Annotated in this window: 54 protein-coding genes and 1 other RNA gene (2 of these 55 running past the window's edge); 14 read left to right on the forward strand and 41 right to left on the reverse strand. The window is 34.9% G+C overall.

Annotated elements, in window-relative coordinates; all coding sequences use genetic code 11:
- On the forward strand, positions 1–704 hold the 3' portion of the coding sequence (locus FFM65_RS07375; RefSeq protein ID WP_059074983.1) for a DUF554 domain-containing protein. The gene continues 25 nt to the left of window position 1, outside the view; 704 of the gene's 729 nt are visible here — the last part of the coding sequence; the start codon falls outside the window, past its left edge; its stop codon occupies positions 702–704.
- Between the two features lie 86 nt (positions 705–790).
- Complete coding sequence (locus FFM65_RS07380) at positions 791–1,582, forward strand: HAD family hydrolase (RefSeq protein WP_162897957.1); 792 nt, start codon at positions 791–793, stop codon at positions 1,580–1,582.
- A 35-nt stretch (positions 1,583–1,617) separates the two neighbouring features.
- Here the strand turns inward: FFM65_RS07380 and FFM65_RS07385 are convergent, their stop codons facing one another.
- The 10 genes from FFM65_RS07385 to FFM65_RS07430 form a co-directional block, all read right to left on the reverse strand.
- Positions 1,618–1,809, reverse strand: a complete 192-nt coding sequence (locus FFM65_RS07385; RefSeq protein ID WP_371851278.1) for a PspC domain-containing protein — start codon at positions 1,807–1,809, stop codon at positions 1,618–1,620.
- A 15-nt stretch (positions 1,810–1,824) separates the two neighbouring features.
- Positions 1,825–2,010, reverse strand: a complete 186-nt coding sequence (locus tag FFM65_RS07390) for a PspC domain-containing protein (RefSeq protein WP_057814468.1) — start codon at positions 2,008–2,010, stop codon at positions 1,825–1,827.
- 99 nt (positions 2,011–2,109) lie between these two features.
- Positions 2,110–2,928, reverse strand: a complete 819-nt coding sequence (locus tag FFM65_RS07395; RefSeq protein ID WP_162897956.1) for a helix-turn-helix domain-containing protein — start codon at positions 2,926–2,928, stop codon at positions 2,110–2,112.
- 102 nt (positions 2,929–3,030) lie between these two features.
- A complete protein-coding gene (locus FFM65_RS07400; protein ID WP_119318250.1) occupies positions 3,031–3,858 on the reverse strand; it encodes a MetQ/NlpA family ABC transporter substrate-binding protein in 828 nt (275 codons plus the stop codon).
- An 84-nt stretch (positions 3,859–3,942) separates the two neighbouring features.
- Positions 3,943–4,773, reverse strand: coding sequence for a MetQ/NlpA family ABC transporter substrate-binding protein (locus FFM65_RS07405; protein ID WP_119318249.1), 831 nt, complete (start codon positions 4,771–4,773; stop codon positions 3,943–3,945).
- 292 nt (positions 4,774–5,065) lie between these two features.
- Entirely contained in the window at positions 5,066–5,755 is a 690-nt protein-coding gene (locus FFM65_RS07410; protein ID WP_057814460.1) for a methionine ABC transporter permease, read from the reverse strand.
- A 3-nt stretch (positions 5,756–5,758) separates the two neighbouring features.
- Positions 5,759–6,817, reverse strand: coding sequence for a methionine ABC transporter ATP-binding protein (locus tag FFM65_RS07415; protein ID WP_057814458.1), 1,059 nt, complete (start codon positions 6,815–6,817; stop codon positions 5,759–5,761).
- A gap of 7 nt (positions 6,818–6,824) precedes the next feature.
- On the reverse strand, positions 6,825–8,159 hold the full coding sequence (locus FFM65_RS07420; RefSeq protein WP_119318248.1) for a M20/M25/M40 family metallo-hydrolase: 1,335 nt from the start codon (positions 8,157–8,159) through the stop codon (positions 6,825–6,827).
- A 31-nt stretch (positions 8,160–8,190) separates the two neighbouring features.
- Entirely contained in the window at positions 8,191–9,015 is an 825-nt protein-coding gene (locus tag FFM65_RS07425) for a MetQ/NlpA family ABC transporter substrate-binding protein (protein WP_119318247.1), read from the reverse strand.
- 662 nt (positions 9,016–9,677) lie between these two features.
- On the reverse strand, positions 9,678–10,418 hold the full coding sequence (locus tag FFM65_RS07430) for a DPBB and LysM peptidoglycan-binding domain-containing protein (protein WP_119318246.1): 741 nt from the start codon (positions 10,416–10,418) through the stop codon (positions 9,678–9,680).
- A gap of 207 nt (positions 10,419–10,625) precedes the next feature.
- On the opposite strand from FFM65_RS07430, the gene FFM65_RS07435 reads away from it, so the two are divergent.
- The gene (locus FFM65_RS07435) at positions 10,626–11,225 is read left to right on the forward strand and encodes a YitT family protein (RefSeq protein WP_119318245.1); all 600 of its coding nucleotides are present in this window, start codon (positions 10,626–10,628) and stop codon (positions 11,223–11,225) included.
- Between the two features lie 48 nt (positions 11,226–11,273).
- Here the strand turns inward: FFM65_RS07435 and FFM65_RS07440 are convergent, their stop codons facing one another.
- Positions 11,274–11,912 carry a DUF3862 domain-containing protein gene (locus FFM65_RS07440; protein ID WP_119318244.1) on the reverse strand — a complete coding sequence of 213 codons (639 nt, stop codon included), beginning with the start codon at positions 11,910–11,912 and terminating at the stop codon, positions 11,274–11,276.
- Between the two features lie 141 nt (positions 11,913–12,053).
- Here FFM65_RS07440 and ssrA point away from each other — a divergent pair.
- The 3 genes from ssrA (at position 12,054) to FFM65_RS07455 (ending at position 14,903) form a co-directional block, all read left to right on the forward strand.
- Positions 12,054–12,418: a transfer-messenger RNA gene (gene ssrA, locus FFM65_RS07445) on the forward strand.
- A gap of 447 nt (positions 12,419–12,865) precedes the next feature.
- Positions 12,866–13,723, forward strand: a complete 858-nt coding sequence (locus FFM65_RS07450) for a DUF4393 domain-containing protein (RefSeq protein WP_162897955.1) — start codon at positions 12,866–12,868, stop codon at positions 13,721–13,723.
- 397 nt (positions 13,724–14,120) lie between these two features.
- Positions 14,121–14,903: a DUF4393 domain-containing protein gene (locus tag FFM65_RS07455; protein WP_119318242.1), complete on the forward strand. Its 783-nt coding sequence runs from the start codon at positions 14,121–14,123 to the stop codon at positions 14,901–14,903.
- A 366-nt stretch (positions 14,904–15,269) separates the two neighbouring features.
- Here the strand turns inward: FFM65_RS07455 and FFM65_RS07460 are convergent, their stop codons facing one another.
- Positions 15,270–16,430 carry an MFS transporter gene (locus tag FFM65_RS07460; protein WP_119318241.1) on the reverse strand — a complete coding sequence of 387 codons (1,161 nt, stop codon included), beginning with the start codon at positions 16,428–16,430 and terminating at the stop codon, positions 15,270–15,272.
- 207 nt (positions 16,431–16,637) lie between these two features.
- Here FFM65_RS07460 and FFM65_RS07465 point away from each other — a divergent pair, with 207 nt between their 5' ends.
- Positions 16,638–17,474, forward strand: coding sequence for an SLAP domain-containing protein (locus tag FFM65_RS07465; RefSeq protein ID WP_137610108.1), 837 nt, complete (start codon positions 16,638–16,640; stop codon positions 17,472–17,474).
- A 227-nt stretch (positions 17,475–17,701) separates the two neighbouring features.
- On the opposite strand, the gene FFM65_RS07470 is transcribed toward FFM65_RS07465, so the two are convergent.
- Positions 17,702–18,457, reverse strand: coding sequence for a hypothetical protein (locus FFM65_RS07470; RefSeq protein ID WP_119318239.1), 756 nt, complete (start codon positions 18,455–18,457; stop codon positions 17,702–17,704).
- Between the two features lie 149 nt (positions 18,458–18,606).
- On the opposite strand from FFM65_RS07470, the gene FFM65_RS07475 reads away from it, so the two are divergent.
- A complete protein-coding gene (locus FFM65_RS07475) occupies positions 18,607–21,033 on the forward strand; it encodes an isopeptide-forming domain-containing fimbrial protein (protein WP_162897954.1) in 2,427 nt (808 codons plus the stop codon).
- A gap of 134 nt (positions 21,034–21,167) precedes the next feature.
- Here the strand turns inward: FFM65_RS07475 and FFM65_RS07480 are convergent, their stop codons facing one another.
- Positions 21,168–21,806, reverse strand: a complete 639-nt coding sequence (locus tag FFM65_RS07480) for a GNAT family N-acetyltransferase (protein ID WP_119318237.1) — start codon at positions 21,804–21,806, stop codon at positions 21,168–21,170.
- A gap of 259 nt (positions 21,807–22,065) precedes the next feature.
- On the opposite strand from FFM65_RS07480, the gene FFM65_RS07485 reads away from it, so the two are divergent.
- Positions 22,066–23,250, forward strand: a complete 1,185-nt coding sequence (locus FFM65_RS07485; protein ID WP_162897965.1) for an MFS transporter — start codon at positions 22,066–22,068, stop codon at positions 23,248–23,250.
- 416 nt (positions 23,251–23,666) lie between these two features.
- Here the strand turns inward: FFM65_RS07485 and gdhA are convergent, their stop codons facing one another.
- The gene (gene gdhA, locus FFM65_RS07490) at positions 23,667–25,013 is read right to left on the reverse strand and encodes an NADP-specific glutamate dehydrogenase (protein WP_119318235.1); all 1,347 of its coding nucleotides are present in this window, start codon (positions 25,011–25,013) and stop codon (positions 23,667–23,669) included.
- Between the two features lie 83 nt (positions 25,014–25,096).
- Positions 25,097–25,516 carry a GNAT family N-acetyltransferase gene (locus FFM65_RS07495; RefSeq protein ID WP_245954243.1) on the reverse strand — a complete coding sequence of 140 codons (420 nt, stop codon included), beginning with the start codon at positions 25,514–25,516 and terminating at the stop codon, positions 25,097–25,099.
- 158 nt (positions 25,517–25,674) lie between these two features.
- Here FFM65_RS07495 and FFM65_RS07500 point away from each other — a divergent pair, with 158 nt between their 5' ends.
- The 3 genes from FFM65_RS07500 (at position 25,675) to FFM65_RS07510 (ending at position 27,271) form a co-directional block, all read left to right on the forward strand.
- A complete protein-coding gene (locus FFM65_RS07500) occupies positions 25,675–25,995 on the forward strand; it encodes a DMT family transporter (RefSeq protein ID WP_119318233.1) in 321 nt (106 codons plus the stop codon).
- Between the two features lie 88 nt (positions 25,996–26,083).
- Entirely contained in the window at positions 26,084–26,335 is a 252-nt protein-coding gene (locus FFM65_RS07505) for a transposase (protein ID WP_119318232.1), read from the forward strand.
- A gap of 81 nt (positions 26,336–26,416) precedes the next feature.
- Positions 26,417–27,271, forward strand: a complete 855-nt coding sequence (locus tag FFM65_RS07510) for a glycerophosphodiester phosphodiesterase (RefSeq protein ID WP_119318231.1) — start codon at positions 26,417–26,419, stop codon at positions 27,269–27,271.
- Positions 27,272–27,307: 36 nt separating this feature from the next.
- Here the strand turns inward: FFM65_RS07510 and FFM65_RS07515 are convergent, their stop codons facing one another.
- From FFM65_RS07515 to murB, 22 genes are all read right to left on the reverse strand, one after another.
- Positions 27,308–28,549 (reverse strand): MFS transporter, encoded by a 1,242-nt coding sequence (locus FFM65_RS07515; protein ID WP_119318393.1) that lies wholly within the window; start codon positions 28,547–28,549, stop codon positions 27,308–27,310.
- 302 nt (positions 28,550–28,851) lie between these two features.
- On the reverse strand, positions 28,852–31,470 hold the full coding sequence (adhE, locus tag FFM65_RS07520) for a bifunctional acetaldehyde-CoA/alcohol dehydrogenase (protein WP_119318230.1): 2,619 nt from the start codon (positions 31,468–31,470) through the stop codon (positions 28,852–28,854).
- 379 nt (positions 31,471–31,849) lie between these two features.
- A complete protein-coding gene (locus FFM65_RS07525) occupies positions 31,850–33,526 on the reverse strand; it encodes an oleate hydratase (protein WP_059074731.1) in 1,677 nt (558 codons plus the stop codon).
- A 168-nt stretch (positions 33,527–33,694) separates the two neighbouring features.
- Complete coding sequence (locus tag FFM65_RS07530) at positions 33,695–34,891, reverse strand: acetate/propionate family kinase (protein WP_119318229.1); 1,197 nt, start codon at positions 34,889–34,891, stop codon at positions 33,695–33,697.
- Positions 34,892–34,901: 10 nt separating this feature from the next.
- Positions 34,902–35,915 (reverse strand): class I SAM-dependent methyltransferase, encoded by a 1,014-nt coding sequence (locus FFM65_RS07535; protein ID WP_119318228.1) that lies wholly within the window; start codon positions 35,913–35,915, stop codon positions 34,902–34,904.
- Positions 35,916–35,966: 51 nt separating this feature from the next.
- Positions 35,967–36,119, reverse strand: coding sequence for a hypothetical protein (locus tag FFM65_RS12185; protein WP_161936659.1), 153 nt, complete (start codon positions 36,117–36,119; stop codon positions 35,967–35,969).
- Positions 36,120–36,180: 61 nt separating this feature from the next.
- On the reverse strand, positions 36,181–36,567 hold the full coding sequence (locus FFM65_RS07540; protein ID WP_162897953.1) for a ComGF family competence protein: 387 nt from the start codon (positions 36,565–36,567) through the stop codon (positions 36,181–36,183).
- A gap of 34 nt (positions 36,568–36,601) precedes the next feature.
- Positions 36,602–36,889: a hypothetical protein gene (locus FFM65_RS07545; protein ID WP_119318226.1), complete on the reverse strand. Its 288-nt coding sequence runs from the start codon at positions 36,887–36,889 to the stop codon at positions 36,602–36,604.
- Positions 36,873–37,307, reverse strand: coding sequence for a type II secretion system protein (locus tag FFM65_RS07550; protein WP_119318225.1), 435 nt, complete (start codon positions 37,305–37,307; stop codon positions 36,873–36,875). The genes FFM65_RS07545 and FFM65_RS07550 overlap by 17 nt, the downstream gene beginning before the upstream one ends.
- Entirely contained in the window at positions 37,297–37,620 is a 324-nt protein-coding gene (gene comGC, locus FFM65_RS07555; RefSeq protein WP_255311494.1) for a competence type IV pilus major pilin ComGC, read from the reverse strand. Before comGC ends, FFM65_RS07550 begins: the two co-directional genes overlap by 11 nt.
- Positions 37,617–38,630: a type II secretion system F family protein gene (locus FFM65_RS07560; RefSeq protein WP_119318223.1), complete on the reverse strand. Its 1,014-nt coding sequence runs from the start codon at positions 38,628–38,630 to the stop codon at positions 37,617–37,619. Before FFM65_RS07560 ends, comGC begins: the two co-directional genes overlap by 4 nt.
- Complete coding sequence (gene comGA / locus FFM65_RS07565; RefSeq protein ID WP_119318222.1) at positions 38,596–39,564, reverse strand: competence type IV pilus ATPase ComGA; 969 nt, start codon at positions 39,562–39,564, stop codon at positions 38,596–38,598. Before comGA ends, FFM65_RS07560 begins: the two co-directional genes overlap by 35 nt.
- A gap of 78 nt (positions 39,565–39,642) precedes the next feature.
- Complete coding sequence (locus tag FFM65_RS07570) at positions 39,643–40,377, reverse strand: YebC/PmpR family DNA-binding transcriptional regulator (protein ID WP_119318221.1); 735 nt, start codon at positions 40,375–40,377, stop codon at positions 39,643–39,645.
- Between the two features lie 113 nt (positions 40,378–40,490).
- Entirely contained in the window at positions 40,491–44,207 is a 3,717-nt protein-coding gene (locus FFM65_RS07575; protein WP_162897952.1) for a leucine-rich repeat protein, read from the reverse strand.
- 203 nt (positions 44,208–44,410) lie between these two features.
- The gene (locus tag FFM65_RS07580) at positions 44,411–44,923 is read right to left on the reverse strand and encodes a VanZ family protein (RefSeq protein WP_119318219.1); all 513 of its coding nucleotides are present in this window, start codon (positions 44,921–44,923) and stop codon (positions 44,411–44,413) included.
- On the reverse strand, positions 44,923–46,518 hold the full coding sequence (locus FFM65_RS07585; protein WP_119318218.1) for an APC family permease: 1,596 nt from the start codon (positions 46,516–46,518) through the stop codon (positions 44,923–44,925). Before FFM65_RS07585 ends, FFM65_RS07580 begins: the two co-directional genes overlap by 1 nt.
- 82 nt (positions 46,519–46,600) lie before the next feature.
- A complete protein-coding gene (gene glmS, locus FFM65_RS07590) occupies positions 46,601–48,412 on the reverse strand; it encodes a glutamine--fructose-6-phosphate transaminase (isomerizing) (RefSeq protein WP_119318217.1) in 1,812 nt (603 codons plus the stop codon).
- 326 nt (positions 48,413–48,738) lie between these two features.
- Positions 48,739–50,091: a phosphoglucosamine mutase gene (gene glmM, locus FFM65_RS07595; protein ID WP_059074747.1), complete on the reverse strand. Its 1,353-nt coding sequence runs from the start codon at positions 50,089–50,091 to the stop codon at positions 48,739–48,741.
- A 21-nt stretch (positions 50,092–50,112) separates the two neighbouring features.
- Positions 50,113–51,201 carry a CdaR family protein gene (locus tag FFM65_RS07600; protein WP_119318216.1) on the reverse strand — a complete coding sequence of 363 codons (1,089 nt, stop codon included), beginning with the start codon at positions 51,199–51,201 and terminating at the stop codon, positions 50,113–50,115.
- On the reverse strand, positions 51,185–52,042 hold the full coding sequence (gene cdaA, locus FFM65_RS07605) for a diadenylate cyclase CdaA (RefSeq protein WP_059074749.1): 858 nt from the start codon (positions 52,040–52,042) through the stop codon (positions 51,185–51,187). The genes FFM65_RS07600 and cdaA overlap by 17 nt, the downstream gene beginning before the upstream one ends.
- A gap of 74 nt (positions 52,043–52,116) precedes the next feature.
- A complete protein-coding gene (locus tag FFM65_RS07610; RefSeq protein ID WP_119318215.1) occupies positions 52,117–54,243 on the reverse strand; it encodes a Na+/H+ antiporter in 2,127 nt (708 codons plus the stop codon).
- Positions 54,244–54,263: 20 nt separating this feature from the next.
- Entirely contained in the window at positions 54,264–55,163 is a 900-nt protein-coding gene (gene murB / locus FFM65_RS07615) for a UDP-N-acetylmuramate dehydrogenase (protein WP_119318214.1), read from the reverse strand.
- Positions 55,164–55,276: 113 nt separating this feature from the next.
- Between murB and FFM65_RS07620 the strand changes: the two genes are divergently transcribed.
- Together FFM65_RS07620 and FFM65_RS07625 are read left to right on the forward strand one after the other, a co-directional pair.
- Positions 55,277–56,038, forward strand: a complete 762-nt coding sequence (locus FFM65_RS07620; protein ID WP_119318213.1) for an exodeoxyribonuclease III — start codon at positions 55,277–55,279, stop codon at positions 56,036–56,038.
- Positions 56,039–56,041: 3 nt separating this feature from the next.
- Positions 56,042–56,575, forward strand: coding sequence for a 3'-5' exonuclease (locus FFM65_RS07625; protein WP_119318212.1), 534 nt, complete (start codon positions 56,042–56,044; stop codon positions 56,573–56,575).
- On the opposite strand, the gene FFM65_RS07630 is transcribed toward FFM65_RS07625, so the two are convergent.
- The 3 genes in view from FFM65_RS07630 to pta are tightly spaced (at most 15 nt apart) and all read right to left on the reverse strand, a layout consistent with a single transcriptional unit that may run on beyond the window.
- Positions 56,568–57,035 carry a GNAT family N-acetyltransferase gene (locus FFM65_RS07630; RefSeq protein ID WP_119318211.1) on the reverse strand — a complete coding sequence of 156 codons (468 nt, stop codon included), beginning with the start codon at positions 57,033–57,035 and terminating at the stop codon, positions 56,568–56,570. The genes FFM65_RS07625 and FFM65_RS07630 overlap by 8 nt on opposite strands.
- A complete protein-coding gene (tsaE, locus tag FFM65_RS07635) occupies positions 57,032–57,490 on the reverse strand; it encodes a tRNA (adenosine(37)-N6)-threonylcarbamoyltransferase complex ATPase subunit type 1 TsaE (protein WP_119318210.1) in 459 nt (152 codons plus the stop codon). The genes FFM65_RS07630 and tsaE overlap by 4 nt, the downstream gene beginning before the upstream one ends.
- A 15-nt stretch (positions 57,491–57,505) precedes the next feature.
- Positions 57,506–57,671, reverse strand: the 3' end of a protein-coding gene (pta, locus tag FFM65_RS07640) for a phosphate acetyltransferase (protein WP_119318209.1). 803 nt of this gene lie beyond the right edge of the window; only the last 166 of its 969 coding nucleotides appear in the window; its start codon lies off the right edge, out of view — the gene reads right to left on this strand; the stop codon is at positions 57,506–57,508.

Here is a 57,671-nt window from a genome sequence, read left to right on the forward strand (position 1 = left end):
CAGCTTCCGTTTTGTTCGGTGGACTGCTCGGTGGCTTTTTGGGTGATAAATTTAGTGAACAATTCAAAAAAGACATCACATTAATTTTTGGTGTTTGTTCCATGGGTATGGGAATTTATTCTATCGCACCGATGAAATATATGCCTGCCGTTATTTTTGCATTAGTTATCGGTACTGGTATCGGTCTTTGGATGCATTTGGGTAAATGGATCGACAAAGGTGCCATGGAAATGCAAAAACCGATTTCTAAATTTTTTCCAAATAACAATTCTGACATGTCACAAGAGGAATTTATCAACACCTTAGTAACAGTTATTGTGCTTTTCTGTGCTAGTGGTACTGGTATTTATGGAAGTTTGGACAACGGTATGACTGGCGATACAACTATCTTAATTTCCAAATCAGTGCTTGATTTCTTTACCGCAGCAATCTTTGCTTGCAACTTAGGATACGTTGTTTCTATTATTGCTATACCACAATTTATTTTGTTCTATATTTTATTCTTGCTTGCCAGATTTATTTTCCCATTAACAACTCCTAATATGATTTTAGACTTTAAAGCTTGCGGTGGTTTCTTAATGCTGGCAACCGGCTTTAGAATGGTCAAATTAAAGATGTTCCCAATAGCTGACATGATTCCGGCAATGGTAATTATTATGCCATTAAGTTGGATCTGGGCTAACTGGTTCTTACCACTACTCTAGTACTTACAACCGATTACATAAGTCGGTTGTTTTTTTGTTTTAGTCGTGTATCATTTTTACTGATGAAACAAATAGGAGGAAATAATTTGGCTGAAATAAAAATAGTTGCAACTGACATCGACGGAACTTTATTTGACGATGATAAAAATTATGATGTAAAGCGTTTAAATGATTATATCGATAAACTTCATCAAAAAAATATTTTATTTACTGTAGCGAGTGGTAACAACTATGACCATTTGAGAAGAATTTTTGCAAAAACTCCTGATATTGATTTATTCATTGCTGAAAACGGTGCTCAAATAGTTGAAGCAGGCAAAACTATCTTTGAACATCCCATGCCTAAAGCTCTAGTTCACGACATGATCAAGGCTCTAACTAGTGAATTAGATTTAAAATCGTTATCAATTTCTGGTAAAAATGCTACTTACGCTGAAAACAAGAAAGATCTGCCACTTTATCACATGAAGAATCTCAAAATTGTTCCTGACTTATTCAAAGTTGACGATACCTTCTTCAAATTCAACATTCAATTGCAACACAACGATTTAACTCAGGCTATCGAATTTTTAAATGAACATTATGGAAACGATGTTTACGCAGCTGTCAGCGGTTTTGGCAGTATCGATATCATGCGTAGCAACATTGATAAAGGCATTGCTTTGAATCGTTTGAGTAGACTGAAGGGTATTCCATTAACCGAAATCATGGCATTTGGCGATAATCTTAACGATTTAGAAATGATTCGAGAAGTTGGCCTTGGCGTTGCTATGAAAAATGCTAAATCTGAGATATTAAAAGCATCTGACTTAGTCACCGAAACTGACAACAATCACGATGGTGTTCTCAATACTTTGCAAACTTATTTTAATTTATAAAAAAACTCGTTAGACTTTTCATCTAACGAGCTTTTTTATTGTGGTTTTTCCATAATTAACAACAAAATTAAGTAAACGATGATACCTGGAAAAATCGATGTCAATGACAAGGCCACATACAGTATCCGACCAACTGCTGGATTCCAATCGTACTTTTCACAGAAACCAGCAATGACACCACCTAATACTTGATTATCTTTAGATCTTCTAACTGAAATATGCATCATTTTCACCTCAACAGATTAATCCGGATTTTCCATCAACATCCAGAGAATTAAATAAGCGATAATACCTGGGAATGGCGTTAAACTAACAATTACCCATAAAACTCTGGCAACCGCTGGATTCCATTGGAAGTGCTCTGATAATCCACCAATTACCCCTGCAAAAACTTTGTTACTGTAAGAACGTTTAATTGGAATATGCATGTTTGCTTCCCCCTTTATCTTTATTTAATATATTAATCTATTCCTCTAAATAATTACATTTATAATACTTACAATTGACTTACAAATTTGTCACATACTTTAGAAATCTTGAAAGATTTGTTCATTATACAATTCGCTAAATAAATCCTTCCGACGGTGAGCTTCAAGACGTTCATCATCATCATGAGCTTCTTGAGCTAGTCGAGCCATCAAGAAATAGCAGTTGGCTAACATATAATGAGAATTGTGTTTGGCAATGAAGGTAATCCCATCTACCAAATAAGCGGTTGAATTTTGATAATCGTTCAACTTGAAATAAATCAATGCGGCTAAATAATATAAAATATTTTGGTTTTCATCATAATTGTAATCATCCCAATTACGAAAAGCTAAATCGATATTATCCACGGCCGCTGTGCGTTTATTTTTCAATGAATAAATATAACCCATAGCTAAATAGGCCAAACGCGAAATCGTATCCAAGTGTAAATGATTAATTTCTGTCAATGACAACTTAAACGATCTCACTGCTTCATCAACGGCATTAGTCTGCAATTGAGCTACACCTAAGTAGTAATAATAAACTTGCATTTGTTTAGCCGTTTGTAAATTATCCAATACTTCAGGTTTGTGTAGAAATCCAAGCAATTGTTGATACTGATGTTGGTTACAAAGCTCATCAATCATTTCATTAAAATCAGCTTTATCACTAATAGCAAAATTATTAGCTAAACTTATTTCTCCCAAATCGACTCCCAGACGATTAGCCAAATTAATCAATAAATTTGCATTTGGTACGTAGACATCATTTTCAATTGCTGACAACATTGATTGTGCACAAATTCCATCAGCCAATTCTTTTTGGGTTAAGCCCTTTTCTTTTCGTAACTCTTTTAAGACACTCCCTAAATTTTTCATTTTATCCCTGATTTCTCTCTTGTATACTACCTTTATTCTAAAGGAAAATTGGAATAAAAACATACAAAAAGGAACTGCTTTCAAAAACAGTTCCTTTTTAAGTTATTGTAAAATTTTATAAGTCCAAGCTGGACTTTCATAGCCATGGAATTGCTTTTTTATAACATCAGCAACTTCCTTAGTGTGGTAGGCCTTCACAATTTTTTTGAAGGTAGGATTGTTTTTATCCTTTGCATTAGTAGAAAGAATATTGACATATGGCTTAGACTTAGCAGTTATTTTTTCTCGATAAACTGCATCTTTAGGGTTTAACTTAGCATCACTAGCAACACCGCTGTTGACACAAGCAGCTGTTACATCATCAAGTGATTTAGCAGTTTGACCAGCATCAAGTGATGAGATTTTAATTCCAACTTTATTTTTAGTAATATCCTTTAAATTAGGAATCTTACTATTATCCAATTCAATCAAGCCGGCACTTTCTAGTAACTGTAAAGCTCGCCCTTCATTCGTCACGTCATTTGGTATGGCAACTCGATCACCTTTTTTAAGCTGACTCAATTTAGTTATCTTCTTAGAAAAGAGTGACATTGGTGCAATGACGGTGGTTCCTAAAGTAACAATATTTGTCTTATGTTTCTTATTCCAATCGGATTGAAAAGTATAGGTCTGAAAATCGTTCATATCAATCTCACCATTAGCTAATGCGGTATTGGGTTGACTGTAATCAGAGAATTGCACGATTTTAATGTTAATTCCCTCTTTTTTGACAATTTCTTTGACTTTCTCAAGTGCTGGATCATTAGCACCTGTAATTCCAACCTTCACGGTTTTACTACTTGACTGATTGCCCCCACAACCAGCTAAAATGAACAAACTAAGTGTGGTAATGAATATTAACAATATTCCCTTAATTCGGTTCTTTAGCATGATTTCCTCCTCAAATTTGAAAAGGCATCCCCTTGCTTAATAGAAATGCCCTCTTATGGCAAAACAATTAAAGCAAAAACTATTCTATTGTAAAATCTTGTAATTCCAAGCTGGTAGTTCATAACCGTTATAGTCTTTTTTAATTTCTTTAGCAATATCTTCTGATTGATAAGCTTTAACAATCTTCTTATAAGTCTTGTTATTCTTGTCTTTTTTATTAGCAGAAATAATATTGACGTAAGGTTTAGACTTAGAAGTTACCTTTTCTTGATAAATGGCTGTCTTACGATCCAACTTAGAATCGTTAGCAACACCACTATTAACAACAGAAGCTGTAACATCATCAAGTGATTTAGCAGTTTGAGCAGCATCAAGAGCTGAAATCTTCAAATCTAATTTATTTTCGGTGATATCTTTCAAATTAGGAATCTTGCTGTTATCCAATTTAATCAAGCCGGCACTTTCTAGTAATTGTAAAGCACGACCTTCATTAGTGGCATCATTAGGAATGGCAATTTTAGATCCTTCTTTGATTTGATCAACACTTTTTACTTTTTTAGAAAAGAGTGACATTGGTGCAATAACTGTTGAACCGATTGAAACAATATTGCTGTGGTGTTTCTTATTCCAATCATTTTGGAAAGTCACTGTTTGAAAGGCGTTCAAATCAATTTCACCTTGTTGTAAGGCGGTATTTGGTTGATTGTAATCAGAAAACTCAACAATTTTAATGTTTATTCCTTCTTTTTTGACCTTTTTAGCTACGGCATCTAAAGTTCTGTGGTCGGAACCAGTGACACCGATTTTAACTGTTTTTTCTCCATTACCACTAGCCTGTGAATTTCCACAAGCAGCTAATAGAAACAAACTAAATGTAGCAACAACTAACAAAAATAATCCCTTAAGTTTTTTCATAGATATCTCTCTCCTTCTCAACTAAAAAAGCGTTCCTATCAAAGGTCATCCCTTGGATAGAAACGCTATTTGGCGTGGTACCATTCTATTTCAAAAGTAAATTCACACTTACTTTTCTTATCAACATGCATTACACATGTCAGTATTTTAATGGGTACTAGCCATCATTCCTTGATTATTCGGGAATGCCAATCACGAGTCATTTTTCATCTATTAATTTGATCTCTTCCCAGCTACCGAGATTTTCTGGACAAATTATGGTAAATAGACTACTTTTTCGTTCACTTTGTTATTAATGTTCTAATTTACGTACTGCGAAATCACCAATTCCTTGAATTACAAAAACAAGAACTAGGATGAATAACATAGATACGATGGTAACATCATTTTCGAATCGTTGATAACCAACGGAAATAGCCATGTTACCTAGACCACCACCACCAACGGCACCGGCCATGGCAGTCAAACCAATCAAACTGATAATTGTTAAAGTACCAGAACGGATTAATTCTGGAAGTCCTTCACGTAAATAAACTCTAAAGATGATCTTCATTGGTGAAAGTCCGATTGCTTCAGCAGCTTCGATAACACCAGGGTCAACTTCAACTAAAGCTAATTGTACTTGTCTGGCAAAGAATGGTGCAGTACCTACAACTAACGGAACTAAGGCTCCAGTAGGTCCAATTGTTTGTCCGACAACTAGCTTAGTAAATGGTCCAATAACAGCTAATAAGATAATGAAAGGAATTGATCTGAATAGGTTAACTAATTTGTCTAAGCAAGTATAGAAAGCTTTATGTGGTGTAATGCCATCTTCTGCTGTGACAACTAGTAAAATTCCTAAGATAATTCCGATGATTCCGGCAAATAAGGCACTGACAAAAGTCATATATAATGTTTGCCAAATTGCGACTACGAAACCATTGTCACCTTCCCAATTGGCGACGACGTTTGGTAAAAATTTATTAACTAAATCTGCCATAAATTATTTGCCTTCTTTCTCTAAACTAATTTCTTTAACATTTACGTTCAAGCTATTCAAATACTTGATAGCTTCTTCAACTTTTTGATCTTCACCGGTTAAAGCAAAGAGCATGATACCAACAGTGGTATTTTGTAATCTTTCAATATTACTGAACAAAATATTAGCTTCAACTTCAAAGCGCTTATAAAGTTCAACTACAATTGGTTCATTAGTAGAATCACCGATGTAATTAAGTTCGATCAAACGACCAGATAATTTATCAACGATGCCACTCTCTCTAATTTCATCAAGGACTGAACCGATATGAGTTGAAGTGTTAACAAAATCCTTAGTAAGTTTTTCTTTAGGTTGACCAAAGATTGTCAATAAGCTACCTTCTTCAATCAATTGACCGTTCTCCATGACGGCAACACGATTACAAATTTGTTTGATAGCGTCCATTTCGTGAGTGATGATAACGATTGTGATACCTAGTTCCTTGTTCAAACGACCCAACAAATTCAAAATTTCGGTTGTGGTCTTTGGATCTAGAGCACTAGTTGCCTCATCAGAAATCAAAATCTCTGGATCTGAAGCTAAAGCACGGGCAATCGCAACACGTTGTTTTTGACCACCAGATAATTGTGATGGATAGTTATGAGCACGGTCACTCAAACCAACAATATCTAGTAAATGGTCAATTTTCTTCTTACGTTCTGCTTTACTCAATCCTGAATCTCTCAATGGAAAATCAACATTTCCATAAACCGTTAAAGAGTTCATTAGATTAAAGTGTTGGAAAATCATTCCTATATTACGACGTGCTTTACGTAAATCTTTTTGACTTAGTTTGAGCATATCTTGGTTGTTAACGATCACTGAACCGGAAGTTGGTTGTTGCAATAAATTAATTACCCGAACCAACGTACTTTTACCGGCACCAGAATAACCAATAACACCAAAGACGTCACCTTTTTGAACGTCAATTGAAACATTTTTAACGGCTTCAATTGTTTTACCTTCGTTATGGAAAGTAACGTCAATATCTTTTAGCTGAATTATCCCATTTTGTTCTGCCATTTATTTACTACTCCCTTAATTTACCCAAGAATTGATTAAAGAAATCAATGAAATCTAAGTAATCTTGAATCCGAATATTTTCGTTTGGTGCATGATTGCCAGCTTTTGAATAACTAACTCCAGTTGAAACGATTGAAGCCTTTGTGTAGTGGTTGACTAGGTTCATTGGACCAGTACCAGGACTTGATGGCAAAGCTTCTATTTTATCCTCTCCACCAAAGAAATCTTTAGCTGTATCAATCAACTTGTTAACGATTGGACTATCTAAATCCCAACGATAACCCTTTTCACCTAATAAATACTTAACTTTAATATCTTTAAATCCTTGATCATTTAAATACTTGGTTAATTTATCGAATAAATCATGTGGATCTTGATTTGGTACTAAGCGGAACTCTAATTTGGCTGTAGCAGCTTTAGGAGTAACGGTTTTAACACCTTGTCCTTCCCAGCCACTGCTAATTCCTTCTATATTAATAGTAGGATTGAAAGTCAAATTGTAATTAACTGACTTGTTCTTCAACAATGGAACTTGCAAATCCCATTTTGATTTCAAATCAGGATTAGTTGCCTTGTTAACTAAATCAATTTCCTTTTGAGTTGGTTCTACAACATCATCATAGAAACCAGGGATCTTAATGTCTCCTTCTGGAGTTCTCAAAGCATTCAAAGCTTGAGCTAATCTCCAAGTAGCGGAATCAACTACTGCAGCAAATGATGAGTGAAGATCAATATTTGCAGAAGTGGCTTCAAGTTCAAAACAGAGAACACCTTTATTTCCACCAGTGAAATTAAATTGTTCCTTTTCGTTCTTGTAACCTGATTCCCAAATTACCAAATCCGCCGATAACTTGTCGGAATACTTTTTCAAATAATCTTCCAAATGACGACTAGCAACTTCTTCTTGTCCTTCAACTAAAAATTTAATGTTGCAAGGTAAATCTCCGTGTTCTTGACGATAAATTTTTAAAGCTGTGATACGACTAATTAAGTCAGCTTTACAATCAGAAACTCCACGTCCGATAAATTTATCATCAGTCACTTTCAATTTGAAAGGATCTGAATTCCAAAGCTCAAGTGGTTCAGCTGGTTGTACATCATAGTGATTGTAAATCAGGATGGTAGTATCACTTGGCTTTTTAGGTTTGATTTCTGCAAAGACAACAGGGGATTCAAATTCGTCCCAAACTGTAACATCGGCTCCGAAATCTTGTAGTAGATTTTTGAGGAATTCGGCTGTCTCAGGGATAGATTGATTCTTTGCTGAAACAGATGGCAGTGCGATATATTTCTCTAAATCTTCAATCGAATTCTGAATTAATGGATCTGATAATTTTGACATTAGAAAACCTCCTCATATTTTTAACGTCTGATTATAATTTTGCGTTCCAGGCTGGAATTTCGTTTCCGCCATAAACTTTCTTGATAGCTTTTTCAACATCTTTTGTTTGGAAAGCTTTAACAACCTTCTTGTAAGTCTTATTGTTCTTGTCTTTCTTTTGAGTAACGATGATATTGATCCAAGGAATTGAGTTCTTGTTGATTTTTTCTGTAACAACAGCCTTCTTAGGATTCAACTTAGCATCGTTAGCAACGTTACCATTAACGATTGAAGCAGTAACATCATCCATGACACGAGCTGTTTGAGCTGCATCAACAGTTGTAAACTTCAAGTTCAATTTGTTTTCTTTAATATCCTTAGTTGATGGCAATGTCTTGCTATCATCTAGTTTTAAAATACCGTTATATTCCAGTAGTTGTAATGCACGAGCTTCATTTGAAGCATCATTTGGAATAGCAATCTTGTCGCCGTTCTTTAATTGACTAAGCTTTGTGATTTTCTTTGAGTAAAGAGCCATTGGTTGAATAACTGTTTTACCGATTGAAACTAAATCTGTTTTGTGTGCTTTGTTCCATGAATTTAGGAAATCAGTATGTTGATAAGCGTTGATATCAACTTCTCCTTGGTTCAAAGCTGTATTTGGTTGATTGTAATCATTGAAAGTCTTGATCTGTAAATCAATGCCTTCACTCTTAACGTTCTTCTTAACTACCTTCCAAATTTCTTCATCAGAAGGATTAATACCAACTTTCACTGTTTTGTCGCTGCTTTGCTTGCCACAACCAGCTAATACAAAAATAAACAATGCTGTGAAGGCTAATAAGATAACCTTGCTAAACTTCTTAAATTTACTCATATTTCTCTCCCACCTTAACTAATACTTAATCAACTGAAAATATCTATAAAAACAAAAAAGCCACTTCTAACTAAACCCACTGGGTTCAATGTTAGAAGCGGCTTTCCGCGGTACCATTCTAATTCGGAATAAATTTACACTTATCCCCTTAACAACGTACAAAGGTTCTATACGCGTGTACTGTAAAGGGTACCAACCATTGCATCTTTATCCGAAGATTCAGCGCACCAATCACGGGTCATTTTCATTCAAGTCGTTGTCCTCATCTCAGCAATTAGAGGCTTTCTGTACTAACGAGGTTGAATTACTTCCCCCGATCAAATTGTTTAATAAATATCTCTTTGTTAATCGTTGGCTAAATAATACAATCTAATTTTTGAAATGTCAATCAATAAAAATAAGTTTTTTCAGTTAGTTTTCTAATTTTCAAATTTTATGCCAAACGTCATTTATAACAGAGAATCCGTTTAAATCCATTAACATCAACCGTTAATCAGACTTGTCGTTATGCATTTTATAACGTTAAAACAATATATTTTTAGAAATAAAAAGTTTAAAAATTTATTTTCATTTATCATTTTACATTAAAAAATTAAATTTTTACTAATAAAAAAATCCCCTAAATTAATAGGAGATTTCTTTTGCAATTGTCTGGTACATGCCTATGATAACACTTCAACAGAAGCTGTGGTTACACCATATGAAGGAATTGATGAACTTGGCATAGCAACATCTAATTGTTGTGAGTTACTGCTGGCAAATGTTCCTGTATCATTAACAGTTCTATAGAGTACTGTTCCATCAGCTAAAGTAATTTTTAATTGAGTTCCCTTAGGGAAGACTGATAGATTAGCAGCAACACCACTATAACCCATGTTAGAACCTAAGACTGAAGGATCATAGAATGAAATCTTGAATGTTCCTTGTGAAGTACCAGTTGTGCTTGTTGATTGTGTTGTATTTGTATCTGTTGTTTGTGAAGTTGTATCTGCAGCTGCTTGTGTAGTTGCAGTTTGTGTTTGTGTTTGTGTTTGTGTTTGTGTTTGTGTTTGTGTTTGTGTTTGTTGTGAAGCATCAGTTGCTTGAGCTGATGTATCAGTTGTTGTATCTGTATTTGTATTTGTTGTAGCAGTTGTATCGGTTGTAGTTGTAGCACCAGGTAGAGTAATTGTTTCGCCTGGGAAGATCAAGTCAAATCCGCCAACTTCACGTCCGTTAGCTTGTTCTAGAGCAGAAATACTAATTCCATTAGCTTCTGCAATACTCTTATAAGTATCACCCTTTTCAACTGTCACTGTGTTGTCTCCGTTATTTACGGCAGCTTGAACAGTGTTAGAAGTTGAAGCAAGAATTCCTGATAAAGCCATTGCACTTACTAAAGCGATAGATAAAACTTTTTTCATATATTAATTACATCCTTATATTTTAGATTATTGAGCTCTCTCAATTACTATGGTGCTATACTAACAGGTTTATATTACATGACAACAACCGCAAAGTTACATTTTCAACTGTTTATGTAATTTAAGTAATCTTATTGAAACATTGATATTTAAAGGTATTGAGTACTTTTATTGCTACGAAAATATATTCATGATATAGTTATATATATGAAGAATAAAAAACAAAGATTGTCCACAAAACTACTAATAATGTTAGTTGCTTTGGAACTTATCGCAGTTAGTTTAAATATGTTCTTCGAGCCGCACAGTATAGCAGCCGGTGGAGCCACTGGAATTGCTATCTTGTTGCAAGCAGGATGGAAAATCCCAACATTCATCTCGGTTCTTGTCATAAATATTGTGATGTTAGTACTGGCTTACTTACATTTAGATCGTCAAACTACTATTAAATTAGCACTGGGAAGTTTCTTGCTTCCATTAATGCTGTTTATTACACCAGTAATTAATTTAATACCTAATAACCGAGTTATTTCTATAATAGTAGGAAGTATCATTTTTGGAATTGGTTTAGCAATTCTTTACGCACTTAATATGTCTAGTGGTGGGACGACCGTTCCGCCGATGATTATTCATAAAAACTTCGGTATTGAAAAATACATCAGTTTATTCATTATCGATGCTCTAGTTTGTTTAGGAAATTTAGCTTTAGGTGATTTGATTTCATTCTCACTGGCCGTTATGTCAGTTGGAATCTCTAGTCTATCTATTAAAGGCTTCACTTTCTTCCGCAAAAGAATTACACAATAAAAGGCGCACATATCAAAGCAGAACGTGTTTTGACATATGCACCTTTTTTTATTTGAGATTTTCTTGTTCGAGACTGATTACTTTATTATTAGCTATTTCAATTTTGATTGTTGCATCATAGGTAGGATCTGCTTCGGCTAAATCCGATTCGTATATCAATGTCTTGATACCATTAGTATCAGAATAATCATCAGGGTCTCCCAACACATCTAATACTCGATTATAATTGTCTCCATTTTGAAGTTTATTGTAATCTTTTTTAGTCAAAAGCTGTTTTCGATCAATGTCTAATCCTTGAATCGATTTGGCAGAGGCCTTGCCTTTCTCAAAAGTTACTTGAATAACGATAGATTTATCATTGTCTATTTTATCCCAAGTCAAATCAATTATTTGATTAGTATCATCAATCTGCTGAATTGACGTCGGTTGGCCGAGTAATTGGATAACTTCTTTTTTTGAATAGCCCGTTTTACCCGTTTTCAAATCATTATATTTTTCAGCTAAAGATAAATCTTTGACAGTTTTTTTAGTTTTCTTTTTGCTAACTACGGTTGAATCAGCTTTTCCTTGATAGAAAGAAAAGTTGGCAATATAAGTAGTTGCTGACACTATGATAAAAATGGAGAGAATCATAATCCAGAACCAATTTCTTTTATAGAAAGGTTTTCCTTCATTTTGTTCGTTCATTGTCTACCTCCGTTTTCATCCCGTATTCTAACAATATTTACAGAAAGTAGCACCTTTAAAGCATTATTATTTTCATTGTAAAAACAAGCTTTATAGTTGCTAATTAATCAATAATTAGATATTATAGTGAATGGACACCATGGGGGTGTTCTGGATTCGACATGTGTAGTAGCGTGCAGGCTGCACTTAGGGCCTTGCGTCCCTTTAAAACGCACAGTTTATTATAACTGCAAAAAATAATAATAACTACGCATTAGCTGCCTAAAAACAGTCTAAGCGTGATCCATTCTAGCTTCGCCCAAGGGTTGGAACTGGGTCTCAAAATTATTGGGCTACGTTTAACTGTGCATCCTGAATAGTTAAAAAGAGATCATCGGGATAGTCATTGTGGTCAGCCGGGTCGTATGGCGTTCATGATGGCGAAACTTCAAATGATACGACTACGAGTGTAGAGGCTTGCATAGCATTATGCTTGGACAGGGGTTCAATTCCCCTCACCTCCATAAAGCAGATTTCAGTCAGTTGTATTAAGGTCTAAAAGCCTTGATGTGACTGGCTTTTTTCTTTTCTCAATTTCAAACCGTTTCATATTATTTCATGAATATGTCAATCAAAATGTCAATCAAAAAATATAAGACATGAAAGCAGGAATTGAACAATCCATTCAAAAGAATAACAGATGTCCCTAGATGAAATTGATAAACACTATAAAGCATTTAAAGTGAGTCCTGTATCCGAGAAATAAATAAAAGTTTAACTTGTATTTAAGTAACATTACATAATTTAAAATTAATCAATAACACTTTACATTCTAAATTTCTTTTCCAACTCAAATTTTATAAATGAATCAGCTTCCCTCGATAAAAATATTTGCTAACAATCACGTGTTAATATCTCTTTTAAATTTGCTTTCTATTGTATAATTTTTATAATTACATTTGGAGATGATTAATATGGATCCTACATTTACTACACTCTTATCTGGAGCTACAGGTGGCATTATAGCGAAAGCTTTTGACGGACCATTAAAAAGCCTAGAAGACATATGGTATTCAAGCATTGGCTATAGAACTGATAGACTTAGAAAAATTGCTGAACTTAAAAATCACGATGCTATTGAAGAATATAAAGTTGGAATTACGAATGAAACATCAAAGATCCCAGAGAAATTTTTACATGAACCTGAATTATCTATAGCTGGTCCTGCTCTAGAAGCGTCTACATATTATGTTACAGATAATTCTGTTAGAAATATGTTTGAAAAATTAATAGCAAGTTCTATGGACTCTAGAAAAGATGGTATTACACGAGTCTCATTTGTAGAAATAGTTAAACAAATGTCTCCTATAGATGCATTGTTTCTAAAAGAATTTTCAAAACAAATCAATATACCATTAATACAATTACGAAGCACCATGAAAACTGGATCTTACAATACACTATTTTCAAATATTGTTTCTAATGATTTTAATATTGACTCAAAACTTCGGCCACAGTTACCCTCATCCATTGACAATCTTCAACGCTTAGGTTTAGTTAGTGAAGATTATATAAATACTAAAAATGTTGATTATGATAAACTTTTTAAAAGCTCTCCAGAATATTTAAAAGCAAAAAAAGAGATTGATGAATCAAATAATAGTGTAAATAGAACCATAGAATATTCTAAGCAGAACCAAAATCCATTAGTTCAAAGTATACTAGCGCCTGAGTCTTTATTAAATAAATACTATCCCACTAAACTTAGTATGGTTAAGGGGGTACTACAATTTACCTCTTTCGGGACTGATTTTACTTCTGTTTGTTTATAGTTAATTAAAACCACAAATTGCTATCCCCATTGGTCGGATATCATAATTCTGGTTCTTTAATCGATTAACACTAAGCAACGCTATTAATATTAATCATTCACATTACCGTCTTCTAACTCATATCATCAGATAAGAAATCATGGGTGGCACTACTTGCTAAATTAATGGCTACCACATTATATTTAGCTAGATTAAAACTATTTGGTTTAAATCTAAATTTATCTTTTGTTACTACGGCTTATATCAATAAGTGTGTCAATTATCTTCTACTAACTTGTTGTCCGAATACTGATTATACGGTCTCATACCACTGATTGAATTGTATTCATCATCTGCTTGTTTTTTATGAATATTGTTTATTAAATCACTCATTATACTATGAATCGAGGTATTGTATATGAACTATGATGGATTTGATCCAAAAGACTTAGAACCTTTTAAGGATTTAATCAACGACTTAGGCCACCCTTCTGCTACCGCCATAGGTAAAGCCTTGGGTGGATTATTTTCAGGTGTCCTATATTACCCAACTAAGCTAGGAATATATACTCAATACAAATTAGATGAATATCAAAAAAAAATTGCCACTAAATTAAATGAAATTCCTGATGAAAATAAAGACTCCTCTAAACTTGGGTTAGTTATGAAAGAAATTGAAGATTCAAAATATCAATTAAATTCTGAGACCTTACAAGAAATGTTTTCTGAACTAATAAAATCAACTCTTGATAGTAAATCTAATCAGTGTGTATCACCAAGGTATTCATCAATCTTGTCACAGTTAAATCCCGATGATGCAAAATTTCTAAAAAGTATGTCAGAAAGTACTATGAATAATTTTCCCGCGGTTCAATTCATATTTAGATCAAGTAATAATCCGGATATCCAACAACAATCAAATATTTTTGTCTCCCCAAACTATGAACCATTTGAATTAATACATAATGATTCTGCTTTAAATGTTTTATCCTCGCTAGGAATCATTGAAATAATATTCGACAGAAAACTTTCTATGCAAAAAGGAATAAACTTTTATAAAAACGTAGTTTTATCTAACGAATATAAATCATCAGCCAATGCAATAAATAATATGACTAGTGCCAGTTCATCAGAAGGGTTCATTCAATTTACTGCTTTTGGAATTTCTTTCATAAATCTTGTTTGTAAAGCTAATCATTAATTTAAAAAATACTAAGAGCGTTTTCTTATATTGGAGATACTATTCACAAAAATTGTAATGAAAAATACAACCGACGCTGATGTACACCAAAAACGAATGATAATATCTATACATATGAATCCCAAAATGTTTAAGTTCTTTTAAACAATGGTCAAAAGAATGCAATGTAGAATAGTTGCTTATGGAGGGACAGAAGAATAGTACGGAAGGTATTTGAAATATAATCGAATGAATTCTGAGTTATTTGATATTACATTGCCGCTTTGTGTCATCATCTATAAGACACTCCTGTATTAAGCACGTACAAGCGACTATCACCGATTTTTCTGTACTTACAAGTAACTCCTTTTTAGTATTCATTTTATATTAATTTCCATCCCAAACCAACTTCCTATAAGCTCGCCACAACACAAACAACGACAAAACTAACATAACCATAGCCAACAAAAACATCGTATTATAGGAACTCTTTTCAATCAAAACTCCACCAAGAAATGGTCCAATCGCTTTAGGAAAGTTCTCCGACATACTGACGATACTTTGATACAATCCTGACTCACTTTTTGGCGTAGTTTCACTTACTAAAGCTGCCACGGTTGGATAAACTAACATCTCGCCTAGAGTTAGGAATACCATCCCGGCCGCATAGGACAAATAGTGTGTAGATCCGATTAAAGAACCTAAAGCAACAATAAACAATACGACACCTAAAGCGACTTGAATCTTCTTAAACCAATCTCGCTTTCCAGCAAAATGATTGATAAGTGGCAAGAAAACAATCACTATCAAAGAATTGATTGTCCACAAGAAACTATATTTACCAACTGGTACCCCAATTTCGGTCAAATGAGTGGAAATATTACTTCCCCATTGAGAATTAACTATCCAAGTCATACCTAGAAATAAAATTACCCAACCAATTCCAGGAGTTAATTTTCGCTTAAAAGGAATTTTTTTAGTTGGTTCTCTTTTGACAAGTTTTGAATGATCATTATATAGGAAATAAGCCATAACCAAAAAACTCAGTACGCAAATAAAATCGGCCACAAATACCAAACCTATTTGAATACCCACAATGACACTACAAATGGCCGTTCCAATCAAACTACCCGTTTTACTACCCATATAAATATTATTGAAAACTCTATACCGATCAATTCCCTCTATAAAAGCTGCTGAAGAATTAATCACTGTATAAGTCCCACCGATACCAAAACCTAACATCGATAAAAGGATTGGAAACGCGGGCCAATCATGATTAATTATCAAACTTATTAAAGCCAGCAAAGCAATTGAAGCATTGATTAAAGCTGTTTTATGACCACCCAAACGGTCAAACATCTTTCCACCGATATAATTGCCAATAAAATTACATAAAGAATTAAAAAATAAGACAATTCCTGCCACAGCCAAAGATTTGTGCAAATAATTGTGAATAAAAATTGTATTTATTGGCCACATGAAACTAGCTCCACATGACAAAATAATCGTCCCTAAGACTAATACTTTTGCAGTAATTTTTTTCATTTATTCATCCCCAAAAATGCCTGCATTACCTAACAACAAGCATTTATCCCCCTTAGAATGCTTTGATTTTAGAACATTTACTAATAATTATAAAGCAATCAAAAATAATATTATATCCACAATTATTTTTATTTCTAGACTTGTAACAATTTTTTCGTAATATATAATCTAGTTGTGTACCAAAAAACACAAAAAGAGGAAAAAAACGTGAAAAAAAGAAACATTTTTATCACTTCAGCTTTAATTTTATTAGCACCAACTGTGCTTTCATTATCACAACAAGATTCTCAAGCTGCTACTAAATTAGTCGGACGTACAAACAGTATCACTTCTTTAGTCGATTCCACTGGTAACGCTGTTCAAAATAGAGCTCTTGCTAAGGATACTGATTGGCAATTAGGTAAGATCATCAACATTGACGGCAACACTTATTATCAAGTTGCTACAGATGAATATGCTCTTTCAACTAATATTACCGTTATAGATTCTGATTCAACAAATACTGACACAGACAGCAATACTAATACTGATACAACTACCGATACAAGTAAAATTGGTACTTTATCATATGCTGCTAAAGTAGTTGATCCCGACGGAAACGCTACTGGTCAAGTTCTTCCTGCTGGTTCATCATGGAAACTCGGCGAAACAAAGAACATTGATGGCAACGACTACTATCAAGTTGCAACTAACGCATATGTAATCGCTTTGGCTGTAAAGATCAATTCAACTGATACAAATACAAACACTAACAACAATACCAACACAACACCTACTATTCCAATGCCAAACAACGGCCTAATTGCTACAACTAATGTTGCAACAAAGGTTTACAATTACGCTGACAATGCCTATGGTCAAACACTTGCTGCCGGTACTGCTTGGAAAGTTTCTAAGTTAGTTGTTAACAAGTACGGTTCATATTGGGGTGAAATCGCTACTAACGAATATGTCTGGTTAGGCGACGTTACAATCAACAGTGGTCTTAATTTGAAAGACAATTCAGAATACATTGCTGAATTTGCAACTAGCATCAACAAATAATCACTAAAGGAGAAATCATGCCTGAAAAAAATCCTTACTGTCATGCAGGTATGGTCTGTCACGATGGCTGCCCTTGCTCAAGAAGTGATGGAATATGCCATTGCAAAATGCTAGACGAACAAAAATGTGCCTGCGATAGTTACTGTGGTGCTAAGCCAAAAGATACCATTTAAAAAAAGACTCTTCGAGAAAATTTTATCCCGAAGAGCCTTTTTATTTCCAAAATTTTATTTAACAATTGTCAATTCATCTAAAGTCTTACCTTCAGGTGAAATCAACTGTAACCAACTGTTAGTCCCAGCAAAATACAAGAAAGTCCCTACTTCATTGACGCTACGCAAGTGAACATCTTTAATCAAAACATTATCCTGAATGGCATCAACGTGCTCTTGGCGTAATTGCATCCCAAATCTTCCTGCAAAACCAACGATTCCGGCTTTTGTTAACGGTGCTTTGTCTACTAAAATAGCGCCTTTTTTGACAATCAATTCATTACGGCTGTTCCAATACACGGTAGCCTTACTACCATTATAATCAACGGAAAATGGTACTTTGGATAATTCTTTAACAAAACGATGGCGTGCCTTAGTCCGCTTTTTAATTTGTTTCTTCAAACCAAACATAGCCATCAACGGTGCAATTTTTACCCAATAATTTTGATAAACGTTCAAAGATTCTTGAGAAATTGCCATCTTATATTCAACATTCATCATATAACCATAACTAGTTAATTCTTTAGTTAAAAAGTAAAAGAAATCAGCTGGAATCATATTTTCTGGCAAAATCAATTCTACAATCCCATCACAATCTTTGGCATTCATTAAACTTCCCAAATTTATACCGATAACTTCGTAATTTTTTATAACGATAAATATCGATTCTTCATTCACTTGATCTGGAATTGCTTGATAATAATTGACCGTCCCTAATTTTTCCAAATTAAAGGTCATCTTTGTATCTGAAACCCTGCCTGTAAAGTCCATTGATTTATTATCCTTTCATAATGAATAAATCTAAACAAAGATATTTTACATTATTTTGATATTTTATTCATAAATATAATCATTTTATTTATATTAAAATGTATAATAACCCTGAAGTATGTAAAGGTTTACGTATTAGGGGTGAAAAAATGAAAACTCTAAAAATAGGATTAAAATACACTGTAATTTGTTTTTTTACTGCATTGTTTATTCTTCTAACGACTTTCAGTCAAGTTAACGCTGCAACTGTTGACGGAAATAATGATGGAATAGATGACGGAGTTTCATATTGGTCTAAAGGTTCAGTTACCCGTTCTGATCCAATTCAACTAACCCCAAGCTTAAAGCTAGGTTATAGTTTTGGTTTAACAACGGACACCAATAATAACTATACCGCCAATACTTCAGATGATACGATGGTCAAAGATTCTGAAGTTATGGGTGCATTAAATATGTATTATTCAAAGATGAATGTCTTTTTAATTAATCCATCTAATAAATATATTAGTTCAACCTTTCAAGGTTTTGCCACTTCGGGGACCATGAATAGTCGTAAACAAGGTGTATCTATGACCTCACCAGATTTTTTGATTGCCAAACCAGGTGTTTACTCTAAAGTTCAATCAGATACTATGTCTGTTTTAGGGAATAAAATGACTGATAAATCTTATTATTTTTCTAAAGACAGCGAGGGACGTTATACATATATGATTGCCGGCAATTTTAAGCGAGACAATTATAATTTTGTTATTGAGTTAATCTTACGTCCTTCTTCAACGAATAGAAATTTAGTTCAAAGAGAAATGTACGTCAGAAACGTTTCCGGCTCAACTCAAGATTTCCAAGTATTTTTTGGCGAAGATACAAAACTGGGACTTGCTACAAATTCAGCAGCTGACGCCGTTCCCATCCAAGATTTAGGTGATGGACATGGAATCTTCATTGCCGCCGGAGATTATAAATTATCCATTACTAACGAAACTGAGGATGGTTTCCAACACTATGTTGCTTTAAGTAGAGCAAGTAATGCTCCTAACTGGGCTGACCGTTATGATTCTGATGGTAATGGTGATGAAAAAAGAAATCTGAACTATGGTGATAAAATTATTGATTCTACTGATTCTGCTTATTCCTTAAGTTGGGATAAAACAACTTTAGCAAACAATCAAGTTGCACACTATTCATCAACCATTGGTGAAACTCAATCACCATATTCTATAATGCATGCCAGCAAATCCTATAAAAACGAAACTAACAATACTGGAAAAAATAATATTAATGATAAATTAAAGTTCACCCTTAATATTGTTAACAACGGGTACAATGCCGATTGGTATTACAGACAATTAGTTGATAAAATTCCTGAAGGCTTACAAATTGATCCTAATTCAATCAAAAAAGTTTTCGATAATGGTACTGAAGTTGCTATGGATCCTAGCGATTATGATTCATCGTCAAGGACTCTAACTATTCCAGTTGCACAATCTTTAACTGATAACCAAGCCGAAGCCGTAACATTTGAAGCTAACATTACTGCCGATGCTATTGATAATCTTGATTCCAGCGGCAATTTGAAAAATACTGGTGAATTTTACGGCACAGATCAAGAAGTTGCCGGGTCAACAGAAGAAACTATCGATGCTTCAGTAAATATCCCTGTAGAAAAGCCTTCATTTTCATCTACCTTCACAAAACAGCTTAAAAATGAATCTAGTGATACGGACTTTAAAAATAGTACCGAGGGCAAAAAAGGCGATGTCATTGATTATCTAATTTCATATAAAATAGATTCTGGCAGTAAAGATTACTTACAATCGGGTGCAACCATTTCAGATACCATTCCTTCCGGGTTAAAAGTTGACGATTCAAGTGTTTACGTTAAAGGACCAAAGGATACTGAATATTATTACCAAGGTACTCAAAATCATGATGGAAAAATAATCTCTACGGGAATGAATGCGATTGAACAAGGTGAATCGGTCCTAATTAAATTTTCAGCAACTGTTACTGCTAATTCCGTTGGTTTAATTACTAATACTGCAACTGTAACTGGCGGAACTACTTCTGGTGGACAGGCCACGGGAGAAATGGTCTCAAATGGTGCTGACTTGAACGTTAAAAATATCAACGGCTTTATTCAAGTGCCTACTTTAATCGATTTCGGTACGACTAACTTTACCGGACAAAGCAAAACCTTACAAAATACCAGCACTAATGGCGAACTGATCGTATCACATCCTGATACTAAGCCGTTTAATGTCTACGTTTCATACAATAATAATCTAAATGGTTTGCAAGATAACAATGGTAATAAATTATCTGAAGATGGATCTAATCTCTTATTCATTAAACAAAGAAATAATTCATATGAAGATACTGGCACTTGGCAACCCATTTCCAGTGATGGCATTCCTATAAGAACAGCTTCCTTCCAAAATACTGATAATCAAGAAAACATTAATTTAACTGACTATGTTGGTGTCGGAGATTGGCAACTCAAATTGCCCCAAAATACTAATTCTGGAAATTATCAGGGAAAAATCACTTGGACTATGGTCGATGACATAACCAGCTAATTAAGATTTGTTAAAATAAATTAAGTTTCCTTAAGAATAAGAACACTTTTTAGGCAATTTGTTATTCTTAGTTCGTAGGAATTAGTTGTTTTTATAAAAAAAGTCGTTCACAGTGTGTGAGCGACTTTTTTATTTTAAATTGTTTTAGCTAAAACCCAATCTTTAACATCCCCATGGCTCAAATTAACTTTCTTAACTGAGCGAACGGAGAAATTATTCTTTTTATAGAACTTAACATTCTTTTGCGTATTCGTTTCTAAAATTATGTTTCTATAACCGATTTTTTTCACGTAAGGGCTAATGTGATTGTTGAGCATCTTACTACCGATACCTTGACCACGTAATTTCTTATCGACAGCCAAATATTCAACAGCACATTTTTTCTTACCCTTTACTTTATCAAAAAGATCTTCGAACTTAAAGATATCGAATGCATTGAAACCATTGAATCCATTCTTGATAATTTCTGGCAACAATTTTAAACCATCTATTGAAAGATAATCCCAATTGCTAATCTGCTTACCTTGATTAAATTCAATTAGAGCAACTGCCCTAGGCTTTCCCTTTCCGTCAGCTCCAACATAAACCAAACCTTTTTTCATGAATACATTAACTTCAAGTTCAAAGTACTTACGCAGTAACTTATCAAACTTAGCACTAGAACGAAATTCTTGTTGGAACATGTTCTTAGTTGTTATGTACTCCTTAAATGAATCTACTAGTAAATTTATTATCTGAGGCTTATCACTGTTTAAGCCGCTCCGAAAATCCAAAAATATGACCTCCTTATTAAGTCATACATTTATCATAAGCACTTCTATACCAATTGTCCACTAATACAAATTATTTTCATGCCAAACGTCATTTTTGTAATATATTTTTAACAATAAATTTAAACTAAAGTATTAGACAATGATATAGAATGATAGTATGCTTTTCAGTAAAGTGAGATTCTTGTTCAAAGCCGATAGCTAAGGCACTCTTAGTATATCGGTTTTCTTATGCTCAAAAATTTTATTTATAGGGAGGGAAATTATGGGGAAGAACAAAAAATCAATCTATATTTTAGTATTCAGTAACTTTTTAATCTGTTTGGGAATCGGATTAGTCATACCAGTTACACCCTTTATTAAAAATCAGTATCATTTTACAACCTCACAAATGGGTGTCATGACGTCATTATTCGCTTTTGCTCAATTTATAGCATCACCTATTGTAGGTAAATTATCAGATAAATTAGGTAGAAAACCAGTTATTGTTTTTGGTTTGTTTACTTACATGATTTCAGAATTCATCTTTGCGGTTGCAACAACATTACCTATTTTTAATATTTCTCGGATCATTGGTGGATTGTCTGCGGCCATGGTTATCCCTACTTCAATGGCTTTAGGATCTGATCTAACAACTTTAAAAGATCGTGCTAAAGTAATTGGTTGGCTATCAGCTGCCTTTAGTGGTGGACTAATTTTAGGCCCTGGACTTGGTGGAATTTTAGCCGGAATTACTTATAAAACACCATTTTGGGTTGCTGGTATTTTGAGTATCACCAGTGCTATCTTTACGTATATTTTTCTTAAGGAAGATAAAGAAGTTCTTGAACGCGAGGAACTTGAAGCCGAGAAGAAAGCTCAAGAAAAAGGTTCTATTCGGGCAATTTTAACTTTACCTATGGTCATGTTGTTCGGTATGATTTTAGTTTCATCTTTCGGATTACAAGGATTCGAAAGTATTTACAGTATTTATGTTAACCAAGTCTTCGACTTCGGGTTGGGGACAATTGCTTTAGTTTTAACTTTAAACGGAATTATCTCTTTAATCTTGCAAGTTGCTGCCTTTAACTGGATCATCAATAAAATCGGTGAAATGCGTCTGATCAGTATCGCCTTCTTATTGAGTGCTATCTGTGTTTTCTGGATTACTCAAGCACACACTCATGTCGAAGTTATCATCGCTACTTTAATTATTTTCTCTTCATTCGACCTATTAAGACCAGCTATTACTACTTTATTAACTAAATCGAGTCGTTCTAATCAAGGTTTGATCAATGGTATGAACATGTCCTTGACTAGTGTTGGTAACGTCATTGGGCCTTTGATGTCTGGAGCTTTGATGGACTGGAACACACATTATCCATACTTAGTTGTTACCGTCATCTTAGCGGCATCTTATCTTTTGACTTTCATCGTTAGAAAACATCCAATCGTACCTGCTGAATAAAAAAAAGTTAGACTACATTGAGGTTCTTTCACAAGTTAGGTTAGTTGTAATATTGCCGTCCTCCATAGCAAAGAAAATGGTTCTATACTTTTTATAATCAAACAAATGGCATCAATTCAGACAAATAGTTAACAACTATATCTGAATTGATGCCATTTTGATTTACTTGAAATAAATAATAAAAGATGTTTTCCAGTCGGTAGTGGCAGCTTTGTGGATGCTCAGTACTGAAATTTCACTTAGCGATTTATCACTTAGTGAAAGGTCAAGCTTTAAGACTGTTCCCGGTTCTGGAATTGACTTAAAGTTGCGCCCAGTACGTTCCAGCATCCACAAAGCAGAACGGACGACGACATCTAGCAGTAACCTAACTTGTGAAAGAACCATATTGATTGTAATCTAGTTCTTTTTTGATTCTAAACTAATCCTTGAGCCAACATAGCTTTAGCAACTTTTTCAAAACCAGCAATATTAGCACCAGCTTGATAATCCTTGTTCAAACCATATTCGGCATCGGCATCAGCAATCTTTTGATAAATATCTTCCATGATATCCTTCAATTGTTTGTCAACATCATCAAAAGTCCAAGACAAGCGTTCACTATTTTGACTCATTTCCAAGGCTGAAACAGCAACCCCACCGGCATTAGCAGCTTTAGCAGGTCCATAGATGATATCATTTTGCTTGTAGACGGCAATAGCATCAGTGTTACTTGGCATATTAGCACCTTCAGCAATGTATTTGGCACCATCTTTGACCATCAATTTAGCTTGATCTTCATTGATCTCATTTTGAGTGGCACATGGCAAAGCAATATCGTAATCAATATCGAAATCCCAAACTGAGCCTTCGTGATATTCAGCTGTTGAAATCTTATCAGCATATTCTTTAATACGTCCACGTTCAACTTCTTTGATTTGTTTGACAGTATCAAGGTCAATTCCCTTTGGATCATAAACATAACCATTTGAATCTGAAACTGTCACTACTTTAGCACCATTTTCTTGAGCTTTTTGTAATGCATAAATAGCAACATTTCCGGCACCAGAAATCTTAACTGTCTTGCCTTTTAAGGTATCCTTTTGGTCTTTGATCAAAGCATTCAAGAAATAAATCAATCCAAAGCCAGTAGCTTCTGTTCTAGCAAGTGAACCACCGTATTGCAATCCTTTACCAGTTAAAATTCCACCTTGGAAGCCATTCAAACGTTTGTATTGACCGAACAAGTAACCAATTTCACGACCACCAACACCGATATCACCAGCGGGAACATCCAAATCTGGTCCGATAAATTTTTGCAATTCTGTCATAAAGCTTTGGCAAAAACGCATGATTTCTGAATCTGACTTACCCTTAGGATTAAAATCAGAACCACCTTTGCCACCGCCGATTGGTAATCCAGTCAAGCTGTTCTTCAAAATTTGTTCAAAACCTAAGAACTTAACGATACTCAAGTTTACACTAGGATGTAATCTCAAACCGCCCTTGTAAGGTCCAATGGCAGAATTGAATTGAACACGAAAGCCACGATTAATATGGAAGTTCCCTTCATCATCTTGCCAAGGAACTCTAAATTGAATCGCACGTTCTGGTTCAACTAAAGAACCCAAAATGTTGTTCTTAACGTATTCAGGATGCTTTTCTAAGACTGGTTTTAGCGTATCTAAAACAGTAAAAGCTGCTTCCTGAAATTCTGGTTGATTAGGGTCTCTTTTAATAATTGAATCCTTCAAATTTTTAATATAAGTTTCGACATCTGCCATGTAAAATACCACCTTTTTAGTTAATTAAACTACTGTTCATTATAGCTCAATATTAAAATAATTGACTTTAAATTAAAAATAAATTAACCATAATTCACTTTTTTCCAAACTAACCGTGATTCTTTTTCATCAGTTTCTCTTTCAATTGACTGCGTAGAAACCTCAAAACCATTTTTTTCATAAAATTGCTTGGCACGAATGTTTTTGTCATAAACATCTAACGACAATTCTTGATGATTTTTCTTCAAAAAATTTATCAGCTTCTTTCCAATACCTTGATTACGATAACTTTTTTCTACGAAAATACCAGCTATATAATCATCTTGAAGACCAACAAAACCTTTAACTTCCGATTCAGCATCAACATAAATTTCAGCCGTTTTGAATTGTTCTTTAACCATTGAATAATTATCAAGCCAGAAATTTTTATCAATAAAATTATGTGCTTCCAAATTACTATCAAGCCAAATCTGACTGATTTTTTCCAATTCCGAATCTTTCATTTTACGAATCATACTTGCCAACCTTTTTTCTATTTGCTAGAATGTCTCTTTGAAGTTAATAAACACCGCCGGGTGTCACTTAATCAAGTATTCTTAATAATTCCGTTAGGCCAAAGAAGGAATTATTAGGGATACTTATTTTTTTTGGAGGAAATATTATGCATTGGATCTATTTAATTATCGCCGGACTTTTTGAAGTTGTCTGGGCAACTACTATGAAATTAAGTCACGGTTTTACTAAAATCAGTTTTACTATTTACACAATTATCGGCTTAGCTTTGAGTATGATTTTCTTATCAATTGCTATTAAGAAAATGCCAATGAGTTTGGCCTATCCTATTTGGACCGGAATTGGAGCCGTTGGTTCCATCATTGCTGGAGTAATAATCTTTGGTGATAAATTATCTCCATTAACTTGGGTCTTCGTAGCCTTATTACTAATTAGTATCATTGGTATCAAAATTACTTCTGGAAGTTAAATTCCAATAAACATTGTAACAAATCAACCGATTATAATGACAGCGTTTTCTATTCGGAGTATGATTTAAGTAAAAAAGGATGATACTTATGCCAACATCAGAAGAATTTTACCAAGAAATGCAAAAACGCAATGAAAAGGAATTAGAAATTATTAGTAAAAATCCATGGATAATTCCCGCAACCGTAGCTTGGATGGCAATTCCTGCTACTATTTGCATTCGTGGTTTCTGGAAGAACCGTCAATTGAAAAATCAATTAAAAATCGAACGAGAAAAGACGAAGCGGGCCACTTTAAAACTATCTGAACCTAAGAAAATCCGTCCTTTTCATAACTGTTAAATAATCGTGTCATCGTATTTATTGCGGTGGCACTTTTTTTATGATTAAACTATGATATGAATATATTATTTGGGGGATATTATGAAAAAGAAACTAACCATTATTTTATTCACTTTGTTAATAGCTTTGAGTATGCCATTAAACGTCCAAGCAGCGGCGGCTCCGAAAGCTAAGAATTTAACTTCAGTCACGCAGAGTATCAATCATGCCTCACCCGATACACCCTTGATTTTTTCTCACCGCGGCAGTCCTTACAATTATCCTGATCATTCCTTCAAAGGATACAATCGAGCCATCAAAGATGGTACTCAATATATTGAACAAGATGTCTGGTTGAGTGAAGATGGCAAATTGTTTGTCTCTCACGACGACAATCTCAAACAGTCGACTGGCAAGAATGTCACGATTTCAACTTCAAATGCCAATAAAATCAGCCAAGTTAAATTGCATAATGGTGAAAAAATTCATCAACTAAAAGATGTTTTCAAACGTTATGGCAAAAATGTTCACTATATAATTGAAACTAAGAAAAATGCCGGCGACAATACTGATACCGAAAAAGCTCTCGTCAAAGAACTCAAGAAATACAAAATGACCAAGAATGTGATTTTCCAAGATGAAAGCTTACCGGGACTCAAAGAATTACATCACTCTTTAAAAAATGTTCCTACTCTTTGGCTATTAAGTTCTGCTACTGAACGTCAATATAAAGAACAGATTGAAAATGCTCCTCGTTATATCAAATTTATTTCGATGAAGTTAGATCAATGGACACCGAAATTAGTTAAACTATCACATAAGAATGGTTTCAAAACTAATGGCTGGATTTTAAATACTTACAATGACAACTACGATGCTTTAAATACACTCAAATTGGACAGCGTCTTTACTAACAATACTAAAGAAACAGCTCAACTAATCGAGCGCTGGAAATAATAAAAAGGAAATCCAATTTTTTGGATTTCCTTTTTATTATTCTTTTGAAATTTTTGGCAACATAGCAAATATTACTAATCCTATTAAGAATAAGACACTCAAGGAAGCAGCACCGATAGTCGATTTACCAGTCATTTGCGTTACGATTGCTACAATAAATGGTCCCATAACTGCTGAAAATTTACCCAAAATATTCAAGAACCCATAAAATTCACTACCTGATTCCTTAGGAATTATTTGTCCAAAGTAAGATCTACTCAAAGCTTGTAATCCCCCTTGACTAGTTCCAACTAAAATTGCCAGTACCCAGAAGTCAAAACTAGTTTTCAAACGTAAGGCATACAAACAGATCAACAAGTAAACTCCAATTCCTAATAAAATTCCTTTACGCGTTGAGGTTTTATCTGCTAACCAACCAAACATGATTGAAAATGGTACAGCAATCAATTGTACGACTAGCATAACAATCATCAATTCTGTCGTCTTAATCCCAATATCTAAACCAATTGCCGTCGCCATTGTAAAAATCGTATCAACACCATCAATATAGAAGAAATAAGCTACTAAGAACCAAGCAACCTTCTTATACTGGCGAATATGCTTAATAGTTTCAAACACTCGTTTAAAACTTCCCGAAACTGGTGATTTGGTTGACGTTACTGAATATTTTTGAGTTACATTTCTTTGAAGTGGCAAGTAAAAAATCAGCCACCAACTAGCCGCAATAATAAAACTCATTTTAGCTATGCCAGTTCCATCTAACATCCCAAAGCCACTCGTCAACTGCAATATTAAGAATAAAACAAAGGCTAAAACGCCGCCTAAATATCCAAATGCATAACCATACGTCGATATTTTATTCATCTGCAGATCATCAGCTACGTCAGTCAAAAAGCTATCGTAAAATAAATTACTGACTGAATAGCCAATCGCCGAAAAAATATAAATCGTCAATAACATCTGCCACTGACTTGCTGGTACAAATGCTAAACCAACTGTCATCACAATTCCTAACCAACAAAACATGCCCAATAGTCGTTTTTTAAAATTAGGATAATCTGCCAATGCTCCTAAAAACGGTGCCAATAATGAGACTAACAACGTACTAAAACTGTTAGCATATCCCCAATATGCTGTCGAGCTAGCATTGGAAATCCCAGAACCTGTTGCAACTGATTTGAAGTAGACTGGCAAAACTGCCGTCGTGACAATAATTCCATAAGCAGAATTGGCCCAGTCATACATGATCCAACTCCACTGTTCTTTATTAATACCCAGTTTAATTTTATTATTCTTTAAAGAAATCATAATCCCCATCCGTTCTTTAAATTCATCGAAATTGTAGCATTGACAACTCGATTACCGATATAAAAAAAATCAATTAATTTTCATTGTTTTCATCCCTACAAACACTGATTTAATAGTATTCATTAGTAATTAACAAAAAAATAAATATCGGTTGTATTATTATAGACTGAAAAAACTGAGAATTAATATAGCCAAAATCGAATAAAAAATCATAAAAAAAATGATGTAACTCAGATTTTACTCTGAACTACATCATTTTTATTAAATGAAGTTTATTTTTCGATTCCTTTTCCGACATAAACATCTTCAAGAATTTGTTTCAATTCTGAAATCAATGGTTCCTTAGGGTTAGTGAATGAGAATTGATCGCCAAAGGTTGCTTCAGCTAAGTCGTCCAACTTACTATCAAAGTCTTTCTTATCGATAAAGTTGTCCTTCAAGCTTAACTTAATACCAACAGCATGAGCAAGATCAACAATCTTCTTCACTAAGGCATCCTTCAAAGCACGTTCATCTTTACCAGTTAAACCAACATAACTAGCCATAGCAGCATAATCTGAATCAGCTCTGAAGCTTTCATATGCAGGCCACATTGTCATCTTAGTTGGTTGCTCGAAGTTATAGTTGATAACTTGTGGCAAAGCGATGATTGAAGCTAATCCATGTCTGATACCATAAACGTTAGTCAAGACATCAGTGATTGAGTGTGCCACGCCAGCAAAGGCATTACCATATGATAATCCAGCTAGAGTTGATGCATTGTGCATTTCTGCTTGAGCATCCTTGTCACCTGCAACAGCCTTCTCTAAGTTATCAAAGACTAATTTAATAGCTTGTAGTGCATATGGTCTTGTGTAATCTGAAGCCATATTAGCAACGTATGATTCAACCGCGTTAGTCAAAACATCCATACCAGATTCAGCCATGATGTCTTTTGGCATTGTTTCAACAAATTGTGAATCAATGATAGCAACATCAGGTGTCAATGCATAATCAGCGATTGGGTACTTAGTACCGGTCTTAGTATCGATGATTGAACTAAATGGTGTAACTTGGTCTCCTCCGCCAAATGTTGTAGGAATAGCAACAAATTGTGCTTTTTCTGGCTTAGGGAACTTGTAAGTACGTTTTCTAATATCGATGAAGCCTTGTTTTGCACCGAACAAGTCAACATCTGGATGTTCGTAGAATAACCACATGTCTTTGGCAGTTTCCATAGTTGTGCCGCCACCTAAGGCAATGATTGTATCTGGTTTGAAGAGGTTCATTTGTGTAACACCACGTTTAACAACATCAGTAGTTACAATATTGTCAACGTCTGAGAACATTGAATATTCAACATTGACCTTGCTACGTTTCAATTCATCAGTAATCGTGTCAACGAATCCTAATTGAACCATGACAGGATCACAAACGATGAAGGCTCTCTTCATTCCTTCAAGATCCTCTAAGTAACGAACTGAAGTCTTTTCATAGTAAACTCTTGGTTGTTTAATCCATTGCATGTTATTTCTCCGTTTAGCGATTGTCTTAATATTAAGCAAATCAAATGAAGATACGTTGTGAGAAATAGAATTCTTACCCCATGAACCAGTACCAAGTGTAAGTGATGGAATCATTTCGTTATAAAGATTACCAATACCACCGATAGCAGCAGGAGTATTAACTAGTACACGACTAGCTTTCATCTTGATACCAAATTCAGTAGCCAAATCTTCATCCATTGTGTGGATACCAACTGTGTGACCTAAACCACCAAAGTGTAGCAACTCGTCAGCTTTTTCAAATCCTTCTTTGTGACCAGCAACTTTAAAGACTGATAGTACTGGTGAAAGTTTTTCAGCTGAAAGTGGTTCGTCTGGTCCAACCTTGCTTAATTCAACACCTAAAGCTTTAGTATCAGCAGGAACCTTGATACCAGCAAGTTTAGCAATGTTCAAAGCAGATTGACCGGCGATAGGACCTTTAACTCCACCTTCTGGTCTAAACATAGCGTCAGCTAACTTCTTGTAGTCAGCTTTCTTGATGAAGAAGACCTTGTTCTTTTCAAACAATGACTTAACTTCGTCGTAAATATCAGCATCAATAATGGCACTATTTTCAGCGGCACAAACCATACCATTATCAAAAGTCTTAGAAATCATAATATCGTTAACAGCACGTTTGATGTTAGCAGTCTTTTCAATGTAAGCAGGACCATTACCAGGACCAACACCCAAAGCAGGTTTACCAGTTGAGTAAGCAGCTTTGACCATTCCAGGACCACCAGTAGCAAGAACTGAGGCAACTCCGTCGTTGTTCATCAAATATGAAGTAGCTTCAATACTTGGTTTTTCAATCCATTGGATAACATCTTTAGGAGCACCTGCATCAACAGCAGCCTTCAACATAACTTTGGCAGCAGCGACTGAACATTTTTGAGCTTGAGGATGGAATCCAAAAATAATTGGGTTACGTGTCTTCAAGGCAATCAATGATTTGAACATTGCTGTAGAAGTTGGGTTAGTAACTGGAGTAACACCGGCCAAAACACCAAGTGGTTCAGCAACTTTGATCAAACGATGTTCTTTATCATTTTCAATAATACCAACGGTCTTATCACGTTTGATTGAGTGCCAAATTTCTTCGGTTGAATACATGTTCTTAATTACTTTGTCTTCAACCAAGCCACGACCTGTTTCTTCGTAAGCCAATTTAGCTAATTTAAAACTAGCATTCAAACCAGCAATCGCCATTTGGTGAACAATGTGATCAACTTGTTCTTGAGTAAAACTATCCATGATTTTCAAAGCCTTTTGAGCTTTAGCAACCATTTCATCAATAACTGGTTTTACTTCTTCTTTTTTGTCGGGTTTTGCAGCAGTATTTGTATCTTTGGAACCTTTCAACATCTGATTACCTCCAAGAATAAAAACTATATTTGTTAACTAATTCACGTTTTATCATATCACTGTGTTTTTTTTGTTCAAGCATTTTAATCGAAAAATACAATGTAAACGTATCCACGTTGATATATCAACACGTATCAAGCAATTGTTTGTTAGTCAATGAATTTCACATCTTTAAAATTATAATTTTTATTGTGAATATTTCTTCACAAAGTCCGTATTATGGGTCTTTTTTAATTCACAAAAAAGTAGATTGAAGTGATTTTCAACCTACTTTGTGAAATATTTTGTTTTTAAATAGTTATGAACGTCGGACCTCTTCACGCTCTCTATCTAAATGGGTTACACAAGCCAATTCTCTCCGGTTTGTTCCACCCTCTCTCTATCTAAACATTGTCTTAGTAGCACGGGCCATTACTTTTGGATCTTTCTCGTAATGGTGCATTGGTGTCATTTCTGACAATGGGATATTTAACAATGTGTAAACAGCACGTTGTGCAGCACGGAATGAATATTGTTCTGTAAAGACCATATCAAATGGTTGTTCACAGAATTGACTGATAAAGGCTAAGTTTCTACTGTGCTTTGGCACTACATCAGGACGATCCCCGACAGCTCTTTGATTAAACATTGCTGAAGCATATGGCAAGTGAACTGGGATAACGTTGACAATACTGTCCATAATTTCTTGAGTATGGTTCTTAATATTGTCCTTGCTTGGATCAGTTGCGGCTAAATTACCGAGCAATTCTTCAAGCATTTCTTTACCAGTCATTTCCATAACAGGCTTTTGAACGTAATCACCATTTCTTCTTGGATACATGAAGTAACCCCAGAATGTTGATTCGTTAGGCTTTTGTGCCTTGAAATGTGGTTGGTGGTGAACAACGATTGACAATAGTGGTGTACTCTCAATCCAAGTATTCAAAGCATTTCCTGGTTCTTGTTGAGTAATACGTGAAATTTCGTTGACTAAGAAGTGGTTGTTAGTTGTGACTGTGAAACTTACCCACTCACTTTGTGAACGATCACCAAAGAATTTATCAGGATTACCTAGTGAATAGAATTTCTCGGCAGCCTTCTTCCAAAGCATGGCACTAGGTGCATAATCCATGTTCTCTTTGAATGGCGTATTGAAGTCACCAATTGCTGAACTATCAGTGATTGAACCATTAGTATCAAAGACTAAATCATTTTCAGCAATATCAATATGACCTTCTTTGTTGTCATTGTCGACTTCTTCATACTTCAAGCCAGTTACAACAATATCGTCTTGCAAAGGCGTATCTTTGAATTCGAGGTCAGTAACTTTACGATTATTGATAAAGGTTACGCCACGGTCTTCCAAATACTTGCGCATTGGCAAAATAATACTTTCAAATTGATTATAAGGACTTCTCGTAACACCTTCCAAAGTATTGATACGACTGAATTCTAGAATCATACGATTCATGTAGCGACGCAATTCAACCGCTGAACTAGCACGCTTGAAAGCAAATGTTGTTTGCCACATGTACCAGAAATTAGTTGTAAAGAAATGAGGACTGCTTGCAAACCATTCAGCAATACTAATGTTGTTAAGTTTTTCTTCGTCTTTTTCAGGCATCAACATCAATTTCGACAATAAGTAACGATCTTTATTATCAAATTGCATATGTTTGTAATTATCTTTGCCAGGATTTACACGTGGTCCATTGTGATCAATCAAACGTCCCACATCATGTGTTGGATGGGCATGGTCAAAATTCAAAATATCATCGGTAACAGTTTGTCCAGGATGATCTAGTGACGGTACTGAACGCAAAACGTCCCAAAGATTTTCGAAAGTTTCTTCGTTAAGCATTCTTCCGCCTTTTGCTAGGAATCCTTTGTTATTAGAAAGTGCTTGGTTACCATATTCATTTTCATAGTCTTTTACAGCGGCACCATCATTAGCACCGTGGTCTTCAAGTCCCATCATAGTGATTTGATCACCATTGAATCCGCCATCACGAATCAAATAGATACCAGCGGCTAAATTACCAATACCAGTACCAATCATGTAGGCTTTTCTTGTCATAATAACTGACCTCCATTCAAATCTTACTGTTCATCTATACAACTCAAATATAGCAGTTTTCTTAGGAAAGTAAAGGCTTACATTTTGAATTTTGTATCATTTTTCTTCTAATTTTTGGAATAAAAAAAGGAATCAAAACTAGTTAAATTAGTTTTGATTCCTTGAATATTAATCACTATATTTAGTTAGACGAATCACGTCACGAACAATCATTAGTTCCTCATCTGTGGGAACGACTAAAACTTTAACCGTTGAATCATCAGTACTGATCAAACGTGTTCCAGTTCCATTTTCGTTACGCTTTTTATCAATTTTTACACCCATATAATTAAAACTATTGGCAATATCGGCTCTGATTTCGGCATTACCTGCACCAACACCAGCGGTAAAGATAATTACATCAGTACCTTTGAGCATAGCAATGTACGAACCAATATATTTGACGATGCGATTGATGAAAATCTTGATTGCTAAATCAGAACGGTCATTTTCCGCTCTAGTAGCCAATAAATCACGCATATCTGGTGAAACGCCAGAAATACCTAATAAACCTGACTTAGTATTCAAAATTTTAACCATTTCACTAGGGTCAGTAATCTTTAATTTTTGCATCAAATAAGCAACAAGTGAAGGATCAATATCCCCAGAACGTGTACTCATTGTGATACCAGCTAGTGGTGTAAAGCCCATTGAAGTATCGACTGACTTGCCGTCTTCGATTGCATCAATTGATGAACCACTACCCAAGTGACAAGAAATAATCTTCAAGTCATTCAAAGGTACATGCAAATAATCAGCTGCAGCTTGTGAGACATATCTATGGCTAGTACCGTGAGCTCCAAATTTACGAACACCATATTTTTCATAATATTCGTAAGGAATACTATACAAGTAATTAACTGGATCCATTGTTTGATGGAATGAAGTATCAAAAACAGCTACTTGTGGTACATCCGGCAATATTCTTTCAAAAGCCTCAATACCAGCAGCTTGTCCAGGATTATGCAATGGAGCAAACTCTGATAAGTTCTTGATTTGTTGAACTACTCTTGGAGTTACAACTGCAGAATCTTTAAAGATACTGCCACCAGCAACTACTCGATGACCGACACCAGTAATTTCAGAATAATCATCAATGATTTTTAAGTCGATCAATTTATCGAGCATTTTATTGACGGCAGTTGTGTGATCAGGGATATCACCCATTTCACTAATCTTTTTACCACCAAATTCAACTTCAAAAACAGAATCAGAAAGGCCTAGACGATCAACCATTCCTTTTGCAACAACTTTTTCATCAGGTACTGTGTATAGTTTCCACTTCAGTGTAGAGCTACCAGAATTAACGGCCATGATTTTAGACATTTAATCTCACCTAACCTTTAAAATTTTTAGCCCAGTCTTGTAACTGGTCTTTAAATCCTTCAAACAACTTGGGATTATTAGTGTCTGGAATTGTACCCATCAAAACATTTTCCACTTGTTTGGCATTATTACCATGCTTTTGCAAAACGACCACTGCTTTTTGTGCTTCTTTAGAAGCAAACAAATTAGCAGGTAAGTCTAAGACAGCCTGCAAATAAACGCTTGAAACCATCCATTCAGATAATTTCTTAGCTTGATCAGTTTGGAAAATTTGTGATGGGACGATAAAGATACCCAGTCCACCATCATTCAAATTATTCATTGTTTGTTCAATCAACAGATGGTGAGCATAAGAATGGCCCGATTCAGCACTAGTCTGGAAGTTTCTGGCATTTTCATCAATTGGATAATAGCCAACTGGTAAATCCGCTACCGCCATATCAATATCTGTAATATCCCAATCTGCCACACTGTCTTGATGATAGGCATCCAAATTAAGATTCATTACTTCACTAAATGATTTGGCCAAGGCAACAAGTGTGTCGTCATTGTCCAAAGCTGCAGCGTTGATATGAAATTTATCAGTCATATTCAATTGTTCGATAACTTCAATCAATAAGTTACCTGTTCCGACCGTCGGATCAACTATGTTCACCGTTTTCTTATTTTGAACATTTAGTACCTCATAAGCAATAAGGCTCGCAATCAGGCCAATGGCATCTGGAGTCATTAATTTATTGACTTCTGCCTTATCATCTTTTTGAGCTTTGATTATAGCAACCGTGATAGCTTGCTTTAATTGTAATGGCGTTAAGTTTAGTTGTTTTAATTCTTGATAAATTTCCTCTAACTTAGCAACTGTTTCTTGATCAGGAACTGAATTTTCAACATAAACTTTGCCATCGGAAATATTAGTTAAATTCTCGGCAAGCGTATCAATATTATTTACTTTCAAAGACTCCTTCAATAAAGAATTGGCTTTGTTTAGCTTATCAAAATATGATTGCATATCTTTTTCTGACATAGTTAACCTCTTTGCTTCATAATAAAATTTTAACGTTGGAATCGATTTTATTCAAGGATTCCTAAATTCACGATAGTCTATTTTATTACTTTTATTAAAATTCTTGTTAATTTGTTGCTTGTACATTTCGTCCAATTTCTGGTAATCGTTGATTTCTTCAGCTAAATAAGAGCTGCTGTAACCAATCACCATAATTGCGACCATTAATACTAATATACTATTTAACAGGACAGTTGCGCTATGTTTTTGATTTTTTTGCAACCAATTAATCATTATAAACTAAACACATCATCGATTTTTGCTGAGCTTTATTCTCTGTTGTAATAATAACTAAATTTCCATTTTTTTCAATATTAATTTTTCTCAAATTCGTCATAATTGGCTCATGTCCTCCGCTCGATACCGTCGTTGCGTGCAACATTAATTTATCTCCTGCCCAGTATTTCTCAATAACTCGCTTACTTTGTTCATCGTTTGATGAATAGACTATTCGTTGATTTTTTAAATTAATAATTTTACTATTTTGCAAAACCTTTTGCATCTTTTCTTGAGTAATATGCCATCTAACTTGTTCCTGAAAATCTGTCTGTTGAATGATTTTTAAAATTTGTAGGCTTTGTTGCAAGACCCCTAAAGTCAAGATTGTGACCATTAAAGCGATGATTGTCTCATATAAAGTAAATCCTCTACGTATTCGGTTTGATTTGATAAACATTCTTATTGACCGTTACCTGGTATTCGTTATTATTGGTTTCAAAAAAATATTTTTTATCTTTGATGATCAAAGGATTGGGGACAATGTGACTTTGTAAATTCAATAAAACGATTTTATGTGCATTGACTCTTTCTTCCCAATGATTAATCACTTTGAACTCTTCATTGACGCAATATGTCAGGGTAAAAATTATCAAAACTGAAACCGACAATGCCACTAACGATTCCGCCAAAACAAAACCTTCATGATTCTGTTTCAATAATTTCACCCCAATTCATTTGAATTTTATAAAAAATCTTTTTATGACTCAGATTGGATTCGACCGTAATTGTTGCTGCTGTAGCTTCACCACCGTTATTGATTGTGTAATTGGCCCGCGTACCTGAAGTTATCTTTAAAGTTTTGGGTATTTTCTTACTTTGACTTTTAGTTTTATCGTCCTTTGAAGTATGAAAAATAATTCTCCCTTTATCAAAAACCATCCGCCCTCCAGTATTATGCAAATAACAATAATTAAAAGTGCTCTTAAAAGAGTCCTTAAACCATTGCAAATACTGACGTTCTTCAACTCTAGCTTGATAGTCTCTAAGATTATAAAGTGAAAAAGTAGTTAAACTGCAAAAAATAGCTAAACTCACAATAGTTTCCAATAACGTGAAAGCTCTTCTAACTGGCATCGGTCTGATCTTTTTCCACTAAGTCATTGAGATTGAGATCTTTTATTTTTTGAGCTCTTTTTGCTTGAGCTGTAGTTATATAATTTTCTTTTTGTAAATCAGCCGCTGAAACTGTTTCACTATTTGGATGATTCTCTAAATATAATTCTGCTTGAGTAGTCAAAGTTGTTTTAAAAGCTTCTTCTGATTTAGCATTTGCATGATCTTTTTGAGCTACAATGTTTGGCACCATAATTAACATCAACAAAGAAATAATAAACAAAACAACGACCATTTCAATCAAAGTAAAACCTTTTCTAATTTTTTTCATCATGACATCCCCTTCATCATTCCATATATCGGCATCAAAACAATCAAATACGTTACGACGATTACGATTGCAATAATGCCAAATAATATCGGCTGAACTAAATTTAAAAGTTTTTTCAATTCTTGCTTAGTCTCTTCAAATTTTAGTTCCGAAATCAATAACAAATCTTGTGCCAACTGTGGTCCACTTTCTCCTGCTTGAATAATGACTTGCAATTGGTTCGGTAATAGTGGTTCTTCTTTAATCATCTGGATCAAACTTTTTCCCTGCTGTAATTCTTGAATAAATTTGTTACCTAAATAGCGTTGTATTGAGCCTTTTTGAAAGCGATTGCTAGATTCACAAATTATAAAAAAATTCATACCACTGGCTAATTGCATTCCCAGTCCCTGTAAAATTAAAAATTGGAAAAAATGTAAATAAATTTTACCAACTAAGGGTAATTTCACAAGTAATAGCGAACGGTGATATTCATCTTTTCGACGCAAAGCAATAATCAGCCAAATTACTCCGCTTGCTAACAAAATCAAACTAATCAAGATAGTTCCTAAAAACAGGTCAATCGATTTTCCACTATCAGTAATAGCTAATTGTGGCACGATATAAAGCTTCATTCCTATTAACATTGTTAATAAAAACGCCAAAATAAAACTCGGATAAACTAGCAGTTCCCTTAATTTATTCTTTTGTTGGGCTTGGCTCTTTAGTAAAATTCCTGTTTGCATTAGCGTTTGATCAATTTTACCGTGATTCTGAGCAATAACAATTTGATTAAAAATTACGTCGGGTAATTTCAGATGACGTAACGCTTGTGAAATCATTGCTCCGTTTTGTAGATCCTGGTGAATTTTTTCAAAAACGTCATGCTTATTTTCGAGTAAGCGCAAACAATTAATTGATTGACTTAGTGAAAATCCGTTTTCCAAAAGCTTGCTGATGGTCAATAAAAATTCTGCTTGTTGTTTAGAGTTTATCTTCTTATCCGTTAACAAATTCTTGATAAACATCTTCATCTATTCGACCTGCTTGATAAATTTTTCTTATTCCTTGTCCCCAGCGATCATCTTTAAGATTATTCTCCAAATATTCTTTAATTTCTTCTGTATTCAAAGTATCCAAAAAGATTTCTAAATCATCATAAGTCGGAATCAATCTTTGATAAGAAATCAAATTGACAGCATTAACGATTTCTTCGTCACTAACACCGAATTGTTGCAGTCGCTGAATCACTGAATATTTGGATTTGCCATGAATCGTCGACATGACCGTGTAACCACAAATAGCAGCTCGAATAGCTTGTTGAGCAGTTTTGGCATCTCTGATTTCTCCAATAATTAAAATGCCTGGTCGATGACGTAAAGTTGTTTTGATCAATTCTTCATAAGTCATCCCTGCTTCTTCATTGACTTGCAATTGCAAAAAACTGTCTTCTACGATTTCGATGGGGTCTTCAATACACATGACCCTCTTTTCACGACTGAGATGACGTGTTAATGAATACATCAACGACGTTTTCCCTGAACCCATAGGACCGGCAAATAACATCATTCCTTTTTGCTTAGCAATTGGTAATAAATTTTCAACTATTTCTTCTGATACTGGTGAGATCAATTCTTGAGGATAAATCAAACGAATAACCATTGATTCTCGATTTTTGAAATCTCCCACCGCTGATACGCGGATAAAGATTTGTCTATTTTGATACATGAAATTAAACGAACCTTTTTGCGCCCGACGTCTTTCTGAAATATCTAAACCAGAGTTAAATTTAAGATAATTCATGATCATAGTGGTTTCTTCAGCTGTTAAATCCGCCACTGTATACGATTGAAGTGCATTACGCGCTTCAATATGATAGTGATCTTCTCTAGGTAGGAAATAAATATCTGAAATTTTATTCGTACAAGCCTCAGTTAACAAATTTTTGACCATAGTAATGATTGACATATTAATTACCTCCTTTACAAAAAAAACTACGCAAAAAAAGACCGTAAACTTAATTGTTTACGGTCTTAATTTAAAAAATTATTCGTCGTCTTCATCTGCAGCAGCAGTGTAAACTTCTGAAACATCATCATCGTCTTCAAGTTGGTCGATCATGTGTTGGAATTGTTCCTTCTTTTCTTCAGGAACTGGTGTTGTATTTTGAGGAATCATTGTCAATTCTGCATCGGCAAGATCATATCCCTTTTCAATTAAACCATCACGAACTGCAGCAAATTCTTTTGCTTCTGTATAGATTTCAAAAGCGTCATCAGATGTTTGCAAATCGTCTGCACCAAGATCCATGATATCCATTAATACTGTATCTTCATCTTGTGAGTTCTTTGTACGGTCCAAAACAATGTAACCTTTACGGTCAAACATATATGAAACTGAACCACTTGAACCCATGCTACCTCCGTTACGGGTAAATGCAACACGTACGGCAGAAGCAGTTCTGTTCTTGTTATCTGTCAAAGCTTCTACTAAAACCGCAACTCCACCTGGAGCATAGCCTTCGTATGTAACTTCATCATAATGATCTTCACTACCGCCATCAGCCTTGTCTAAGGCACGTTTGATGTTGTCCTTTGGCATATTGGCTGCACGAGCTTTATCTACTATTAAACGAAGGGCAGCATTATCGTTAGGATCGGAGCCACCCGCCTTAGCTGCCATAAATAACTCACGAGACAGCTTTTGGAAGATTTTACCACGCTTTGCATCTTGGGCACTTTTTCTACCTTGGATGTTATGCCATTTTGAATGTCCTGACATTTCTGTTTCCTTCTTTCATGATTATTGTAAACCGCATATTATTTTATCAAAACAACTCTGTTATTTCAATATTTGCAGGTCAAATAACCATCAAAAAAGTAGTTTTTATTTATCTAGTGACGAACTTTTCTGATATCGATTACACCTAGCGTCAAAACAGCAATTGTCGCACCAAGAATTTTCATCAAAGTACCACTATCATTACCTGTTTGTGGGAATGTTTGGACACTGCCTTGATTAGTAGGATCATAACCATTTTTATGCAAATTAGTTGGAGCTACTAAAACACCATTAGATTGTCCTTTAACTCCAGGGACATAGTAGACGTTACCTTCCATAATGACTTCAGGATGTGAACTATTATTGACAGTTGTTCCCGAAGGATTCTTTTGGTTATTGCTTGTTGAACTGTTTGAATCACTGACATTATTATTTAAAGTACCGTTAGAATCGTTATTTGTACTATTGTTAGAACTACCATCAGTATCATTATTATTCGTATTAGTATTTAGATTATTATCTGAATTACTACCAGTCTCATTATTATTTGGATCTTTTTCATCGGGAACTGTTGGTTCAACTGGCGATACGACTGGGGGATCTACTGGATTTGTTGGATCTGTTGGGTCTGTTGGGTCTGTTGGGTCTGTTGGATCTGTTGGATCTGTTGGATCCGTTGGGTCTGTTGGATCCGTTGGGTCTGTTGGGTCTGTTGGGTCTGTTGGATCTGTTGGATCTGTTGGATCTGTTGGATCTGTTGGATCTGTTGGATCTGTTGGATCTGTTGGATCTGTTGGATCAACGGTACCACCTGTAGTAGGATCAGCTTCTACAGTTAATTGAACTGTTTTTTGTTGTCCATCAGATGTACTCAATACAACATCATAACTTCCGACTTCATCCAATTTAGCTTTGCTCAAATCGACATTAACATCCAAAGGATTACCGTTAACATCTGTTGCTGAAGCTTGAAAATCACTGGCAGTTGGTGTTGGACCTCCAACGTACATCGTATAATTGCTACCAACTAAACTTTGTTTGTCAGCAGTAATTGTTAAAGTACCAGGAACTACAGTAATTGAATAATTAGGATTTTGACTTTCATCGACAACGGCATTGATTTTATATGTTCCGGCAGTTTCTCCAGGATCTCTAACTAGTGTATAAACCGGATCATCACCATCGACTATATTAGGCATAGAAAGTTCAACATTATATGCGGGATCTTTGCTTCCAGCTACTTTGGTTGCATTATCAACTGTTATCGTAATTGGTGCTTTATCAATTATTAAGCTACCACTTTGACCTGCAGACCAGTCAATATAGGAACTTTGAGCTAATCCATTAATATTATTAATTCCTTGTTGTGACAAAATCACTTGGTAAGTTCCAGCATTTTTTGCATCACTTGTCTCAGAAAATACCAAATCTCCATTTTGAAGCGTATAGGTTGAGCCATCTGACAAGTCAACTGTGTAATCATTAAGATCGATATTTTGATTTTGACCATTGTAAGTTACTTCTTGATTACCAGTTATATTATACGTACCGGAACGTTTATAGACTTGAACTGTGATAGTGCTCGACTCATTACCATATGAGTAAACGACTTGATAAGTTCCAACTTTAGTCGTATCAATACTTTGCCCTTTTGTTCCATCTGGTGCCGTAACTTCATAACTTATATCACTAAAGGGAATCGTTGAACCATCGTCTTTTTCTGCACTAATAAAATTATCGCTTGCTTGCCAGCTTGTTCCAGCCGCAACCTTAGAGTCAATTGCTTTGATAACCGGATTATTCAAAACAACATCATAAGTACCACTATATTTAGTTGTATTTGGCAATGCCCAATCGAAAGTAAAACTATTAGTACCAGTTGGAATATCGAAGACACCATTACTGTAAGTTACGCCATTACTTAAATTAGAAATCGTCAAATCGTTTTCAGTTACTCCACCGATATCGATATTGAAGTAATCAGAAATCTTATTGTGAGCAGAATCGGTAAAGATAGCTGCCAATTGATCAACGATACCATCTAAATTGACGTTATCCAATGAAATATTTGGTAAAAGAACTGTTGTAATTCGGTTGTTGCTAAAAGCGTTCGTACCCACTTGAAAATTGGAAGCATTAGATGAAATACCAGTTAATTGATTGTTACTGAAGGCAGAATCACCAATGCTTTGTACTGAATCAGGAATTGTCAAAGTACCAGTCAATTTATTGGTTGAGAAGGCTCCATCGCTGATCGTCTGTAAATTATTATTGAGTACTAAATTAGAAATATTGTTACCGGCAAAAGCATATTCACCAACTGACTGTAAATTAGCGGGCAAAGTTATCGTACCTTGTAAATTAGAATATTCAAAAGCACCAGTGCCGATTGTCGTTAAAGCATTAGCATTTGAAAAATCTAGACTACCTAAATTGTCATTATAAGTAAAGGCTTGGTAACCAATTGATTTCAAATTAGGGCCAAATTTCATTGAGGTCAAACTAGTATCAGCTAAGAAAGCTTGATCACCAATTGTTTCCAAACTATCTGGTAAAGTTACCGACGTTAAGCCATTGTCATAAATAAAGGCACCTTTACTGATATTTGTTAATTGGTTATTTTGACTCAAATCAATTGAAGTTAATTTAGCATCTGTTGCAAAAGCTTCTTCGCCGATATTTTGCAAATTAGTAGCCTTTGAAAAATCTACACTTGCTAAATTAGTATTACCAGCAAAGGTTTGATAACCGATTGTTTGTAAGTTGGCAGGCAAAGTGATTGAAGTCACGGCGTTATTGTAAGAAAAGGCTGAATCGCCGATGTTCTCAACTGAATCAGGCAATTGGACTTGTTTAATTTGATCACTGGAAAAAGCTTGTTTGCCAATATTTTGCAAAGTTTTGTTATTAGATAAATCAAGATTAGTAACCTTAGTATAGGCAAAAGCATCATCGCCAATATCCGTTACACCATTATTGATTTGAACACTAGTGATATTTTGATTGCTGAAGAAAGCTGCATTCCCAATCGCAGTGACATTATAATCAGTGCTGGAATTAGTATCTTTATTAGTAATAGTGATTTTAGGGGGAATATTAATATCTGTATCATCAGCTGTTAAATTGGAATTAGTTCCCGTTAAAGTAGCATTGCCATCATTATCTGTGCTCCAATTAAATTTATTAGCATCAGTATAGTCACCATCTGAAGAAATCGTATTGGCGTTTGTATCCACAGGTGTCAGTGTAGTTGCTTGTGTATCAGTTGTATCTTTAGTTGCTGCTGTATCATCAGTTGTAGTTGTATCGGCTGGTGTCGTAGCTGATGCGGCAGCTACTGGTGTCTCAGTGCCAGTTGTCGTTGTTGTGGTCAAATTCGTAGCTACTGGTTGAGCAGGACTTGCCGTTGTTTTTACTTCACTAGTACTATCGGTATCAGCATTATCAGCTGCCTGAGTTACAGTATTAGTTGTCGAGTCAGAATCCCCTTTTGAGGTAGTCATCGTATTATCAGAAGTATTACTTGAAGTTGTTTTAGTACCATCACTTGTTGTATCAGGAGCAGTCTTCGTCTGTGTTGATGTTGACGATGCTGCAGTAGATGCAGTATTAGAAGCCGCATCAGGAGTAGTAGGTGTTTCATTTGATGTTGATGGTACTGAATCGGTAGTTGTTTTAGAAGGTACAGCAACCGAACTAGTATTATTAGCAGTCGTATCCGCATGAACAATGACCGAATGACCTACACTCGTCCCCAATCCTAAAGTCATTGCTGCACCTGCGGCAATTAATAATTCTTTTTTATCAATTGTTAATTTTTTACTCGTCATATTAATAAACCGTCCTTGCTGGGATGAAATAAAAATCATAAACCTGTCTAAACATCTCACTTAATATAATACAACTTCTAAATTTAATTTCTATTTTTATGCCTTTGGCAGGTTTTCTTTTATATAAAATCGATAATTAATCGTATACCAAAAAAGGCGACCTAAATGGTCGCCTTTCGTAATTATTTTTTTATAAATTTGAATCATATTTTTTTATTTTTGAAGCTAAACAAATACAGACAAATCACTAATATAACAATACCAGTAAAGGCTCCTGCACTGTCTAAAATCACATCTTCTACCAATGGTGTTCGTCCACCAGTCAATCCTTGATGAAATTCATCAAAAGCTGCTAGCCCGGTTGTTGTCATCCAAGGTATAAAAATCATCAAAAAATAATTTCTCCTAAAATATGTGATTAAAGCTAAAGCTAGGAAAACTCCCAATAATAAATAAATACTGAAATGTGCTCCTTTACGAATAAAGAATTCAACAAACTTAAAATAGCCATCATTAGCGACTGATTGATACTTGCCACCATAATTGAAACCAATTTGAGACAAACTATGTTCAAAAGGTTTATTTTGAAGATATCTTTCTAAAAAAGGCACCGATGTCTGTTGTTTATAAGTCATGGAAGAACTGTAAAACAGCCCTAGCAAAATCACAATTGCTATTCCATAAAACCACTTCTCATATTGCTTGATCTTTTTCATTATTCATCTTCCATTTTAACTGTTGCATTGATCTCCTTGGCATCATCAAAATATCCTGAATAATACAAAGAATGAATTGCCCAAAAGTACATGAATGTAGAGAAAATCAAAATCACAACAAAATCAAATGGATAGTGAACTAAATTAATGCCTCCGAAGGCAGAACTACCTAACCATGAAATCATTGCTAATCCAAATAAATGTACGATCAACCACAAACTAGCATATAATTTTTGCTTAAATTCCCTAAACCCACGACGTGCATCGTAGAAAAAGTAAATTGGCAAACCAATAATAATTATAACAATAACTTCCACGGTTGTTGGAAACATTGCCCAATAAATTGCCAAACTAATCAAGTCAAAAACAATTGGTGCTAAAATATGCATCCCTTTAATCTTCGTTGGACGCTTCAAATTAGGACCCATCTTCCGTAAGCTACCTGCTACAACTGGACCTGATAAAAGTGAAATCAAAGTTGAAGCAGCAACCACTCTTGATAAGAGTGACCAATTTTTAAATAGTAAAATCAAAATAAAACTAACTAACATATTGATCATCAAGGCTACTCTAGGTGAATGATACTTATTATTTGCATTGCTCAAAAACATTGGCAAGTGTTTATTCTTAGGCATTGATGATAATGACTTACTTGCTGAAGAAGCAAAGGCAATCCCACTACCAACTGGTGAGATAAAGGCCGTAAAGTAAACCAAAGTCGATAGCCAATAAATATTTAACAAAATAGCCAAATCAGCAAATGGAGAATTGAAATTGATTTTAGCCCAACCAGCATTAATAACTGAATGTGGTAAAGCACCAATAAAGACGATCTGTAACGCAATATAAATCAAGGCGCTAACTAATAATGAAATAATAATTCCCCGTCTAATATTAACTGAAGGCTTACTAATATCATTACTCAAATTGATAACAGTTTGAAATGCTACATAAGAGTATATAATCCCGGCACTTCCAATTGCTACGAAAATTGAAGAAGAACCGTTAGGCATGAACTCTTGAAAGTTGCTTCCCAAATTACCAAAATCAAAATGAGCGGAAACTAAAACGATCATTGTAATAATAGGTACAACTAACTTCAAAACCGAGATGAAATTATTGAATTTGGCCATGATTGCTACTGACCAATAATTAATGAATGTAAATATCAAAATCATCACAGCCGCCATCATTAATCCTTGTGGCGTTAATTGTCCATCTTTCATAAAGCCATGAGTCCATTGCGCCCATTCCCAAGGCCAAGTACTCATGTATTGAGTTGATGCTACAGCTTCAATCGGTAAAATTGCTAAGAGCGATAGCCAATTAGCCCATGAGAAAATGTGTCCTAGAAGCGATCCGTGAGTGTACATCGTAAACCGACTCATTGCACCTTCTTCAGGAAACATTGTCCCAATCTCAACATAGACCATCGCAATCATTGCTACTAAAACTGCTCCAATAATCCAAGCCAATATTGCAGCTGGACCAGCTATTTGAGCTGCTTGACTAGAACCGAACATCCAACCGGAGCCAATAATAGCACTCAGACCAAACATAACTGTTGAAAACAGATTTAATTTTTTATTCCTCATAAAACCACCAATCTATATATTTTATAGTAAAAAAAATAGCCTCAATTACGAGACTATTATATATCCACTATGTCTAAATAGGCTACTCTACTGTCACGCTTTTTGCAAGATTACGAGGTTTATCAACATCATTTCCACGTGCCAAACTTGCATAGTAAGCAATTAGTTGAGCTGGTACCACGCTGATAATTGGTGAAATCAATTCATCGATTTCTGGAATAATGATTTGATCGCCCTTTTCAGCATATTTTTGACTAGCAATTACTAATACATGAGCACCACGAGCTTCAACTTCTTGAATATTACCACGAGTATGACTGGCACCAACACCATCATTAATATAAGCAAATACCGGTGTATTCTTTTCAATCAATGCGATCGTACCATGCTTTAATTCTCCAGCAGCAAAGCCCTCAGCGTGGATGTAAGAGATTTCTTTTAGTTTTAAGGCTGCTTCAAGTGATAAAGCATAATCGATTCCACGGCCGATATAGAAAGCATCTGTTTGGTCTGTTAAGTAGTCGGCTGTCAATTTCTTGATAGTTGCTTTTTCATCAACAATTTGTTGAATACCGTTGGCAGCTAGAGCAAGTTGTTTCTTCAAATTGAAATCTTTAGCTACGTCTAAGTTCTTTGCATCACCCAAAGCTTTAGCCAAAACTGATTCAACAGCAATTTGGGCTGTATAAGCTTTAGTTGAAGCTACGGCGATTTCAGGACCTGCTAGAAGTTCCATTGTAAAGGTTGCTTCTCTTGAAAGAGTTGAGTTAGGAACATTCGTCATAGTTAAACTTGGTAAGTTCATTTTATTTACTTTAACAAGAACTTGACGACTGTCAGCAGTTTCACCACTTTGTGACAAGAAGATGAAGAATGGATGCTTAGAAAGTTTTGGCATATGATAACCAAACTCACTACCTAATTCAACATCAACTGGAATATCGGCAATCTTTTCAAAGATATTTTTACCAACTAAACCAGCATGATAACTAGTACCAGCAGCAACAATATACAAACGATCAGCTTTTTTCAATTCATCTAGCAAATCTTGTTCAACATTCAAAGTACCATCAGACTTGATATAGTTTTGAGAAATTTTTCTCATTACATTTGGTTGTTCATCGATTTCTTTTAGCATGTAGTGTTCGTAAGTTCCCTTAGAAATATCACTAGCATCTAAGTTGACTGTATATGAATCTCTGTGAACTGGTGTACCGTCAATCTTAGAAATATTAACGCTACCTTTTTCCAAAATTACTACTTCGCCATCATGAATTTCAACGAATTCATGAGTTTGGTCTAACATGGCCATTGCATCTGAACAAATTACATTGAAACCATCACCTAAACCAATCAACAATGGACTCTTATTCTTAGCAACAAAGATCCTGTCAGGTTGTTCCTTATCAATCATGGCAAATGCATAAGAACCTTGAATCAAACCTAGAGCCTTTCTAAAAGCAGCTTCACCATCAAGTCCTTCTTTAGCAAAGTGATCAACTAATTGGACGGCTACTTCGGTATCAGTTTGACTCTTGAAATCGACACCTTGTAAATATTTTTCTTTTAATTCTTCAAAGTTAGTTAGAACACCATTGTGAACTAAATAAAAACGATTATCTTCTGAGAAATGAGGATGTGCATTTTCAACTGTTGGCTTACCATGTGTTGCCCATCTAGTATGACCAATTCCGACTGATCCAACAACATCATCAGTTACAGCATCTTCAAGTTTACTAATCTTGCCAACTTCTTTAACCAAATAATCCTTACCTGCTTGGTTATTGACATAAATACCGGCTGAATCATAACCACGGTATTCTAGTTTTTCTAATCCGTTCAATAAAATATCAGTAGTTTTATTATTTCCAATTACTCCAACAATTCCACACATAGTTTTTCAAGCCTTTCTCAATTGGTCTAGTTTATTATTATTAAATGGTATAGTTCATTCGAATTAACTTTATCATCTTGCGACAATGCCTAGAATACTAATATTAGGTTTTTTTGTCAAGAAAATATTAACATTTTTCTTAAATGGTATAGTTGGTACATACCATACGCAAAGAATCGGTATAGATGGTATATGCCGATATAATCAACTCGCTATAAAATCAATAAGAAAAAAGTATGCCAAAAAAATAGAGATTGAGGTATTAATCCCTCAATCTCTATTTATTATTTTTATTATATAGTCTTTAATGTCATAAAACTAATATTTTAGCTTAATTCATTTTTAACTACTTCAACGATTTGATCACAGTATTCGTTAACTTTTTCTTCAGTTGAAGCTTCGCACATAACACGCAATAATGCTTGTGTACCACTAGGACGAACTAATACTCGACCATCGCCGTCCATTTCATCTTCGACTGCTTTGATGGCATCAAGAATTGGTTGATGTTTATCCCATGAGTTCTTATCAGCAACTGGTACGTTAACTAATTTCTGTGGATATACTTTAACTGGTGCGCCCAATTCTGCTAAGCTCTTGCCAGTTTCTTTCATAACGTGCAACAAGTGGATACCAGTCAACATACCGTCACCAGTATTCATGTATTCATACAAAACAACGTGACCTGATTGTTCGCCACCGATGTTGTAATTGTTCTTACGAATTTCTTCAACCACGTGACGATCTCCGACAGCAGTTTGAACTGACTTCATCCCGTTAGCTTCAATAGCTTTATACAAACCGATATTACTCATAACAGTCGTTACGATTGTATCTTTCTTAAGACGACCACCATCGTGAAGGTATTTACCAAGAATGAACATAATCTTGTCACCATCAACGATATTTCCGTCAGCATCTACAGCAATACAACGGTCTCCATCACCATCAAAAGCTAATCCAGCCACAGCGTCTGATTCCTTAACACGTTGTGCCAATTGTTCTGGATGAGTTGAACCAACATTCTTATTGATATTGATTCCATCTGGATGAGATGCCATAATTTCAAAATCTACGCCTAAATCAGCAAATAATGTACTTGCTAAACGGCTAGTTGAACCATTTGCAGTATCCAAGACAATCTTCATGCCACTCAAATCATCGGATAAAGTTTGTTTTAAGAATTGAAGATACTTTTGGGCACCTTCTGGATAATCAGAAACGCTACCTAAACCTTCAGCTGATGGTCTTGGCAAAGTATCTTCTTTAGCATCTAATAATTCTTCAATTTCATCTTCAACCTTATCTGGCAATTTATAACCATCTGAACCAAAGAACTTGATTCCGTTATCTTCAGCAGGATTATGCGATGCAGAAATCATAATTCCAGCATCAGCTGAAACGGCACGGATTAAATATGCTACAGCAGGAGTAGTAATTACATCAAGATCCAAAACCTCGATACCTACTGAAAGTAATCCTGAGATCAAACTTGATTGCAACATTTGACCTGAAATACGTGTATCTCTAGCAACTAAAACACGTGGACGTGCATCATCATTTTCTGAATGTTGTGTCAGAACATAGCCACCGAATCTTCCTAGCTTAAATGCTAATTCGGGACTTAATTCTTTATTTGCAATACCTCTTACTCCGTCTGTTCCAAAATATTTTGTCATGAAAAACTTACCCCCAGCGTATTATTGTTCGCTATTATCGTCTGTCGAATTATCATTCGATGAACTTGTATTATCGCTAGTACTACTATTAGTAGTATTAGTGCTTGTATTACTACTATTACTGCTATTATTGCTGCTTGACGAACTAGACGAACCCGTCGAGATCGAAACATCAATAGTATCTGGATCTGTAAACGCCACTTTATTTCCTAAAGCATCAGCTAAATTGATTGATTTCTTAGTATTGCCATTCACATCGCTAACATCAACTGGCACGTCAATAGAACTATCAATTGCATCAATTTGATCCTGTGTTCCATAGACTCGAATTGTCTTGACATCAGATGTGACCGATAAATTTGAGGTGGTACTACTTGAAGTCCCTTTTTGTTTCAAATTTATGCTGACTTGTTTACTTTGAATCGATATAGGAATTTTTACGTGAACTGTTTGAGGATCCAACGTAACATTTACAGTTTTACCATTTTTATCGAGTGCTTGCACTAAAACTTCTTGATCAAATGTCGATTTTATTCCTTTTGGCAAAATTGGTTTAACAATTACCTTAGCAATTTTTTCAATTTCAGTTGCTGCACCAGTCACTGTAACCGTTTCTGGAGAGACTTCCACCTTTCCAGTTTCATAACCAGTAGCTAAGGAATCCTTGTTATAGTCAACATCCACATCAAATTTTTTCGTTTCACGGTGCTGAATATTGACAGTAACGTACTTAGGCTTAATGCTATAAGTCAATTCACTGTTCAAACCAGACTCCTTGATTTGCACACGATGCTGTCCAACAGATAAATCTTTTAAATTCAAATATAAATTAAAATTTTGTGTATTCTTAGTCGCTGTAACCAAAGCTGAAGGGCCCTCAATCGTTATTTTAACGGTCTCCGGATACCCAGTTATATAATACTTATCAACATCAGCTTGTAATTGGAGCGGCACTGAAATAGTTGTTTTCTTCGTCACAGTCGAAGTATTAGATTGATTTGAATCTCTCGTCGATCCAACACCAGGTGAACTAACGTAGAAAAACAACCACAATGCACAACAGAGGGCAATAAATGCATAAAAATAATTACTGTTAATTATCTTTTTCATTTTGGTCCTCCTTCTTTCGACGACCTATTTTAAAGAAATCTAAGATTGAACGGTTAGCATTTTCATCGGGATCTTTCAACTGAGCATGAAGATATTTGAGATAATCTTCTCTAGTCAGATCCAACATCATATGACCGTTTCGAGTAATCATAACACCACCAGTCTCTTCAGAAACAACGATCGTGATAGCATCAGTTACTTCACTGATACCTACCGCAGCTCTATGACGCGTTCCTAATTCCTTGGGAATCGTATTGCTCTCAGAAAGAGGCAAATAGGCAGCAGCTACGGAAATGCGATTATTTCGGATAATAACTGCTCCATCATGTAACGGCGTGTTAGGAATGAAAATATTGATCAATAAAGCCCCAGTAACTTCAGCGTCCAAATCAATTCCGGTTTCAACGTACTCTTCCAACCCAGTATTCATTTCCAAAGTTATCAAAGCACCGATCCGGCGTTTGCTCATGTACTGAATAGCCTGATCAAGACTTTCAATCAAATGATTCTTGGTCTTACCTTCTTCATTGCTCGTCGAACTGAATAACGGCAATCTTCCCAAATGTTCCAAACCACGTCTTATTTCTGGTTGGAAAATTATGACAATAACAATAATTCCCCAATTGATTAATTGGTCCATTAAAAATGATACAGTGTGTAAATTTAAAGCCCAACTGACCAATTTAATAACAAAAATAATTACGATTCCTTTGAGAAGCTGTACTGCTTTAGTTCCTCGTAACATTGACAGAACTTTATATAAAACATACCAGACTACTAGGATATCAACCAAGTTAGCCAGGTTCTGCCATGTAAAAATATTGCTTGGTATAAAATTCATTTTTCTAGCTCCTTAGCAGTTCGAATTAATTATAACAAACAATAAAAATTATAAAAGTTTATCATATTTGTGTTTTATTCCACACCTGTATTGATAACTTCCTCGCTATAATTAATATTTTTTCGTAATTCATTGGCAGTTAATTTGCTGACACGTCCTTGCTCCAACATGTCTTGGACAAAAGCTCGTTGATAACTCAAAGCTTTAACCTCTAAAGCCATTCGTTCACTATTGAATTCTGGAGAACGTCCACGATACTTACCTTGCAACAATTCTAGACGATCTTCATAATGCCGTTGGAAAATATAAATTAAGTTATCATCAATATCTTCTTGATTAGATTGATCTAATTCTTGAAGTTTTTCCAAAGCTTTCTTTGCCCCAGCAATTGATATCTTGATAGAATCTTGATTCATTTGCTGAACGTCATTATATTTAACGGAACGATAAATCCAACGTTTAATTTGTAAGAAAGTTCTTCTAAAATAGCTAATAAAAAATTCAATTGTAGAATTGTAGCGACGATGGACAATTTCTTTCTTGTACTTAGCAATTTTTCTCGTAGCTAAATCATATGAATCATCCGAAATTTCGTGATTTTCGTACAATTCATCAATCGCATCTAATTCACAATTAAAACAAATGTCCCACAGCTCGGCGTCTTTTTTACTCTTCACGCGGCGCTTACTGATTTGATGACTAACAACACTAGAATTATTATTGCGAAAGCTCAAATTTCTAATATCATTCAAATATTCAGCGATAACTGAAGAATATACCGCTGTATCGCCTTCATCCATCTCATTACGAAGCTTTTTGACTGTTTTGTCCAAAATAACACGATTAGCTTCTATTTGAGTTAATTCAACTGGTGCACTTTCTTCTTCTTCATCGTCAGAATCATCCGAATTATCGGAACTAAAAGTATTACCACGATAAGCAACTGGAGCACTGCTTTTAGTCATAAGTGGGATTAAGATCGTTGCTCCCAACAAACTGAAAATAATTACCGCACTGGCAACGAATAGTAACAAGGTTCTAGAAGGAAATGGATCTCCACCTTTGATTGTCATTGGTAGCGACAAGACACCGACCATGGTTACAGCCCCACGAACTCCAGAAATCCCGGACATTAAACAATCGTAAAGTCTAGTTTTAGACCACAATTTGATTTTGCCGTCAGGATTGTTAGAAAATGTCGAGTAAACGTAACTCCAAGCAAATCTAATCACAACTAACATTACCCAAATAGCAAAGGCTAAAATTGTTGCCCAAAATGTATTGATATTATCATTATGAACTAATTCTTCCATTGCAAAAGGTATTTCAATTCCTAATAGGACAAAGACAATCCCGTTTAAAACGTAAACGACCAAATCCCAGGTTCTTGACGTAATCAGTCGAATTTCCGGTGTAAAAGCACTCATATTGTGATTTGAAGAAATATTCAAAATACCAGCAATTACGACTGCTACAACTCCAGAAACATCAAAAACGTCTTCGGCAACGTAGTAAATAATAAATGGAATAATAATTTGGATTATGGCATGCAAAATTGAATCATCCACACCTTGATTGATCAAATACAATCTAATTCCGTTAAAAATCCAAATCATTATTGCACCCACTAAAGCACCAACAATTGAAATATGGAAGAAATCGATCGTAGCACTCTTTAATGAGAACATTCCAGTAACAGTGGCAGCAACCCCATATTTAAAGCAAATCAAACCAGACGCATCATTAATCAAACTTTCACCACTGATTAGATGCATTAGTTTGTCGGGAATATGTGCCTTTTTAGCAATCGATTGAACCGCGATTGGATCGGTTGGTGATAAAACCGCTACTAATGTAAAGGCGGTTGCCCAAGGTAAACTTGGGATTAAAAATTTCACGAATACTCCACCGACTAAAGTTGAAATAATGACCAGAATAATTGCATTACCTAAAATTGGACCCTTGAGTTTCCAAAGTTCTCGTTTAGGAAAATTATTTCCATCATTAAACAAAATCGGCGCAATAAACGCTAACAAAAACCACTCTGTATCGACATAAATTTTAACGTGCATAAACAATGCCGCCAAAACACCAGCTGCAATTTGTAACAAACTCGGTGGAATCGACACAAAGTAGTGACTAACAATATTGGCAATAATTAAGAGTGAAAGAATCAAAATAATTGATTCAAGTATTTCCACAGACAACACCTACCGTTCTTTTATTTTTTGTCTTCACCAATAATGCGAACTTCGGTATGAAGTTCAACATCAAACTTTTCTTTAACAGTCTTTTGAATCAGATGAATCAAATTCATATAATCAGTTGCTGTGGCATGTTTGACATTAACGATAAAACCAGCATGCTTCATAGAAACTTGAGCCCCGCCGACCATCTTACCTTGCAAACCAGCTTTGATGATCAAAGGACCAGTGAAGTGACCTTTAGGACGTTTAAAGACACTACCACATGATGGGTATTCCAAAGGTTGTTTAGAACGTCTCAATGCATTTAGACGATCCATTTCTTCTTGAATAACATCTTTATTACCACGTTTTAGTGAGAACGTAGCGCTTATAACGATACCGCCATCGTCTTGAACAGTACTGTGACGGTAACTAAAATTCATTTCATCATGCGTCAAAGTCGTAATGTGTCCATCAGGCAATAAAACTTCGGCAGATTCAAAAACATCTTTAATCTCTCCACCATAAGCTCCAGCATTCATGAAAACAGCTCCCCCTACACTTCCAGGGATTCCAGCTGCAAATTCTATGCCTGTTAAACCAGCTTTTTGTGCAGCAATCGTCGTATTAATAATTGTTGCACCAGCTTCAGCCGTAACTTTGGTTTCAGAAACTTCAATCTTTTTAAAGTTAGGCAAAATAATCACAATGCCACGTATGCCACCATCTTTAATAATTAAATTACTGGCATTACCAATAACTGTGATTGGCACTTGATTGACACGTGCAGTATCAACGATTTGAATCAACTCTTCACGTGTTTTTGGAAAGGCCAAAGTATCAGCATTTCCACCAGTTTTAGTAAATGTATATTTACTAAGTGGTTCATTTAACTTAAATTCAATATTTGGTAATTTTTCAACTGGAAAATTCAATATTCATCATCCTTTATGTTACTAAGACTTACGTCTAATTTTATCACATAGTTAGTTACTTAACGACCAAACAGGCATCCCAATAATGCTATAATTATGCCGAGGTGATTTTAATGAAACTAATATCTTGGAATGTAAACGGTTTACGTGCTGTCGTCAAAAAAGATTTCGTACCTACCTTTCAACAATTAAATGCTGATGTTTTTAGCATTCAAGAGACTAAAATGCAAGAAGGACAACTAGATCTTGATTTGCCTGGTTATCATCAATATTTCTTTTATGCTAAGAAAAAAGGTTATTCTGGAACAGCTATTTTTTCAAAAGCTGAACCGATTTCTTTCAAACAAGGTTTGGGTATCGAAGAATTTGACGATGAAGGACGCACAATAACCTTAGAATTCCCTGATTTTTATTTAATCAACAGCTATACACCTAATTCACAACCAAAATTAAAGCGTGTCGATTATCGGATGCGTTATGACGATGCTTTACGGAAATATATGTTACAATTATCAGCCGATAAACCCGTTATTCTTTGTGGTGATTTAAATGTTGCTCACGAAGAAATTGACTTAAAGAATCCTAAGACTAATCACAAGAATCCTGGTTTTTCTGACCAAGAACGTGATAAATTTAGTCAATTGCTCGACAGTGGGTTTATCGATAGTTTTAGACTGCTTCACCCAGAAGAAATTAAATATTCATGGTGGAGTTATCGTTTTAATGCTCGTAAAAATAACGCTGGGTGGAGAATCGATTATTTCGTCGTTTCTAAAAATGGTCAGCAATTGATTCAAAATGCCGATATTTTAACTGACATTTATGGATCAGACCATTGCCCAATTGAATTAGACCTTAATATTAAAGGAGAATAATCTATGAATTTCGTCGCCATGGATTTTGAAACAGCTAATGGCAAACGCTCCAGTGCCTGTTCATTGGCTTTAGTTCTCGTGCGGGAAAATAAAATCGTGGATAGCTTTTATACACTGATCAATCCACGAGAAGTCTTCAGCCCACGTAACATTCAAATCCACCACATAACGCCTCAAGACGTTCAAGATGCACCAACTTTTGATCAAGTTTGGCCTCACATTGAACCACTCTTTGACAATAGTCACCTCGTTGCAGCGCACAATGCCAGTTTCGACAATAGTGTTTTAAAAAATACTTTAACTAATTATGGCATTATGGCTCCAAAATATTTAACTATAGATACTTTGAGAACAAGTCGAAAATTTTATCCAGACTTTCCCAATCACAAATTAAATACTGTTTCAAAAGCTTTAAATATCGACTTGAAAAATCACCATAACGCCTTAGCTGATAGTGTGGCTTGCGCTGAAATCTTGCTTAAAACAGAACAACAATTTGGAACTGAACAAATAAAAAAGATGATTAAGCTCACTTAACCATCTTTGTCATTACTATTGTTTTATCTTTTGTTAACTCAGTCGTAAATCCATATTTTTGATAAATATGAATTGCGGCTGGGTTATTTTTGTATACTTCCAAAATTATTTTTTCTAGTGGCGAATCACTGGCCCAATCAATTGCTTCTTCTAGCAAATAAGAAGCAATTCCATTGTTCCAAAATTCTTTATCGACCACTACGCCAAATTCGGCCTTTCGAGCATCGATTCTTTCTAAACGACAATAGCCAATAATTTCATTGTCTAAAACTGCTATGATCAATTCATCATATTCAGATTGAAAAATTGCGTCTAAAGAAATTTCTTCATCCCGAACTGCTGTCGACTGTATATCATCAAACGAGATAAAATCACTCTGTTGACTGACTTTTTTCAAAAAATTTAATAAATTTTGCGCATCTTTTGGGATAGCTTCACGTAATTTTAATTGTTGGCTCATAATTGGTCAAAACCTCGCTGATCAAATTTATCACCATGTAACTTGAAAGTAACTTGGCGATCTGTATCAGACAAACGTTCAATATTAATTGTCAAATGGTCATCAGGAATCTCATCTTTGATAAATTGAGGCCACTCAACCATCGTTATACCGTCGCCATTGAAGTACTCATCGAAACCTAAATCTTCATCAGGACTACTTTCTAAACGGTAGGCATCCATATGATACAGAGGGATCCTACCATCTTTATACTCGCGAATTAAAGTAAACGTAGGACTTTTTACATTACGCTTAATGCCCAATCCTCGAGCTAATCCTCGGGTTAAGGTAGTTTTACCTACTCCTAAATCACCGTTTAAGACTACAACATCACTTGGCTTTAGTAGTTGTGCTAATTTCTCACCTAAATCTTCAGTTTCTTCGTATGAATGGGTCATTACTTGATATTCAAGCATAATTTCTCCTTAATTCTATAATGCTAAAGCTGCCGTCAAAATAGCTGATTTGTAAACATCTTCTTCATTGCAGCCACGTGATAGATCAGAAATTGGTTTAGCAAGGCCTTGCAAAATAGGTCCAATAGCTTCAAAGCCACCAAATCTTTGAGCAATCTTATAACCAATGTTTCCTGATTGA

It is taken from the genome of Companilactobacillus formosensis (genome assembly GCF_005405305.1).
GTDB classification, from domain to species: domain Bacteria; phylum Bacillota; class Bacilli; order Lactobacillales; family Lactobacillaceae; genus Companilactobacillus; species Companilactobacillus formosensis.

Bases quoted from the DNA above. Each gene is read 5' to 3' on its own strand.
- FFM65_RS07385 (WP_371851278.1), bottom strand. From the start codon at position 1,809: ATGATGCATATTTCAGTTAGAAGATCTAAAGATAATCAAGTATTAGGT.
- FFM65_RS07390 (WP_057814468.1), bottom strand. From the start codon at position 2,010: ATGCATATTCCAATTAAACGTTCTTACAGTAACAAAGTTTTTGCAGGG.
- FFM65_RS07395 (WP_162897956.1), bottom strand. From the start codon at position 2,928: ATGAAAAATTTAGGGAGTGTCTTAAAAGAGTTACGAAAAGAAAAGGGC.
- FFM65_RS07400 (WP_119318250.1), bottom strand. From the start codon at position 3,858: ATGCTAAAGAACCGAATTAAGGGAATATTGTTAATATTCATTACCACA.
- FFM65_RS07405 (WP_119318249.1), bottom strand. From the start codon at position 4,773: ATGAAAAAACTTAAGGGATTATTTTTGTTAGTTGTTGCTACATTTAGT.
- FFM65_RS07410 (WP_057814460.1), bottom strand. From the start codon at position 5,755: ATGGCAGATTTAGTTAATAAATTTTTACCAAACGTCGTCGCCAATTGG.
- FFM65_RS07415 (WP_057814458.1), bottom strand. From the start codon at position 6,817: ATGGCAGAACAAAATGGGATAATTCAGCTAAAAGATATTGACGTTACT.
- FFM65_RS07420 (WP_119318248.1), bottom strand. From the start codon at position 8,159: ATGTCAAAATTATCAGATCCATTAATTCAGAATTCGATTGAAGATTTA.
- FFM65_RS07425 (WP_119318247.1), bottom strand. From the start codon at position 9,015: ATGAGTAAATTTAAGAAGTTTAGCAAGGTTATCTTATTAGCCTTCACA.
- FFM65_RS07430 (WP_119318246.1), bottom strand. From the start codon at position 10,418: ATGAAAAAAGTTTTATCTATCGCTTTAGTAAGTGCAATGGCTTTATCA.
- FFM65_RS07435 (WP_119318245.1), top strand. From the start codon at position 10,626: ATGAAGAATAAAAAACAAAGATTGTCCACAAAACTACTAATAATGTTA.
- FFM65_RS07440 (WP_119318244.1), bottom strand. From the start codon at position 11,912: ATGAACGAACAAAATGAAGGAAAACCTTTCTATAAAAGAAATTGGTTC.
- FFM65_RS07450 (WP_162897955.1), top strand. From the start codon at position 12,866: ATGGATCCTACATTTACTACACTCTTATCTGGAGCTACAGGTGGCATT.
- FFM65_RS07455 (WP_119318242.1), top strand. From the start codon at position 14,121: ATGAACTATGATGGATTTGATCCAAAAGACTTAGAACCTTTTAAGGAT.
- FFM65_RS07460 (WP_119318241.1), bottom strand. From the start codon at position 16,430: ATGAAAAAAATTACTGCAAAAGTATTAGTCTTAGGGACGATTATTTTG.
- FFM65_RS07470 (WP_119318239.1), bottom strand. From the start codon at position 18,457: ATGGACTTTACAGGCAGGGTTTCAGATACAAAGATGACCTTTAATTTG.
- FFM65_RS07475 (WP_162897954.1), top strand. From the start codon at position 18,607: ATGAAAACTCTAAAAATAGGATTAAAATACACTGTAATTTGTTTTTTT.
- gdhA (WP_119318235.1), bottom strand. From the start codon at position 25,013: ATGGCAGATGTCGAAACTTATATTAAAAATTTGAAGGATTCAATTATT.
- FFM65_RS07495 (WP_245954243.1), bottom strand. From the start codon at position 25,516: ATGAAAGATTCGGAATTGGAAAAAATCAGTCAGATTTGGCTTGATAGT.
- FFM65_RS07500 (WP_119318233.1), top strand. From the start codon at position 25,675: ATGCATTGGATCTATTTAATTATCGCCGGACTTTTTGAAGTTGTCTGG.
- FFM65_RS07505 (WP_119318232.1), top strand. From the start codon at position 26,084: ATGCCAACATCAGAAGAATTTTACCAAGAAATGCAAAAACGCAATGAA.
- FFM65_RS07510 (WP_119318231.1), top strand. From the start codon at position 26,417: ATGAAAAAGAAACTAACCATTATTTTATTCACTTTGTTAATAGCTTTG.
- adhE (WP_119318230.1), bottom strand. From the start codon at position 31,470: ATGTTGAAAGGTTCCAAAGATACAAATACTGCTGCAAAACCCGACAAA.
- FFM65_RS07525 (WP_059074731.1), bottom strand. From the start codon at position 33,526: ATGACAAGAAAAGCCTACATGATTGGTACTGGTATTGGTAATTTAGCC.
- FFM65_RS07530 (WP_119318229.1), bottom strand. From the start codon at position 34,891: ATGTCTAAAATCATGGCCGTTAATTCTGGTAGCTCTACACTGAAGTGG.
- FFM65_RS07535 (WP_119318228.1), bottom strand. From the start codon at position 35,915: ATGTCAGAAAAAGATATGCAATCATATTTTGATAAGCTAAACAAAGCC.
- FFM65_RS12185 (WP_161936659.1), bottom strand. From the start codon at position 36,119: ATGGTCGCAATTATGGTGATTGGTTACAGCAGCTCTTATTTAGCTGAA.
- FFM65_RS07540 (WP_162897953.1), bottom strand. From the start codon at position 36,567: ATGGTCACAATCTTGACTTTAGGGGTCTTGCAACAAAGCCTACAAATT.
- FFM65_RS07550 (WP_119318225.1), bottom strand. From the start codon at position 37,307: ATGCCAGTTAGAAGAGCTTTCACGTTATTGGAAACTATTGTGAGTTTA.
- comGC (WP_255311494.1), bottom strand. From the start codon at position 37,620: ATGATGAAAAAAATTAGAAAAGGTTTTACTTTGATTGAAATGGTCGTT.
- FFM65_RS07560 (WP_119318223.1), bottom strand. From the start codon at position 38,630: ATGAAGATGTTTATCAAGAATTTGTTAACGGATAAGAAGATAAACTCT.
- comGA (WP_119318222.1), bottom strand. From the start codon at position 39,564: ATGTCAATCATTACTATGGTCAAAAATTTGTTAACTGAGGCTTGTACG.
- FFM65_RS07570 (WP_119318221.1), bottom strand. From the start codon at position 40,377: ATGTCAGGACATTCAAAATGGCATAACATCCAAGGTAGAAAAAGTGCC.
- FFM65_RS07575 (WP_162897952.1), bottom strand. From the start codon at position 44,207: ATGACGAGTAAAAAATTAACAATTGATAAAAAAGAATTATTAATTGCC.
- FFM65_RS07580 (WP_119318219.1), bottom strand. From the start codon at position 44,923: ATGAAAAAGATCAAGCAATATGAGAAGTGGTTTTATGGAATAGCAATT.
- FFM65_RS07585 (WP_119318218.1), bottom strand. From the start codon at position 46,518: ATGAGGAATAAAAAATTAAATCTGTTTTCAACAGTTATGTTTGGTCTG.
- glmS (WP_119318217.1), bottom strand. From the start codon at position 48,412: ATGTGTGGAATTGTTGGAGTAATTGGAAATAATAAAACTACTGATATT.
- glmM (WP_059074747.1), bottom strand. From the start codon at position 50,091: ATGACAAAATATTTTGGAACAGACGGAGTAAGAGGTATTGCAAATAAA.
- FFM65_RS07600 (WP_119318216.1), bottom strand. From the start codon at position 51,201: ATGAAAAAGATAATTAACAGTAATTATTTTTATGCATTTATTGCCCTC.
- cdaA (WP_059074749.1), bottom strand. From the start codon at position 52,042: ATGAATTTTATACCAAGCAATATTTTTACATGGCAGAACCTGGCTAAC.
- FFM65_RS07620 (WP_119318213.1), top strand. From the start codon at position 55,277: ATGAAACTAATATCTTGGAATGTAAACGGTTTACGTGCTGTCGTCAAA.
- FFM65_RS07625 (WP_119318212.1), top strand. From the start codon at position 56,042: ATGAATTTCGTCGCCATGGATTTTGAAACAGCTAATGGCAAACGCTCC.
- FFM65_RS07630 (WP_119318211.1), bottom strand. From the start codon at position 57,035: ATGAGCCAACAATTAAAATTACGTGAAGCTATCCCAAAAGATGCGCAA.
- tsaE (WP_119318210.1), bottom strand. From the start codon at position 57,490: ATGCTTGAATATCAAGTAATGACCCATTCATACGAAGAAACTGAAGAT.